Origin of the sequence: Mucilaginibacter sp. CAU 1740 (assembly GCF_039839285.1) — a bacterium.
Lineage (GTDB): Bacteria > Bacteroidota > Bacteroidia > Sphingobacteriales > Sphingobacteriaceae > Mucilaginibacter.
In genome coordinates this window covers 173,015-230,685 of the sequence record NZ_JBDOQS010000010.1, presented here as the reverse complement: position 1 = coordinate 230,685, position 57,671 = coordinate 173,015, and the positions used below count along the sequence as shown (strand labels likewise).

At 42.4% G+C, this 57,671-nt stretch carries 48 protein-coding genes (2 of these 48 running past the window's edge); 23 read left to right on the top strand and 25 right to left on the bottom strand.

Annotated features, from left to right (window positions below):
* The 3 genes from AAFN85_RS21470 to AAFN85_RS21460 all read right to left on the bottom strand — a co-directional run.
* Positions 1-249: the start of a glutamine synthetase beta-grasp domain-containing protein gene (locus AAFN85_RS21470; RefSeq protein ID WP_347529689.1), read on the bottom strand. The gene continues 762 nt to the left of window position 1, outside the view; 249 of the gene's 1,011 nt are visible here — the first part of the coding sequence; its start codon is at positions 247-249; its stop codon lies off the left edge, out of view.
* Between the two features lie 293 nt (positions 250-542).
* Positions 543-2,021 (bottom strand): hypothetical protein, encoded by a 1,479-nt coding sequence (locus AAFN85_RS21465; protein WP_347529688.1) that lies wholly within the window; start codon positions 2,019-2,021, stop codon positions 543-545.
* A gap of 57 nt (positions 2,022-2,078) precedes the next feature.
* A complete protein-coding gene (locus tag AAFN85_RS21460) occupies positions 2,079-2,804 on the bottom strand; it encodes an RNA pseudouridine synthase (protein ID WP_347529686.1) in 726 nt (241 codons plus the stop codon).
* Positions 2,805-2,958: 154 nt separating this feature from the next.
* Here AAFN85_RS21460 and AAFN85_RS21455 point away from each other — a divergent pair, with 154 nt between their 5' ends.
* The gene (locus tag AAFN85_RS21455; protein ID WP_347529685.1) at positions 2,959-3,471 is read left to right on the top strand and encodes a hypothetical protein; all 513 of its coding nucleotides are present in this window, start codon (positions 2,959-2,961) and stop codon (positions 3,469-3,471) included.
* Positions 3,472-3,800: 329 nt separating this feature from the next.
* On the opposite strand, the gene AAFN85_RS21450 is transcribed toward AAFN85_RS21455, so the two are convergent.
* The 3 genes from AAFN85_RS21450 to gatB form a co-directional block, all read right to left on the bottom strand.
* Entirely contained in the window at positions 3,801-4,490 is a 690-nt protein-coding gene (locus AAFN85_RS21450; RefSeq protein ID WP_347529683.1) for a response regulator transcription factor, read from the bottom strand.
* A gap of 106 nt (positions 4,491-4,596) precedes the next feature.
* Positions 4,597-5,742, bottom strand: coding sequence for a TlpA disulfide reductase family protein (locus AAFN85_RS21445; protein ID WP_347529682.1), 1,146 nt, complete (start codon positions 5,740-5,742; stop codon positions 4,597-4,599).
* Positions 5,743-7,212 (bottom strand): Asp-tRNA(Asn)/Glu-tRNA(Gln) amidotransferase subunit GatB, encoded by a 1,470-nt coding sequence (gene gatB, locus AAFN85_RS21440; protein ID WP_347529681.1) that lies wholly within the window; start codon positions 7,210-7,212, stop codon positions 5,743-5,745.
* A 292-nt stretch (positions 7,213-7,504) separates the two neighbouring features.
* Here gatB and AAFN85_RS21435 point away from each other — a divergent pair, with 292 nt between their 5' ends.
* Positions 7,505-8,017: a hypothetical protein gene (locus AAFN85_RS21435; RefSeq protein WP_347529680.1), complete on the top strand. Its 513-nt coding sequence runs from the start codon at positions 7,505-7,507 to the stop codon at positions 8,015-8,017.
* A gap of 172 nt (positions 8,018-8,189) precedes the next feature.
* Here AAFN85_RS21435 and alaS read toward each other — a convergent pair whose 3' ends face one another.
* From alaS to AAFN85_RS21420, 3 genes are all read right to left on the bottom strand, one after another.
* On the bottom strand, positions 8,190-10,877 hold the full coding sequence (gene alaS, locus AAFN85_RS21430) for an alanine--tRNA ligase (protein ID WP_347529679.1): 2,688 nt from the start codon (positions 10,875-10,877) through the stop codon (positions 8,190-8,192).
* A 377-nt stretch (positions 10,878-11,254) separates the two neighbouring features.
* A complete protein-coding gene (locus AAFN85_RS21425; protein ID WP_347529677.1) occupies positions 11,255-13,492 on the bottom strand; it encodes a DUF3857 domain-containing protein in 2,238 nt (745 codons plus the stop codon).
* Positions 13,489-15,369 (bottom strand): transglutaminase domain-containing protein, encoded by a 1,881-nt coding sequence (locus AAFN85_RS21420; protein WP_347529675.1) that lies wholly within the window; start codon positions 15,367-15,369, stop codon positions 13,489-13,491. The genes AAFN85_RS21425 and AAFN85_RS21420 overlap by 4 nt, the downstream gene beginning before the upstream one ends.
* A gap of 221 nt (positions 15,370-15,590) precedes the next feature.
* Here AAFN85_RS21420 and AAFN85_RS21415 point away from each other — a divergent pair, with 221 nt between their 5' ends.
* The 5 genes from AAFN85_RS21415 (at position 15,591) to AAFN85_RS21395 (ending at position 21,044) form a co-directional block, all read left to right on the top strand.
* Positions 15,591-15,926, top strand: coding sequence for a MerR family transcriptional regulator (locus tag AAFN85_RS21415; RefSeq protein WP_347529674.1), 336 nt, complete (start codon positions 15,591-15,593; stop codon positions 15,924-15,926).
* Between the two features lie 103 nt (positions 15,927-16,029).
* Positions 16,030-18,132 (top strand): ComEC/Rec2 family competence protein, encoded by a 2,103-nt coding sequence (locus tag AAFN85_RS21410; protein WP_347529672.1) that lies wholly within the window; start codon positions 16,030-16,032, stop codon positions 18,130-18,132.
* An 80-nt stretch (positions 18,133-18,212) separates the two neighbouring features.
* Positions 18,213-18,857, top strand: coding sequence for a DUF4412 domain-containing protein (locus tag AAFN85_RS21405; RefSeq protein ID WP_347529671.1), 645 nt, complete (start codon positions 18,213-18,215; stop codon positions 18,855-18,857).
* A 73-nt stretch (positions 18,858-18,930) separates the two neighbouring features.
* Positions 18,931-20,802, top strand: coding sequence for an LTA synthase family protein (locus AAFN85_RS21400; protein ID WP_347529669.1), 1,872 nt, complete (start codon positions 18,931-18,933; stop codon positions 20,800-20,802).
* Positions 20,803-20,834: 32 nt separating this feature from the next.
* Positions 20,835-21,044, top strand: coding sequence for a hypothetical protein (locus tag AAFN85_RS21395; RefSeq protein WP_347529667.1), 210 nt, complete (start codon positions 20,835-20,837; stop codon positions 21,042-21,044).
* 306 nt (positions 21,045-21,350) lie between these two features.
* On the opposite strand, the gene AAFN85_RS21390 is transcribed toward AAFN85_RS21395, so the two are convergent.
* The 4 genes from AAFN85_RS21390 to AAFN85_RS21375 are packed head-to-tail and all read right to left on the bottom strand — an operon-like array spanning position 21,351 to position 24,636.
* Positions 21,351-21,956: a hypothetical protein gene (locus tag AAFN85_RS21390; RefSeq protein ID WP_347529666.1), complete on the bottom strand. Its 606-nt coding sequence runs from the start codon at positions 21,954-21,956 to the stop codon at positions 21,351-21,353.
* 2 nt (positions 21,957-21,958) lie between these two features.
* On the bottom strand, positions 21,959-23,224 hold the full coding sequence (gene bioA, locus AAFN85_RS21385) for an adenosylmethionine--8-amino-7-oxononanoate transaminase (protein WP_347529665.1): 1,266 nt from the start codon (positions 23,222-23,224) through the stop codon (positions 21,959-21,961).
* Positions 23,221-23,661, bottom strand: coding sequence for an NUDIX domain-containing protein (locus tag AAFN85_RS21380; RefSeq protein WP_347529663.1), 441 nt, complete (start codon positions 23,659-23,661; stop codon positions 23,221-23,223). Before AAFN85_RS21380 ends, bioA begins: the two co-directional genes overlap by 4 nt.
* The gene (locus AAFN85_RS21375) at positions 23,662-24,636 is read right to left on the bottom strand and encodes a cation diffusion facilitator family transporter (protein ID WP_347529662.1); all 975 of its coding nucleotides are present in this window, start codon (positions 24,634-24,636) and stop codon (positions 23,662-23,664) included.
* Positions 24,637-24,728: 92 nt separating this feature from the next.
* Here AAFN85_RS21375 and AAFN85_RS21370 point away from each other — a divergent pair, with 92 nt between their 5' ends.
* On the top strand, positions 24,729-25,922 hold the full coding sequence (locus tag AAFN85_RS21370) for a pyridoxal phosphate-dependent aminotransferase (RefSeq protein ID WP_347529661.1): 1,194 nt from the start codon (positions 24,729-24,731) through the stop codon (positions 25,920-25,922).
* A 222-nt stretch (positions 25,923-26,144) separates the two neighbouring features.
* Here AAFN85_RS21370 and AAFN85_RS21365 read toward each other — a convergent pair whose 3' ends face one another.
* The 5 genes from AAFN85_RS21365 to AAFN85_RS21345 form a co-directional block, all read right to left on the bottom strand.
* Complete coding sequence (locus AAFN85_RS21365; protein ID WP_347529660.1) at positions 26,145-26,720, bottom strand: hypothetical protein; 576 nt, start codon at positions 26,718-26,720, stop codon at positions 26,145-26,147.
* Between the two features lie 114 nt (positions 26,721-26,834).
* Entirely contained in the window at positions 26,835-27,389 is a 555-nt protein-coding gene (locus AAFN85_RS21360; protein WP_347529658.1) for a hypothetical protein, read from the bottom strand.
* A 404-nt stretch (positions 27,390-27,793) separates the two neighbouring features.
* Positions 27,794-30,973: a multidrug efflux RND transporter permease subunit gene (locus tag AAFN85_RS21355; protein ID WP_347529656.1), complete on the bottom strand. Its 3,180-nt coding sequence runs from the start codon at positions 30,971-30,973 to the stop codon at positions 27,794-27,796.
* Positions 30,974-31,047: 74 nt separating this feature from the next.
* On the bottom strand, positions 31,048-32,226 hold the full coding sequence (locus AAFN85_RS21350) for an efflux RND transporter periplasmic adaptor subunit (protein WP_347529655.1): 1,179 nt from the start codon (positions 32,224-32,226) through the stop codon (positions 31,048-31,050).
* Positions 32,227-32,282: 56 nt separating this feature from the next.
* On the bottom strand, positions 32,283-33,641 hold the full coding sequence (locus AAFN85_RS21345; protein ID WP_347529653.1) for a TolC family protein: 1,359 nt from the start codon (positions 33,639-33,641) through the stop codon (positions 32,283-32,285).
* 370 nt (positions 33,642-34,011) lie between these two features.
* On the opposite strand from AAFN85_RS21345, the gene AAFN85_RS21340 reads away from it, so the two are divergent.
* From AAFN85_RS21340 to AAFN85_RS21295, 10 genes are all read left to right on the top strand, one after another.
* A complete protein-coding gene (locus AAFN85_RS21340) occupies positions 34,012-35,223 on the top strand; it encodes a pyridoxal phosphate-dependent aminotransferase family protein (protein ID WP_347529651.1) in 1,212 nt (403 codons plus the stop codon).
* 107 nt (positions 35,224-35,330) lie between these two features.
* Positions 35,331-36,449: a GNAT family N-acetyltransferase gene (locus AAFN85_RS21335; RefSeq protein ID WP_347529650.1), complete on the top strand. Its 1,119-nt coding sequence runs from the start codon at positions 35,331-35,333 to the stop codon at positions 36,447-36,449.
* Complete coding sequence (locus AAFN85_RS21330) at positions 36,446-37,432, top strand: NAD(P)-dependent oxidoreductase (RefSeq protein WP_347529649.1); 987 nt, start codon at positions 36,446-36,448, stop codon at positions 37,430-37,432. Before AAFN85_RS21335 ends, AAFN85_RS21330 begins: the two co-directional genes overlap by 4 nt.
* Positions 37,433-37,472: 40 nt before the next feature.
* Positions 37,473-38,795, top strand: a complete 1,323-nt coding sequence (locus tag AAFN85_RS21325; protein ID WP_347529647.1) for an inositol-3-phosphate synthase — start codon at positions 37,473-37,475, stop codon at positions 38,793-38,795.
* Positions 38,796-39,403: 608 nt separating this feature from the next.
* Positions 39,404-41,971, top strand: a complete 2,568-nt coding sequence (locus tag AAFN85_RS21320) for a DUF5686 family protein (RefSeq protein ID WP_347529645.1) — start codon at positions 39,404-39,406, stop codon at positions 41,969-41,971.
* Positions 41,972-41,996: 25 nt separating this feature from the next.
* The gene (locus tag AAFN85_RS21315; protein WP_347529644.1) at positions 41,997-42,734 is read left to right on the top strand and encodes a CDP-alcohol phosphatidyltransferase family protein; all 738 of its coding nucleotides are present in this window, start codon (positions 41,997-41,999) and stop codon (positions 42,732-42,734) included.
* A 250-nt stretch (positions 42,735-42,984) separates the two neighbouring features.
* Complete coding sequence (locus AAFN85_RS21310) at positions 42,985-43,611, top strand: sterol desaturase family protein (RefSeq protein WP_347529642.1); 627 nt, start codon at positions 42,985-42,987, stop codon at positions 43,609-43,611.
* 1 nt (position 43,612) lies between these two features.
* Positions 43,613-44,548: a phosphatase PAP2 family protein gene (locus AAFN85_RS21305; RefSeq protein WP_347529641.1), complete on the top strand. Its 936-nt coding sequence runs from the start codon at positions 43,613-43,615 to the stop codon at positions 44,546-44,548.
* Between the two features lie 359 nt (positions 44,549-44,907).
* Positions 44,908-45,705 carry a hypothetical protein gene (locus AAFN85_RS21300; RefSeq protein WP_347529640.1) on the top strand — a complete coding sequence of 266 codons (798 nt, stop codon included), beginning with the start codon at positions 44,908-44,910 and terminating at the stop codon, positions 45,703-45,705.
* Between the two features lie 108 nt (positions 45,706-45,813).
* Positions 45,814-46,368, top strand: coding sequence for a CAP domain-containing protein (locus AAFN85_RS21295; RefSeq protein ID WP_347529639.1), 555 nt, complete (start codon positions 45,814-45,816; stop codon positions 46,366-46,368).
* A 160-nt stretch (positions 46,369-46,528) separates the two neighbouring features.
* Here the strand turns inward: AAFN85_RS21295 and AAFN85_RS21290 are convergent, their stop codons facing one another.
* The 4 genes from AAFN85_RS21290 to AAFN85_RS21275 all read right to left on the bottom strand — a co-directional run bounded on the left by AAFN85_RS21290 (position 46,529) and on the right by AAFN85_RS21275 (position 49,271).
* The gene (locus tag AAFN85_RS21290; RefSeq protein WP_347529638.1) at positions 46,529-46,780 is read right to left on the bottom strand and encodes a DUF1456 family protein; all 252 of its coding nucleotides are present in this window, start codon (positions 46,778-46,780) and stop codon (positions 46,529-46,531) included.
* A 26-nt stretch (positions 46,781-46,806) separates the two neighbouring features.
* Positions 46,807-48,108 (bottom strand): DEAD/DEAH box helicase, encoded by a 1,302-nt coding sequence (locus tag AAFN85_RS21285; RefSeq protein WP_347529637.1) that lies wholly within the window; start codon positions 48,106-48,108, stop codon positions 46,807-46,809.
* 160 nt (positions 48,109-48,268) lie between these two features.
* On the bottom strand, positions 48,269-48,535 hold the full coding sequence (locus AAFN85_RS21280; protein WP_347529636.1) for a hypothetical protein: 267 nt from the start codon (positions 48,533-48,535) through the stop codon (positions 48,269-48,271).
* 58 nt (positions 48,536-48,593) lie between these two features.
* Positions 48,594-49,271 carry a pseudouridine synthase gene (locus AAFN85_RS21275; protein WP_347529635.1) on the bottom strand — a complete coding sequence of 226 codons (678 nt, stop codon included), beginning with the start codon at positions 49,269-49,271 and terminating at the stop codon, positions 48,594-48,596.
* Positions 49,272-49,536: 265 nt separating this feature from the next.
* Here AAFN85_RS21275 and AAFN85_RS21270 point away from each other — a divergent pair, with 265 nt between their 5' ends.
* Entirely contained in the window at positions 49,537-50,685 is a 1,149-nt protein-coding gene (locus tag AAFN85_RS21270) for a DUF5009 domain-containing protein (protein WP_347529634.1), read from the top strand.
* A 195-nt stretch (positions 50,686-50,880) separates the two neighbouring features.
* Here AAFN85_RS21270 and rlmF read toward each other — a convergent pair whose 3' ends face one another.
* Positions 50,881-51,837, bottom strand: a complete 957-nt coding sequence (gene rlmF, locus AAFN85_RS21265; RefSeq protein WP_347529633.1) for a 23S rRNA (adenine(1618)-N(6))-methyltransferase RlmF — start codon at positions 51,835-51,837, stop codon at positions 50,881-50,883.
* 27 nt (positions 51,838-51,864) lie between these two features.
* The gene (locus AAFN85_RS21260; RefSeq protein WP_347529632.1) at positions 51,865-52,335 is read right to left on the bottom strand and encodes a nucleoside triphosphate pyrophosphohydrolase family protein; all 471 of its coding nucleotides are present in this window, start codon (positions 52,333-52,335) and stop codon (positions 51,865-51,867) included.
* A gap of 274 nt (positions 52,336-52,609) precedes the next feature.
* On the opposite strand from AAFN85_RS21260, the gene AAFN85_RS21255 reads away from it, so the two are divergent.
* On the top strand, positions 52,610-52,960 hold the full coding sequence (locus AAFN85_RS21255; protein WP_347529631.1) for a hypothetical protein: 351 nt from the start codon (positions 52,610-52,612) through the stop codon (positions 52,958-52,960).
* Between the two features lie 277 nt (positions 52,961-53,237).
* Positions 53,238-56,012, top strand: coding sequence for a TonB-dependent receptor (locus AAFN85_RS21250; protein WP_347529629.1), 2,775 nt, complete (start codon positions 53,238-53,240; stop codon positions 56,010-56,012).
* An 82-nt stretch (positions 56,013-56,094) separates the two neighbouring features.
* Here the strand turns inward: AAFN85_RS21250 and AAFN85_RS21245 are convergent, their stop codons facing one another.
* Entirely contained in the window at positions 56,095-56,691 is a 597-nt protein-coding gene (locus tag AAFN85_RS21245) for a hypothetical protein (RefSeq protein ID WP_347529628.1), read from the bottom strand.
* Between the two features lie 165 nt (positions 56,692-56,856).
* Between AAFN85_RS21245 and AAFN85_RS21240 the strand changes: the two genes are divergently transcribed.
* A complete protein-coding gene (locus AAFN85_RS21240) occupies positions 56,857-57,441 on the top strand; it encodes an RNA polymerase sigma-70 factor (protein ID WP_347529627.1) in 585 nt (194 codons plus the stop codon).
* A gap of 114 nt (positions 57,442-57,555) precedes the next feature.
* Positions 57,556-57,671: the beginning of a dihydrofolate reductase family protein gene (locus AAFN85_RS21235; protein WP_347529626.1), read on the top strand. It continues 436 nt past the right edge of the window; 116 of the gene's 552 nt are visible here — the first part of the coding sequence; the start codon lies at positions 57,556-57,558; its stop codon lies beyond the right edge, outside the window.

Sequence of the window (57,671 nt, the reverse complement as noted above, 5' to 3'; positions counted from 1 at the left end):
GTCAGCGCTTAATACTTCGCACATTACTAAGTAAGCGCTTTTTCTTTGCGGATCAGGAACAACAAAAACTGGCTTCAAGATACAATCTGATGAACCACCTGGTGCCTGCTCTGTTGAAGAACCGTCAAAGCTCCAATTATCTAAATCTTCTACTTTACCGCTAAATTCTTTAACGATTTTTGTTTTGCTACGCAGGCTTTGAGTTGGTTTGTAGCCATCAAGCCAAATGTACTCGAGTTTTGTTGCCATTTTTTAATTAAATTGTAAAGTTGGGGTTCTAATTATAGCTTTTGTATTAATCTCAATAATTATTAAGGCGAATTTAAATTATTTTTACAAAAATCATTACAAATGTTAAGAAATTTTGAATTTTTTTTCACGAATATGCCTCTAACAGCTAAAAAAGCATAATATAAATCATTAAAAACAGCATTTTTAACAATTTGATATTTTACAGCACAAATCAGTATTGTTTTTTAACAATATCGTAACGCGGGGATTTTTATAATTAAACACGGCATAAAAAAAGCGAATAACAACGGTTAATCGCTCAATTTTTCGGAGATATTACGAATGGCATCATCCAATTTGCTGGCCGAGCTATAAAGATGCTTCTCAACCTCTGCAAATTCGGCCTTTTTATCCTTGCTCTCGTTCATCAGTTCAACTATCCCTAATATATTGGTAAGATGCTTGCGCACTTCGTGCGAATTAATGAAGGCAAGCTCCTGCTTTTTGGTATCGTACAGTAGCTTTTCGTAATGGCGTTTCTGCCTAATGCTGCGGTAAAGCAATACAATAACGGCAAGCATAAAAACGAATGCTACAATGATCAGGATCAAAATAAGGCGCTCCCGACGATAACGCTCGGCAGTATCGGTAAATGAGCTTTCCAGTTTATCTATTTTTATCTGGGCCGATATGTTACCTACCTGGGTGGTATTGTTAATACGCTCTTCAGATTGCTTAAGTGCCAAATCAAAATTGGTGGCAGCTACCTCGAAATCTCCTTTATCGCGTGCTATTTTCCCCAGCAGTTCGTAAAGGTGGTATTTAATTTCGGGGTGATTTGCGGAGTATGGCCGGGTCAATAACTCATCAACGATGATCTTTGCCGAATCGGGCTGTGAGTTTTTATAGTAACAATCGGCCAGGTTTTGATTATCTACGTCATTGGCAACATATTGCTTGGCGCCTTGCAACGCCCTGATCTGCCTGATAGCCTCCGGGTAGCGATGCTTAAGCAACGATAAATAATAGGCCGTACGGTACTGATAGGTGTAAAGTTTATAACTTTTGTTTTTAGGCCCCATCAATTGGTCGTGGCAACGCTTTAACGAATCGGCCAGGCCCATCCTGAAAAAGTTTTCGGCTTTGTTATAGCTTACTACCGTATAAAACCTATCGTCTTTTACTTTATTTAGTTCTTTAACAGCTAAAGCCTGATCGAGGTAAAACAGCGACTGATCGTACAGGTTAAGCTTATAATACAGATCGGAAATATTGATATTAAGCACCACCTGCAACTGCGGATCGTTTAGCTTCAAGGCTTCCTTTTGCGCAAGGCCATAACTGTATATTGCCCCTATCGCGTTGCCCTTATCAGTTTGTATAAAAGCGAGGTGACTTATAAATGAGTAGGTTAAAAAGTCGGCCTTATCTTTTGATGCCTGGTTAATGGCTTTAACCATAGCGGCTTCGGCACCGTTTAAGTTCAGGTAACGCTTTTGAATAGTACTTTCAATAAAGTACTTTAACGCTTCCCGGTCGTTTACCTGAAATTTATCAAGTTCATTAAAAACCTCAGCCTTGCCCTGCGAAATGGTATTTTCCGGGCCATTTTGAAAACGGAGCTTGATGTAATTCACCAGCTTTTTTTGCTGCTGATTTTTGTTAGCTATCTTGATAAAGCTAACCAAACTATCTTCAGATAGATATACGTATGGCTCGGCTTTTACACAGCTTGCCCCAAACATTATCAACGAAACAAAAACGAATAACTTTTTAAAGTAACAAGCCATTAGGTATAAAAATACGGTGGCTATACGTAATATCAAACACTTTGTTTCAATTATTAATTAACTATCAAATTTATCAAGCAATTTTAAAAGTGTTTCAAAATCTTTTGGATAAGGGGCGTGTATAGTTACCTCATTATCAGCACTTATTTTAAAGGTAACTTCGTACGAGTGTAATGCTAAACGTTTCATGATAGGCAGCTCCTCCTGGTCTTTACCGAGGTGATATTTACGTTTTAGCTTAGATAAGTACACCGGCTGGCCTTTATAAGTCTCGTCGCCGGCGATAGATGCGCGCTGCGTAGCAAGGTGGATCCTGATTTGGTGCATACGGCCGGTTACCGGGCGGCACTCAACCAGGGTATAATGTTTGTAATATTTTAATGAATTAAACCAGGTTTCGGCAGCTTTACCTTCCTGCCTGCTAATGGTTACGGTGCCTTTGCCTACGTTTAATATAGGCAGATCAACCTGCAGGTTATCAAAAGTATGGGTACCATCAATAACGGCATGATACACTTTCTTTACCTTACGCCTTTCAAACTGCATAGATACCGAACGGTAAGCTTCGGGATTTTTAGCGAAGATGAGTGCGCCCGAGGTTTCCTTATCCAACCGGTGACAGATCTGGGCATCATCCCAATAAGCTTTGGCCAACCTCAACATACTGATCTCGCCGGCGGCATCGCCACGCTCATCAAGCGAGCTGATAAACGGCGGCTTGTTCACCACAATCACATCATCGTTTTCAAATAGTATCTGGTCGGCAAATTTCGGAAACTTCATAGCCTGCAAAAATACAGTTTATAATTTAAACCGCTATCACCCTATTTAACTGTTTACAACGCGATTATTACCTCAATATAAAACAAACTTTAAGCCTTGCTGGTTATTTGCATAATTAAATAACATTACTAATCATCTATCTATAAAAAACATCATGAGCACAAATTCAACCGAACCAGAAGAAAAGGGATTTTTCGAGAAGGTTAAAGAAACAATTGAAAGCCTTTGGGAAGGCACAAAAGATACAGCCGAAGACGTAAAAGAAGCTGCCGAAGATAAAATTGAAGATATTAAAGAAAAAGTAACGGCTAAAAAGGCAACCGCCGCAAAAAAAGTAACAGCTACCAAAAAAGCCGCTGTTAAGAAGGCTGATGAAGTAACCGCGAAAGCAAAAACCGTAGCTGCTGATGTAAAAGCCAAAGCCGACACTAAAGCAAAAGCAATTACCGCTAAAGCCAAAACAGAAGTTGCCGAAGCTAAAAAAGCCGTGACAGAAGTAAAAGAAAAAGCCGCAGCCAAAGCTAAAACTGTTACCGCCAAGGCAAAAACCGAAGCCACCGCCGCAAAGGCAAAAACCGAAGCTACTGCCGCAAAGAAAACTGTTGCTGCTAAAACAGCGAAAGCCGCTACTGCTGTTAAAAAGAAAGCTACGGCGGCAGCTAAATAATATTCTACAAGCTAATTAACACCACCATGTCATTGCGCGGAAGTAAAGCTGAGGCCTTTGAAGGAATATATGACATTAGGCGGGATGGCCTGTCACCCTGAGCTTGTCGAAGGGTCGCGCGCAGAGGCCCTGCCCGCCATGCTTCGACAAGCTCAGCATGACACCCATTTTTAAAACATGTCATGGGTAGGCACGAAGCAATCGCAAACTATACAGAGCCGCTCTGCCTCCGTGCGATTGCTTCGTACCTCGCAATGACGTTATTTATACAAAAAGGCTTCCTGAATACCAAGAAGCCTTTTTATTTTTAATCCCTTTAGGGTTGAGCCTTATGCCTCAAACTTATAACCTACACCTTTAACGGTAGCAACACAATCGTCGCCCAGTTTTTCGCGTAGTTTGCGGATGTGTACATCGATGGTGCGGTTTGTTACCACTACCGAATCTTCCCAGATATTTTTCAGGATCACCTCGCGGGTGTAAACTTTACCTGGTTTTGAAGCCAGTAAGTAAAGCAGTTCAAATTCTTTTTTAGCTAAAACTACCTTTACACCTTTTTGATAAACGAGGTAAGCCTCACGGTCAATAACCAGATCGCCTATTTCCAGTTTGTTATCAACAACATCTTCGGATGGGGCGTTGCGGCGTAAAATAGCGTTAATACGGCTTACCAGCGCACGTGGCTTAATAGGTTTTGCAATGTAATCATCAGCACCTACGTTAAAACCGGCAATTTCTGAGTACTCTTCACTGCGGGCGGTTAAAAACACCATAAAGGTATTTTTAAACTCGGGCATGGTGCGCATAATACGGCAAGCTTCAATGCCATCCATTTTAGGCATCATGATATCCAAAACGATCAAATCGGGCAGGGATTTTTTAGCTTCGGCAACAGCTTCCTGGCCATTGCGTGCTAAAAACACCTGGTAGCCTTCTTTTTTGAGGTTATACTCAATCAGTTCAAGGATATCCGGTTCATCATCAACAATAAGTATTTTCTGTTTTGCGGTACTGCTCATGTTGCGTTAATTTCTTTGTGTAAAAGTATACGCTTTACAACAGCTAATAGTTAAGTCAATATTAACAAATTGTTAAACATTACCTTATGTTAACCCTAATTTGAGGCTATTTAAATGTTTTATTTAAAAAAGCTTCAAGATCAGCTCCTGTGATATTTTTTGCAACAATGTTTCCCTGCGGATCGATAATAAAGTTTGAAGGAATAGCTTCGATATGATAAAGTGCCTCGGTAGCGCCTTCAAACCCGTTCAGATCTGAGCCATGCGCCCATGTCAATTTATCATCGTTTATAGCTTTTTGCCACTCGGGTTTGCCTTTATCAAGCGAAATACCTAAAATATTAAAGCCTTTGCCTTTAAAGGTATTGTATTGCTTTACCACATTAGGATTTTCCATACGGCAAGGCTGGCACCATGACGCCCAAAAATCAAGCATCACGTATTTACCTTTATAATCGGCCAGTTTAATAGGTTTACCATCAATACCTGCAATGGTAAACTCAGGTGCTTTATGGCCGATAGATATAGGTTTTACCTTATCCATCTGCGCTATGAACTTTTGCACGGTAGGGTTATCCTTAAACTCGCCCCTGATCTCATCTGCAAACTGAATTAGCTGCGATTCGTATTTTGTAGGATCGAGCGTGGTAGCAGCATAAAAACCGGCTAACGATTTTTTGTTATCGTTTACAAATTTCAATACAGCCTGCGCGCCATCGTTAACGTTTTTCAAAAATACAGGCATGTATATTTTCAGCAACGAATCGTTACGCTCGCCATGGGCTTTTTCCTGATACTCGGCAAACAGTTTGGCGTTTTTATCGCCGTAGGTATTACTGATACGGTTAAATTCTTTGATCTTATCCGAATCGTCAGATCCTTTAATAGTGTAATCGTGTTTCGGATCGTTATTATCTGTAGTAAATTCAATATCGTCGCCGTTTTTCGCTATGAAATCGTACAGGTTTTCGCCCTGCATTTCATTTCCCTGCGACCCGGTGTTACCAACCTTTAGTTTAAACAGGTTAGGGTAAAGCGCAACATGCTTAAACTCAAACTTGCCTTCCTCCCCTAACGATGTTGAATCGATCACTTTAAGGCCCGAGCTATCGGCCTCGATCAAATAAACCCCTTTAAGTTTACCCGGATTTTTGATAGTGCCTGATACACTGAATTGCGAATTATTTTTACAAGAGTACAGGCCCGCGCTTAACAACAACAACGCCCCGGCGGCAACATGATTAACTTTCATTTATTTAGCTTCTAATTCTTTTATCAACAGCTGGTTAGTTTTCTGTGGGTCGATCTTACCTTTCGAGCTTTTCATGATCTCGCCCATAAACAGGCCTAAAACGCCTTTCTTCCCCTTTTGGTATTCCTTAACTTTATCAGGGAATTTGGCGATAGCGTCTTTAATAAAACGACTTACATCATCGCCATCAGCACTGATGAGCAGGTTAAGTTCTTTAGCCAGATCATCCGGTTTTTTACCCGGCTGGTTGATCATGGCAGGGAATAACTTGTGCGAAGCTACAGAATTATTTATCACCCCGGTGTCAATTAGTTTGATGAGGGCGGCAAGGTTAGCAGGGGTAACAGCAAAGTTACCAATGCTTTGGCTATGATCATTTAAGTACGAGCGTACAGCCCCCATCATCCAGTTGGCTGCAGCCTTGTAATGATTGGTATGCTTTATCAGTTCTTCAAAATAAAAAGCGGTATCCCTATCGGCAGTAATTACCGAGGCATCATAAGCCGAAAGGCCAAGCGTTTGCGTATATTTTTCAACCAGCTGCGCAGGCAAAGCCGGAAGTGACTTACGAATGTTCTCTACATACTCCTGGCTCAGTTTCAATGGCGGCAGATCCGGCTCGGGGAAATAGCGGTAATCGTTAGCCATTTCTTTCGAACGTAAAACCGAGGTTTCACCCGTATCAGCATTAAAGTTGAGGGTATTCTGGTCGATATGGCCGCCTGCTTCAATAACGTTTACCTGGCGGATAAATTCATGCTCAATAGCGCGCTGCACATTACGGATGGAGTTGAGGTTTTTTACTTCACAGCGGTTACCGTAAGCTGTAGCACCTTTAAGCCTAACCGAAATATTGGCATCGCAGCGCATGCTGCCTTCTTCCATATTGCCATCGCAAATATCAAGGTAACGAAGTAGCTTACGCATTTCGGTAAGGAACTGGCCTGCCTCTTCGGGGCTGCGCATATCCGGTTCTGATACGATTTCAACCAAGGGTACACCTGCACGGTTCAGATCGATCAATGAATCGGCATGGTGCTGATCGTGCATACTTTTGCCGGCATCCTCTTCCATGTGGATGTGGTGCAGGGCGATATTTTTCTCGGTACCGTCGGCCAGTTTTACAGGCACGTAGCCTTGCAAACAGATAGGTGCCTGATCCTGACTGATCTGGTAACCTTTAGGCAAATCGGCGTAGAAATAATTTTTACGGGCGAAGCTATTATTGAGGTTGATAGTGCAATTACAGGCCAGGCCCATTTTCACGGCATACTCAACCGCTTTTTTATTAATAAAAGGCAAAGTGCCGGGATGCCCCAGCGATACCATGCTAACATGGCGGTTAGGTTCGGCACCAAAAGCAGCAGAATCTGCCGAGAATACCTTACTTAATGTGGATAGTTGGGCATGTACTTCAAGGCCTATTACCAATTCGTACTTTTCAGCTACCCCGTCTGCGAGAACTGTCATAAAAATAAAAATTCAGCTATGTTTTACTGAGCTATAAAAGTCAAATATATAAAGATTAATACAGTATCGGCATCATTTTGCTTTTAAAAACAACGCTAAAAGTGCAATAATATAGTTATGAGGTGGGGATTATAGAGAATGGTGTTGGTGATCGGAGGTTGGTTGTTAGAGATTAGGTGAAATACGTATGTCTGGGATCTAAATTAAACCATCATGATCGTTACAGGTCTATCTTCTTAAACGGCACAGATGTTGACTTAAGTGCCGCATATTTTAGACAGATACACGTACTATGAAAAAGTTAATTTTAGGAATGCTTGCCGGATTTTTTATACTCGCTGCTTCCGTTACCAAATCAAACGCCCAGGTAAGTTTAAATGTGCACATTGGTGCATGGAACCCTCCTGCCGAATATTCAAGCGTTAACTACTATTATTTGCCCGATGTAGAAAGCTATTACTATGTACCAACTCATCAATATGTGTATTTAGATGGCGGCACGTGGGTTAGAAGGGCTGCTTTGCCTCCACGCTACTCCAGCTATAATATTGCTACAGGCTACAAAGTAGCGGTTGACCGTCCACGCCCGTACACTTATTTTGAACATGACCGTGCCACTTACGCCCACTATCGCGGTACTCCAAATGTAATTGTGCGCGACAATTATCACACCCGCGTTATTAACCGCACAAGAGTAGTGAACCGTACCAGGGTAGTAAACCGTCCGCATACCCGGGTAGTAAACAGAACAGTAGTTGTAAAACATGGACATGATAATGGCCGCCATAAGGGGCATCACCATTAATCATTCAATAGTAATTTATATATAATAAACAAGGCCACCTAGTTGGGTGGCCTTGTTTATTATATCCTCATGTTATTGCGAGGAACGAAGCAATCACGTGCCATGCAGAGCGGCAATGATTCCGTGCGGTTGCCACGCTGCGCTACCCATGACATATTCGTTTATGATTAATCTACCCAACAAAACTCCTCGCCTTCACCAGTACATTATCCAATCCTCTAACATCACTACCGCCGGCAGTAGCATAAAACGGCTGACCGCCTCCTCCGCCTTTAACTTCTTTAGCAAGCTCTTTAACGATGTTACCCGCATGCAGACCTTTTTCCTTCACCAGGTTTTCGGCAATCATTACGGTGATGCTTGGTTTGCCTTCAAAATCTGCAACCAATACCAGGAACAGGTTGCTTACGATATCTTTTAACTGGTAAGCCAGGTTTTTAACGGCATCAGCATTGGGCAAGGCTACTTTTTGGGCAATGAAATTGATATCGCCTACAGCCTCAGCTTTTTGAGCCAGTTCTGTTTTTAAACCTGATGATTTTTCGAGGATCGATTTTTCGATCTCTTTTTTCAGTTTGGCGTTTTCGTCCAGCAAGCTTTCGATACTTTTTGAAAGATCTTTTGGATTTTTAAGCAGCTCTTTCAACTGGTTAACCAATGCGTTTTGTGTAACGATATATTTTTCGGCAGCAACACCGGTAATGGCTTCAATACGGCGCACACCTGCAGCTACAGCGCTTTCGGCAACGATCTTGAAGAAACCAATTTGTCCGGTTGCTTTTACGTGCGTACCGCCGCAAAGCTCTTTGCTGAAATTATCATCAAAAGTAATTACACGAACGTACTCACCATATTTTTCGCCGAACAGAGCGGTTACGCCGCTGGTAATGGCTTCAGCGTATAATACGCTGCGTTCTTCTTTAAGTGGGATATTTTCGCGTACTTTTTGGTTTACGATGGCTTCGATCTGTGCCAGTTCCTCATCGGTAACTTTAGCGAAGTGCGAAAAATCGAACCTCAAGTAATCGGCATTCACTAACGAACCTTTTTGGTTTACGTGCGTGCCCAACACCTGTTTCATGGCAGCATGCAACAAGTGCGTGGCCGAGTGGTTGCTATTGGTTTGGCTGCGCAAAGCGGGATCAACAATGGCTGTTAAGGCATCGTCAATATCCTGCGGCAGTTTATCGGTGAAATGAACTATAAGTCCGTTCTCTTTTTTGGTATCGGTAACTTCAATGATCTCACCATCCGGGAAAACCAGTTCGCCCTTATCCCCTACCTGGCCACCGCTTTCGGCATAGAAAGGTGTTTTATCCAATACCAGTTGGTATTGCTCTTTGCCTTTAGCAGTTACCCGGCGGTATTTTACAATATGGGCTATGGTTTCGGTTTCGTCGTAACCGGTGAACTCTACTGATTCGTCGTCTTTTAGGATGATCCAGTCGCCGGTATCGATGGCAGTAGCAGCACGTGAACGTTCTTTTTGTTGCTGAAGTTCAACTTCATAAGCCTTAATATCTACAGTATATCCTTTTTCACGAGCCATTAATTCCGTTAAATCAATTGGAAAGCCATAGGTATCTTGTAATTCAAATGCAAAATCCCCTTGAACTTCATTATTTCGAAAATCATAGGTTTTCAAAATATCAGTGCCCCTTACGTCACCTTTTAGTGTTCCATTCAGATATTTTTCAAATCTTATTATTCCTGTAGCCAATGTTCTTAAGAAGGAAACTTCCTCTTCCAAAACAACCTTCTGCACAAAATCCTTCTGAGAATACAACTCATCAAACACACCTTTAAACTGATCAGCCAGTAAAGGAACCAATTGATTAAGGAAAGGTTCTTTAAAGCCCAAATATTGATATGAATAACGCACAGCCCTACGTAAGATCCTGCGGATCACGTAGCCTGCTTTGTTATTAGATGGCAATTGTCCGTCTGATATAGCGAAGCTGATAGCACGAATATGATCGGCCATTACACGCATAGCTACAGCATCGTTCCAATCGGCATCGCCGGGTTTGGCTGCACTGTTGTATTTTTTGCCCGATTTTTCAGCAATGAATTGGATCATCGGTTGGAAAACATCGGTATCGTAGTTTGATGTTTTGCCTTGCAGTACGCGTACCAAGCGCTCAAAGCCCATACCGGTATCTACGTGTTTGGCAGGCAATGATTGCAGTGAAGTATCCTTAAGCCTGTTAAACTGCATAAATACGTTATTCCAGATCTCGATAACCTGGTCGTGATCTGCATTAACTAAGGTAGCTCCGCTTACTTCTGCGCGTTCGTTATCCGGGCGGCTATCGAAGTGAATTTCTGAACATGGGCCACATGGGCCTGTTTCGCCCATTTCCCAAAAATTGTCTTTTTTGTTTCCGCGGAGAATGTGCGCCTCATCTACATACTGTTTCCACAGTTGGTAAGTTTCGTTGTCGGCTTCAAGGCCTTCCTTTTCGTCACCTTCAAAGTAGGTAACGTACAGGCAGTCTTTAGGGAGTTTATACACTTCGGTAAGCAATTCCCAGCTCCAGGCAATGGCTTCTTTTTTAAAGTAGTCGCCAAAGCTCCAGTTGCCCAGCATCTCGAACATGGTATGGTGATAGGTATCGATACCTACCTCTTCCAAATCATTATGCTTGCCAGACACACGTAAACAACGTTGGGTATCCGCAACGCGGGGGGCTTTAGGTGCCGCCTCGCCTAAAAATATATTTTTAAACTGGTTCATCCCCGCGTTGGTGAACATCAGGGTTGGATCGTTTTTAATTACAATAGGTGCCGAAGGAACAATGGTGTGTCCCTTTGAAACAAAAAAATCAAGAAAAGCCTGTCGTATTTCGGTAGCAGTCATGAATGGTGTCTTTATGTCACTATATAGTGGAGTGCAAAAATGAGAATTTTTGCGAAGTTTTTCTTTACAATAATTCCCAATTATTCCCAATTTTCAATAAAGACACGCATAGGATAGTTCTTAGATTTGGTTTACTACAACATAATACCCGAGGATGCTTGGCTAATTTGACCTCAAGAATAGTTTAACCCCTCTGGGGGTATTGCTTTATCTCAATCTATTTACTACAAAGCTTAAACCCCTCTGGGGTTTCCCATCTCAAATGCACAAGAGGTGCTCGAAATCATACCGCTAAAACAGTAATTTGCCCAAACAGCTTTTAAACAAAAAAGTCAGGAGTTAACACTCCGGACTTTTTTGTTTGTATGAAAGTTATCTTATTTCTTCTCCAACAATATTTTCTGAGTATTAAAATTTGATGCTGCATCAATAATTTCTGATACCAATGGCCAATCAGCTGCTTTTTCAAAGTTATTATTGTAGGCGCGATTTATCGAAATGGTTAAAACGCTGCCATTTACCGCTGCCGATGAGGTAAACGTGCCTGTTTTATTGGCTTTTTTAACGGCAAATTCTTCCACTCCTTTAGCAGTATATCCCTGCGGAATAGTAATGCTGACGGTGTAATTAAAGCTGCGGGCGCAAGGCATGTACACATCCAGTGTACGTTTCCTTTCTTTATCCTCCAGCTTGTAGAACGAGCCTGTTAGCTTACCGGCATCAATAATAAAGTTATTGCCCGCCTTTTTAACCAGGTTATCCAACACAAATGATGATGAGTATTGAAATACCGGGCTGCTATCATCCAACCCGTTGTTGATAATTTTACAATCGGCTACCTGGGTTGGTTCCTGATCAAACTGACCTTTAATTTCGGCGGTAAACTTTTTAACAGATTTTGAGGCATCTTCAGCAAAAGCAGTGTGAAAATCTTCACGCAGCTTTTTTGCCCCGTGAAAATCTCCGATCTTTTTATCTAAACTCTCTCCTTTTGTTAATACCATCAGGTCATTATCAACATCAATAGCCGGGATCATACTGCGCTGGTCCTCATGCCTTAAAGCACCGGTTTGTTTAACCATGCGCTGTACCTTTAGTTTCTGGGTATTGGGTACCAGTGATACCTTCAAATCTTCGGTTATATTATTCGCACCGGCCGGAGCAACTGGCAATGTAGCCGTAGCTTCGGTGAAAGAGTACCTTGTACTACTTTCGCGTTTAGGTGTTAATACAATAGTTTTTTCTCCCTGAAAACGATCCGGTATTTCGTTAAAATGGGTGGTAACGTCATCAAAAAACATGTACAACGGCTTGTTGCCATTAACAATACGAATACCTGCGTCAAAATCGTCATAATTAAAAGCGTTTTCGAGTGAGCTGGTATTACGCGAACTTACCAGCAACACCTCGTGATCAATTTTCATTTTGCTCAACGCCAGGCTCATAACGATGGTGTTATATTTGCTCACCATGCGCCTATAATTAAACTCATCTATCTTTCCAAGATCTTCACTCCCATAACGCCGAAAAACGTTCCCGCGTTTAATGTTATAAAGCACTTTCATCAGGCTATCTAAGGGCGCGGCTTTCATGTTCTTTTTACCATCAAAGTATTCCTTCAAATCGTCTTCAATAAGACCGAAAAACAGGTTTTCACGCTCATTAAAACTTTTCTCAAATAGCGTTTTATTGGACTCAAGACGTTCAGCCCCACTTTCGCCCCATTTGCCGCCGGTTACAAATTTGGTAAAGCCACTGGTTTGCGGCGCGTTGCTGATCTCAATGTAAGGAAACTGACGGAATTTAGATGTCCAAAGCTGGCTTTCGTATTTGGTAATATTTTTCAGTTTCAAGCTGTATATCTGATCGCCAGCATCGTTAGTACTGGTTTCAAAGTTGGGGGCGCCATTAGCACAGATAGCCTTAACCATATCCTTTTTACTATACTGAAAATCAAGACTGTAATGTAAAATGGGATACTCTCCGGCCAATACAAATACCATATCGTTATCGGCAAAAGTATCATCCATTGATTTTTCGCTTATATCAGTATTGCTTACGTAATAATCCAATATATCTCCCACCTGCAAATCGGGCACTGCCAGCTTGCTTTGCTGATCTTTTTTCTCGTTTTTTATCAAAACCTCTTCGCTGGTATTTACAATAACCTCTTTGCCGTTTGGCTTGATAATTTTAGCACCTATGTAAGTTTCATGAGTGGCAACAAACTTAGCCCCCATTATCCTCACACTTTCATCAAGCTTTTTTTGGTACGATATGGTAGAGAAATCTTCCAGTGCCGATTTATCATTGATCTTAACACGCTCGTGAAAGGTGGTTAGTTTATTGGAGCGCTTTGCCGAGGTTGCCGTAATGATCATAAATTTAAACTTACTGCTTAGCGAACGCTGCAAACTGTACGACCGGGCAAATACCACAGCACTTTCATTACTTAAATTAGCAGGAACAGTAGTGGCGGAAAATTCAGGAACCTTGGTTCCCCAGATCTCCTTTTGCAGGGCGGCCGCTTTTTCGGCGTAAGTTTGGTTATTTTGCGCCGCTGCCGCACCACTGGTTAATAAAAAGAAAATTACTAAACGTAAAGGTTTGATCATTGTGATACAGGTTTTATAACTAAGTTTTCGTTGTATGCTTTGTTTAAGGCTTCAATATCCTGGTTCCAGGCGGCAAAATTTGCTTTGGTTAACAGGGTATTTTTGATAAGCAACGTTTTTTTATACGTAATTTTCCCAGGCGAGTTTACATAAGTGATGTGAAACTCATAGCCCGGCTTTGAAATGTTCAGTTCGGCCGGGATGCTGGAAGCTTTATAGTTTGGAGGTAGTGTAAGCTCGTTTTCGGTAACGATATGCGCTTTGCCCGAAAACCAGTAATCATTTTTACGCTTATCGATAGTAATAGCTGCTTCTGCAAAATCCTTACGGTTATCCAGATCAATATAATACTCCTTACCAAATGCCGAGATGCCGCTTTTACGTTCAACATCGTAAGTGGCGGTTAAATCTTTATCGGGGTTTGTGGTGCTGCTTACAACAAGGTTTTTAATGTTATAATCGGCACTGCCCGCGGCGAGATAGCGTTTGGTTGCTTCATCTACGTTTTCGTGCTTTACGCTGTTTATTCCGGCTAGTACGTCTTCTTTATCCTCCCCTTTCCAGGTGTTGTTTACTTTGCCAATTAAGACAGCACCGTTAACGCTCAGCTTGCTAATTTCGCTGCTTAAGTTTTGTGCAGGTAAGGCGGTTGGTACTTTACCAAGGATGTATTTATCGCCATCTTCCATTAAAACCTGTCGGCCCTGAATGCGTTCGGCATATTCGTTAAAGCCCAGATAGGTTTCAGTAGCATCAAGGTAATAGGTTTTGCCTTTGTAATTGAGGCCGCATATCATATGGTTATCAACCGCCATTGATGGGGTTTGGTAATCATAGGCAATGTGTTTGGTACCCAGCCAGCACAGTCGGGCATCATAACCGGCAGCAGTAAGTAAGGCTTTGGTTAAATTGGCCATACCCTTACAATCGCCATATTTTTTGCGCAGTACCTCATCGGCTTTTTCAGGCTTAAAGCCGGCCATACCATCTTCAAAGGCTATGTACCTGATATTATCCTGCACATAATAAAAAATGGCTTTTATTTTGTCAATATCATTAGTTAAACCGGCTGTGAGTTCTTTGCTTTTGGCACTGATGGTAGCTTTATCGCCTGCAACATCTTTTACCAGTTCACAGTACCAGGCGTATTGATCGGCAAGGGTATTGAAATAGGTAAATTGCTTGCCACCTGCATTTGCTGATTTACACATAATCAGCAAATGCGGATAGATATAAGTTGGACCCGGACTATGGGCCTCTTTTTTCATTCCCGGGATATTGCTGAAGGTATAAGTTATAACATCGGCATCATCCCCCTTATCGTACACGGTGTTCTTTTTAACGTTAAAACCGTTAAAGTTATACTCTTTGATATCCACCTTCATCCAACGTGGAATTTCGATGGTTACCTGCCCCTGCTGTACCTGCTCGGCATCGGCAAAATAAATGCTGGTGAAATAGCGCGGATCTGCGAGAGTTTCCTCGAAGGTTACGTTGCCGATGCTGCCTTTTTTAGGCAGTTCGAGCGGGAAATAGCATACGCGCTCGTCCGAATAAAAAATATCATCGCTGCCGTAATAGGTGTATTTGGGCTTAAAATTGCGGACGGAGTGCCCGTCTATTTTACAACTGACATCATCAATAACGATGTTATCGTTATAAAACTCGCTTACTGTGTAGCTTACCTGGAAGCCATTGCTGATGTAGGTGTTGTTAAGCTTTTCCTTAACTTCTACCCGGTTGCTTTTACTATTCCAGTTAAAGCGGTATTCGTTTTTTAAGGAGGTTATGGTTACTGCCGAATCGGCTTCAGCAGCCCCGGCACTGGTTACCCCAAACATACATAAGCTGTATGTTATCAATAGTTTAATCGTCATAAGGTTATTAGGCAATAAATATATTACTATTTTTTTAACTGCATTGAAAAAGATTTTCTTTCCTTAAACCATCTAAAAACATTCGCGGCACACCATTTCAAACTTATCCGCGTTTATAATGTTGATTGTGATGATTACGATTAACTTGCACAGATAAGGTATTGATCAAAAATCCGAAATCGAAATTCCCAAATCCGAAATCAATATAATACATTTGTATTATGCCTTATAAAGAACGTGAAATAAGCAAGATGTACTACACCATGGGCGAGGTATCGGCCATGTTTGATGTTAATCAATCGCTTATCCGTTTTTACGAAAAGGAATTTGATGTACTTCAGCCTAAAAAAAATAAAAAAGGTAACAGGTATTTCACTCCCGAGGATATTGAGAATTTCAAGATCATTTTCCACCTCATCCGCGATAAAGGCTATACCCTTAACGGCGCTAAAGATCACCTCAAAAACAACATGGGCGATACCAAAGATAACCAGCGCGTTATCGATTCGCTCGAAAACCTTAAAAGGTTTTTGTTAGAGGTACGTGATCAGATGTAAGCTTAGCTAAAATTTTCCCGCACGTTGTTTAAAATATATCTTTATTTTCGGCGCAAATAACCTTTGCCTGTTATGTTACCTCCAAATAAATTTATAACTGGATATGATCGCTAAGCATAAAGGCGAGATCCCGGTTGTAATTTTATTGCTTCCATTTTTAGTGGGGATAGCTATTGGTGTCAACTATCCCGCAAATACTTATTTATGCTACGTGGGCTGGGGATTTACTGGCTTATTTGCCATATTTCTGTTGCTCAACTTCTTTTACAAGCCGCTCAACGTTTATAAAAAACGCTGGATAGGCGGTGCAATCGTTCATATATTATTGTTGACAGCCGGATGGATAGCGGCCATCAACAATAACGAGCTGAACAACCCGCAACATTTTTCAAAACACCCGGCGCAACGGTTGCTGGTACATATAAACAGCGAACCACAGTTAAAAAATGGTATCGTACGTTTCACAGCCACGGTTTTAGCTACCGATAGCGCTCATCAAAGCCTTGCCACTACAGGAACTTTGCTAATTGCTATTAAAGACAGCAGCGCCCTAAACCTCAACTATGGCGATGAATTACTGTTACCGGGCCGCTTTACCCCTATCGATCCACCTTTTAATCCCGCCGAGTTTAATTACAAACGATACCTTGCCCACCAAAATATTTATTACCAGGAGTTTTTATATCCGGGCCAGTACCGGCGCATAAATACTAATACAGGAAATGCATTTATAGCCGATGCTTTAAAGCTAAGGCAGCAAATGATTGCTAAATTTAAGCAGCAACTTCATGATCCCAACGCCATTGCAGTAGCCTCCACACTGATATTAGGTTACAAAGCCGAACTGAGCGATGATCTACTACAGGCTTACTCTAAAACAGGTACCATCCACGTGCTATCGGTATCGGGTGCCCATGTGGCTTTAGTTTGGGTTATCCTCGCTTTCCTATTACAATTTTTAAACAGGTTTAAATACGGCAGGCTTATCCGGGCCTGTATCATTATTCCTTTTATATGGTACTACGCTATGCTAAGCGGCTTCTCGCCGGCGGTGTGCAGGGCGGCGGCCATGATCAGTATGGTTATTGTTGGTAAAACTTATAGCCGTTACGTTAATAATCTGAATATCCTGGCTATATCAGCTTTTGTGTTACTGCTTTACAATCCCTTATACATTACCGATGTCGGCTTCCAATTGAGTTATCTCGCTGTAGCCGGGCTTATTATACTACAACCCGTTGTGTATAAATGGCTCAGCATTAAAGGCAAATGGGCTGATAAGTTGTGGCAATACTGTTCGGTATCAATAGCTGCCCAGTTTATCACCTTTCCGCTCAGCGCTTTTTACTTCCACCAGTTCCCTGTTTATTTTTTGTTCAGCAATTTGTTCATAATCATCCCTTCGGCCATTATTATGATGAGCGGATTGGCTTTTTTGGCATTTTCCTGGGTGCCTTATTTATCATCAGCGTTGGCTTTCATTCTCGAAAAAACTATCCTCATCATGAATTACGTTTTAGGATGGATTGAGCACGCGCCTTTTGCAAGCATCAACAAAATATGGCTAACTACTACCGAATATTTTTTGCTTTATGCCATCATTATTACTGCATTTTACTTTTTATACAGTAAGAAAATCTGGCTGTTAAGACTAACCTTAGGCTGTACATTGTTACTGGCTGTAAGTATCAGCATAAAAAGATATCGTACTTATACCACGCATTCTATCGCGTTTTTAAACCTGCGCAAAAACATGGCTATAGTATTTAAAAATGGTGACAAGGCCGTAGTAATTAGCAACCTGAAAGATACCGACAGGAATTATAAATATTCGGTTCAACCCTACCTGGATAGCTGCAAAGTAAGCCATGTGGAGGTATATAACGCGGATCAGGACATCAGTTTGGCATATCTGCATAAAAATAAAAATTTGATCAGGTTTAATGATCAAACTGTGGCATTTATCGATAAAAGCCTTCCGGATACCGCCGCTTTGTATAAAACAAAGGCTAACTACCTGTACCTCACACAAAATCCTAAAATTACGCTTGATTATGTTGATAAAAATTACGAATATCATACTATCATTATCGATGCCAGCAATACACCCGCAACCGTGCAACGCATTGCTAATGAAGCAGCTGCAAAACATGCCAATTATGTAATTTTAAAGCGTAACAATTGTTACATAGTTACATCTAATTAACAAAACACATTAAACTACGTACCTTTAAATTTGTCTTTTAATTAATAAAAGTTAATTTGGTATTAAATCAAACGAAAAACATGAACATTAAAATTTTTAACGTTGCCTTAGGCCTTATTCTTACTGCAACAGCAATTAGCGCCAGCGCTCAAAAAGCTTACAAAGAAGGTGTTATCACGGTGTCGACCGCAATGCAGGGACAACAGGTTGAAGCAAAAAGTTATTTCAGGGCAGATTCGGCAGCAATGCAATTTACTACCGGCCCCGCAACAATTAAGATCCTTACTGATGCCGAAGGCAAATCATTAGCAATACTGGTTGATGTACCTGTAGCATCTATTAAAAAAGCAGCTATCGCTACTCCTGATGAGCTTGATCAAGCCCTTGCATCGCTGCCAACTTTAACTTTTGCGCCAAGCACCGAAACCAAGGTAATTTCGGGCTTCAATTGCAAAAAAGTAGTTGCTACAGATAGCAAAACCAGCAAAACCTATGATGTTTGGGTAACCAATGATGTTACTTTACCGGTAACAGGCATTGCTAAATATTACCGTAGCGCAGGTGGCTTCCCTATTCAGTACACTTCTTTTTCGCAAGGCCAAACTACCGAGGTTACTGTTAGAAACATAACCGAGCAAAAAAACCCTGCCGGTACATTTGGCATCCCGGCTGATTATGATAAGATCACCCTGGATGACCTTAAAGCAATGAGCGGCGGCAGATAAGCTTAAAATATTTCATTAACAATTCATTAAAGGTTCCTTAACATTGTGACAAAATACTATTTTTGTTACCCCCATGTTAAGGAACCTTTTCAGTTTTTTCAGATTCTTTGTGTTTTGGCTGATCTTTTTCGCGATCACCAGGGCAACATTTGAACTTTACTTTCTGCCCAAACTTAACCAGGCCGGACTGGGCGAGATCCTTCAAACATTTTTCTGGGGCTTAAGGCTGGATATCTCAGCCACCGCCTATATCTGTATTATTCCCACTCTTGTATTTGCTGTCAACTGGTTTATCCCGAAGGTGCAGATCAAACCTATATGGTTAAAAATATATGTTTGGTTTTGTCTGTTCTGCATCTCACTTAATACGGTACTCAACTTTAACATTTTCCGCGAATGGGGCACCAAGGTTAGCTTCAGGGTATTTACCTCCTTTTACCACGCCCCGTCTGAAGCTATTGCCTCAAGCGGTTCATCGCCGGTTGGTAATTGTATTTTTATTGGTTTAGGATTAATGGTGCTGGGCGGCATATTGGCTCATTTTATCATCAATTATAAATTTAAAAAGCCCGATGCCCGGCCAAGCCTTAAGCTTTCACTTACAACGCTTTTATTTTTTATAAATATTATACTGATGCGTGGTGGCTTACAGGCCAAACCTGTGAGCGAAAGTTCGGCCTATTTTTCAGAAAAACAGATCCTGAACCAAAGCGCCCTTAACACCGAGTGGAACCTGTTCAATAACGTTTACGAGAATTTGCGCAAGCCTTATAATCCATATGAGTATCTTCCAGCTACAGATGCTACCGCCTTGGTTAACGATCTTTATGGCGCAAAAGCAGATTCAACTACAAAGGTATTAACCACGAACCGCCCCAACGTGGTGATCATCCAGATGGAAAGTTATACTGCCGATTTGATCGAATCCTTAGGTGGGGATAAAGGCGTAGCGCCAAATTTTGAAAAACTGATCAAAAATGGGCTGTTCTTCAATAACATCTACGCCACCGGCGATCGTACCGACAAAGGCATCGTAGCCCTCATGAGCGGCTTTCCTTCGCAGGCTATCCGTACTATTATTGCCGATACTGCTAAGCATAAAAGGCTACCTGCGCTATCCTCTGCGTTAAAAGGCATAGGCTATCAAACCGCTTACTTTTATGGTGGTAAAAGCAACTACATGAACTTCGATAAATACATGACCAGCCACCAGGTTGACCATATTATTGACGAAGCCGCTTTTGATAACACGCACGTTAAAACCCAATGGGGTGTTTATGACGATGACCTGCTTAGCCGTAACCTTAAGTACGCGACTAATCAAAAGCAGCCATTTTTCAATTACGTACAAACCTCAAGCAACCACGAGCCTTTTGTACTGCCGGTTAAATATCACTTTCCGGATAATGGCGATGTGAGCAACAAATTCAGAAGTACTGCTTACTTTACAGATTCGTGCATTAACGCCTACCTTGAGCAGGCCAAAAAGCAAAGCTGGTATAAAAACACCTTGTTTATTTTGGTAGCTGATCATGGTCACCGTTTGCCGCGTAATACGGCAGAAGCCTACGATCCCGCTAAATATCATATCCCGCTATTGTTTTTTGGCGATGTGATCAAACCCGAGTTTCGCGGTAAAAAGATTAATAAGCTGGGCAGTCAGACTGATGTGACAGCTACTTTACTGGCCCAGTTAGGCCTACGTTACGACGAGTTTAAATGGTCGAAAGATTTGCTTAATCCCGGCACACGCGATTTCGCTTTTTTTGATTGGGATAATGGCTTTGGCTTCATGCAACCGGGGCAAAACGTATCATACGATAATTCGGGCCGGACGCTGATCTATAACAGCAGTCCGGATGAGGATAAAAAAGCTACCGATAAAGCACTTGCTTATGGTGAGGCTTATTTGCAGGGGGTGTTTACTGAGTATATGAGGTATTGATCACTAATTATTAGATTTCAGTATCTTTAAAGATGGACGCTAAAAATCTCCAATATATTACAGACAATGCAGGCAAGAAACTTTTTGTTGTGATGCCAATAGCAGGATACGAAAAACTTATGGCCAAACTGCAAGAATTGGAGGATATTCGGTTATATGATGAGGCAAAAGCCGCCAATGAAATATCCATACCGGCAGATGAGGCTTTCAGAATAATTGAGGATAATCGAAGCAAAAGATAATCACTGTCATCCGCCTATAAAATCGTTCTAAAAACACGTGCACTATAGAGAAGCGAACTACATGATCTTTCATGTCATTAAATGCCGAGGCCTCTGAAGGAAATATGACATTAGGCGGAATAGACTGTTACCCTGCGCTTGTCGAAGGGCTGTGCGCAGAGGCCCTACCTACCAGACTTCGACGAGTTCAGCATGACACCCATTTTTAAACATACAATGAGCAAGTACGAAGCAATCCCAAACTATACAGGGCTGACCTACTAATCGGGGATTGCTTCGTGCCTCGCAATGACGCGTAGAGAATAATTATGCAGCTATCTCTTTCCCCAACTGCTCAACCCAGTGATTAAATAGCTTAGTTTCAAAGCCAACAGCTTTTTGAGCGTGTAATTCCCAATCGGGCGAAAAATGCTGCAGTTGGTTGATCATCTCTTCCAAGTGTCCTTCCTCCTCTAATATAATCGATTTTACGTTTACCTTGCTGCCAGCCTCATCAAGCGCGTCCTGGTAAATGGGATATAGCTCATCGGCACGAACTTCAATAGCGTAGGTAACCAGCAGGTAAGCGGCGAAACGCAGCTCGGCACCTGTTAGGTTTAATTCTGTTTTAAGGTAACGGCAAACATCAACATCCAACTGGTTTAAATAGTATTTGCTTGAGCCGGGAGCCAGCAGGTATTCGGCAGCATAAGTTGGCAGCGTTACGCCTGTTTTTTCCAGTTGTTTTTTTAGGTAGAAGGCGTGGCGGTGCTCCTCGGCGGCATGCTTCAGGATGATATAGGTAACTGTAAGCGGATCTTCGCTGGCCGAAATTTTACGGGCACCGGTGTTTTCCATCAGCGATAGCGTGTTTAACCAACGGGAATGCAGCTGATTATCAGCAATTATAGTAGATAGTATTGTATTTAGCATAGTTATATTTCGTTGAGGGCCTGCTCAATTTTGCTGTAAACATAATTGAGTTGCTCGTTAGTAATGCAATACGGAGGTAAAATATAAATAACGTTACCCAGCGGGCGCAATATAATACCCGCGGCTAAAAAGTAATGGTAAAGCTTATCGCGCAACCCACTAAAGTACGATGTATTATCGCCCGTTTCCCACTCCATGGCTACGATAGTGCCAGTTTGCCTGATGGTTTTAACTTTAGGGTGATTGCGGATCCTATCGGCAAAAGCAGCATGCGAAGCTACGATCCTGGCAATGTTTTCGGCAATCTCAGGCTGTTGAAACAGATCAAGACTGGCCAATGCCGATGCGCATGCAATAGGATTAGCAGTAAATGAATGCCCGTGGAAAAGGGTTTTCAGTTTATCGTCAGATAAAAATGCATCATAAATTTGCTGGGTACAGGTAGTTAAACCCAAAGCCATGGTACCACCTGTAAGGCCTTTAGAGAAACACATAATATCAGCCTCAACCTCTACATGGTTTGTAGCAAAAGGCTTACCTGTACGCCCGAAGCCGGTAAAAACCTCATCGGCAATCAGCAGCACTTCTTCCTTGCGGCAATGCGTCATCAACTCATTCAAATACTCAGCCTCGTACATGATCATCCCTGCCGATCCCTGAACTAATGGCTCGAAGATCAAACAGGCGGTTTCAGATTTGAGATCTGAGATTTGAGATTTGAGACTTTCAATATTCTCCTTTGTAGGTATATCAATAAACTCTACCTCAAACAGTAAACTATCAAAAGCTTTTGTGAACGCGCTGCGGCCGCTTACAGCCATTGCTCCAAAAGTATCGCCATGATACGCGTTATTAAAGGCGATGATCTTGGTACGCTGATCACCTTTATTAAGCCAGTATTGCAGGCACATTTTTATAGCCACCTCAATAGCAGTCGAGCCGTTATCAGAGTAAAATGCTTTTTTCTGGTTAGATGGCAGGATAGCCAGCAAGCGTTCGGCCAGTTCAACTGCACCTTCGTGGGTAAAACCTGCGAAGATCACATGCTCCAATTTATATAACTGTTCGGATACTTTTTTGGCAATATAAGGATGCGCGTGCCCGTGAATGTTTACCCACCATGATGATACGGCATCAATGTATTGTTTGCCTTCTTCATCAAATAGCAGCGCCCCTTCTCCACTCACAATGCCTATTGGCGGCTGCGCGGTTTTCATTTGGGTGTAGGGGTGCCATATTACCTGTAAATCCCGTTCGGAAAGGTTCATAGTTCGTCCTGTAAAAGTTCAACCACACGTTTATCTGTCGGAAATTCAAAATCGGTTACGCTTAAAGCAGTCATCGGTACCCACCTAAAGGCCTGCAACACTTCTCCTTCCCCATCAAAATCAAAAGCAACTGTTTTTATGTTGAGATTGACCGGGGTAATGCTCCTTACCAAATAGTAAACGCTAATGATCTGCGAATTATTGAAAGCCGATTTAACAGCAAAATCGGTAGTGTAAAAATGACCTACAACCTCTATTTCAATATTGCACTCTTCCATAAACTCGCGTTTAAGGCCATCTATCAGGCCCTCGCCCAATTCCAGGCCACCGCCGGGGAATTTTGAAAAACGCATGCCATATTCCTGCTCGTCGCTTATTAGCAATTCGTCGTTATCATTAAGCAGCAGGCCGTAAACCCTTACATTAAAATATTCCATTTATTCAAAGTGTTTTTTATTACGTACAACCTTATCCATTGTCCATGCTATGGTTTCCGTTTGCGCCTCCGAGCGGATGGGGCAGTTAGGCATGCTGCAATAGTGGCAACAATCGGGCAGGCAAGGGTCGGCGTGGATAAACAATTCGGTTTTGATGCCTATTTCGGTGTTGATCATCTTATCAACCAACGAGATTTCTGTATGCACCGTATTCAGATCAAAGTAGCTTGGCAAAGTCATGTGGCAATCAATATGCAGTTCATGCCCGTATTTTTGCGCGCGGAGGTTATGCACATCGATCCATGATTCGCGACGTTTTTCGCTTAGTACATGGATAATATCATTTACTACCTGCGTATCGGCCTCGTCCATCAATCCCCCTACCGATTTACGCACCAGCTTGTAGCTGCTATATACTATATACAGGCCCACCAAAATGGATAGCGCACTATCCAACCATAAAATATGGGTAAACTCTATCAGCAATAAACCTACTACCAAACCGCCGCTGGTAACGGTATCTGCCAGTAAATGGCGGCCATCGGCATCCAAAGTCATGGAGCGAAGCTCTTTTGCTTTGCGGATCATATAGTAACCCAAGCCCCCGTTAATGGCACCCGTGATGCCAATAATGATGGCACCGGTAAACAGGTCATGAATTAGATTGGGATAAAAAAAGCTGTAAGCCGATTTTACGATGATGATACAGCCTGCTATACCGATAAGCGCGCCTTCAATAAACACCGAAAAAAATTCCACCTTACCATGCCCGTAAGGGTGGTTCTCATCACGCGGAAGCGATGAAAGGTAGATACTATAGAAAGCAAAGGAGCTTGCTATCACGTTTACGATGCTCTCGGCAGCATCGGTTAATACAAAGTTGGAGGCTGTTAAAAAGTAGGCACCAAATTTCGCTAACATCAGCACTATGCCCGTAACAAGCGAAATTAGTATGATCCTTTTTTGTTGATTCAAAGCAAAGGGTTATTAGGCCGCAAATTTAAAAAATAACAACCGTAAGTAGCAGTAAAGTTATTTTCTATATTTGCCGCGATAACACAATTTATATGAGCGCATTAAGTACCCGGATACAAAACCTGTCCGAATCTGCAACAATTAAAATGGCCAAATTGGGCCGTGAACTTGCCGCTAAAGGTGTCGACGTGATCAGCCTTAGCTTTGGTGAGCCTGATTTTCATACTCCTGAGCATATCAAGGAAGCAGCGAAGCAGGCCATGGACAAGAACTTTACCTACTACACACCAGTAGCAGGCTACCCTGACCTTCGTAAAGCCGTTGTGACTAAGCTGAAGAACGAGAACAATCTTGATTATGACGCTGCCGACATAGTTGTTTCAACAGGTGCTAAACAGGCTATCGCTAACGCGGTATTATGTTTGGTTGATCCGGGACAGGAAGTAATTATCCCTACTCCGTACTGGGTTTCATACAGCGAGGTTGTTAAACTGGCCGAAGGTAAAAGCGTTTTCATCAACACTACCGTTGATACCAACTTTAAAATTACTCCTGAGCAATTAGAAGCGGCTATTACGCCAAATACTAAATTGTTCATGTTTTCATCGCCATGTAACCCTACCGGCAGCGTTTACACTAAAGACGAGCTGGAAGGCCTGGCCAAAGTATTTGAGAAAAATCTGCACGTTTATATCCTGAGCGACGAGATCTATGAGCACATCAACTTTGTTGATAAACACGAATCTATCGCGCAGTTTGATGCTATTAAAGATCGTGTAGTGATCATCAACGGCTGGTCTAAAGCATTTGCCATGACTGGTTGGAGAATCGGTTACACTGCCAGCACCAAAGAACTTGCCGCTGCATTTGATAAAATGCAGGGCCAGGTTACTTCAGGTACCTGTTCAATTACCCAGCGCGCAGGTGTTGCCGCTTACGAGGGTGGTTTAGAAAGCGTTTTAGAAATGCGTGCCCAATTCAAAAAACGCCGCGACATTGTATATAAATTATTAAGCGAAATTGATGGCGTTAATGTAAACCTGCCAGATGGCGCGTTTTACTTTTTCCCTAACGTTACCTCTTTCTTCGGTAAAAGCTATGAAGGCCGCGTGATCAACGATTCGGACGACCTGAGCCTTTACCTGCTTGAAGAAGGCCACGTAGCCACCGTAGGCGGCGATTCGTTCGGCGATCCTTCATCTATCCGTTTATCATACGCTGCTGCTGAGGATAAACTGATAGAGGCTATGAGAAGGTTGAAAGTTGCGCTTGGTAAATTAGCGTAATTAGAACCATGATTTTTGGGATTTAAGGATTGCCTTGATCCAACTATCAATAATAAAAAAGGACGGCTCGCCAATGGCGAACCGTCCTTTTTTATTTCTTCAACGTCATTGCGAGGTACGAAGCAATCTCCTACTTTACAGGGCGGACTTATATAGCCACTCTGCTTATTGGGGATTGCTTCGTACCTCGCAATGACGTCTTTTATTGAATCAAGGTTCGGACTACAACCCAAACCCGTAAGCAACACGTAAACCGATCAACCCATAGCTATTACCTTGGCCAAAAAAGCCTTCATAACGTAAGCCCAGGTCAATTACTTTGGTTGCGTAACCAATAGTTGGGGAAAGAATCAGTTTAGTGTCTTTGCTGCCATCTAAATAAAGTGATTTGGTTTCAAAACCGGCACCTGCTTCTGCTCCAAAGTATAAGCGGTGTGCAAGGAATGATTTAATACCCAATTTTACCGGTATAATACCAAGATCTTTTCCGTCAACAGTAATATCTGAAGTGCCGGCAGGGGTTGCGATGTGCTCTGTATATGATTTTCCAAACAAATTGTAATAACCCGAAGTAAGCGTTATAGCGGTGCTGTTATTTAAACCGTATTGTAACCTGGCAGTACCGCCCAACTCAAAGTTCGAGATATCATGCGCGTTGCCAATTGGCCTACCTAATTCAAGACCTACGCCTAAACGCCATTTATCAGCAGGAGTAGTTTGAGCATTAACATTTTTTGCAGTAAACAAAGCCAGCGCGATAGATAGGCCGGCAATCGCCTTTGTAAATTTATTTTTCATATAGTTATATTGATACATCTGTTAACTTTTTGTTAACAGGGTGGCAAATGTATAAAAAAATAAAAGCCGCCTGTTATACATAACAAGCGGCTTTTGTAACACTTTTTTGTTTGATTATAAACCGAAACCGTAAGCAATACGCAGACCTACAGAACCGTAGCTACCGCTATCGCCACCTGAGAAGTTTTCATAACGTACACCTACATCCCACGATTTGGTTGCATAACCTAAACCTGGAGATAAGATCAGTTTGGTGCTTTTGCTACCATCTACATTTCTGTAGTCATCTTTAGTTTCAAAACCGGCACCAACCTCACCTGCAAAGTAAAAACCGTCGCCAAGGAAAGCTTTGGCACCTGCTTTAACAGGCACTAAACCAAATGATGGGAACTTAGCATCAGAACCATCGACAATTTTTTTACCGAAATAGTTATAGTAACCCGAGGTAAGCGTTAAGGCTACATTGCTGTTAACACCATATTGTAAGCGTGCTGTACCACCCAAACCAACGTTAGAGATATCGTGCAGGCCACCGGTTGGCAGCAAGCCTTCAACGCCTACGCCAAAGCGTAACGCATTTGCTGGTGTAGTTTGTGCTTTTACATTTGTTCCGATAAAGATAGCTGCCGCGGTAAACGCCGAAGCTATAAATTTAGTCATTGTTTTCATAGTTGTGTTTTTTAGTTCAAATTCTACAATGCTCATTGTTAAATTTCCATTGTATTAACCCCATCTTAACAAATACTTTGCCATTGTGAATAAAAACTGACTATGCCAAACCGTATAGTCAAACTAAAAACCATTGCAAAAAACGCCTCTAAAACTGCTTATGTATTGAATATCAAGTATATTTTAATGGAGATTTCGGGGTGCATATTATGCTAACCAAACCTATACTTTGCCGACATTTTTTTTCAATAACTGTTCTGCTTACTCTCCAAAAGTGTACACAAACCCGAAATTTTGAGTTCAAAAAACACTTAATAACTATATAAGATAGCGTACCAAAAAGGCCATAAAATAAAAAAGGAGAAGCTTTCGCTTCTCCTTTTTACAAATATCAAACAATATGGCTAAGCCTCTGGCTCATGCCCTTTTTCGGGCTTGTAGTTTTTCTCGAGCTCAGCAAGCTTTTCTTTACCGTAAGCTGCTTTCGTAATGATATAATATAACACCGGCACTATAAATATAGCAAGCGATGTTGCAGTAAGCATCCCGCCAAACACTGTCCAGCCAATGGTTTTACGTGCCTCGGCACCTGCACCTGATGCTATCATCAGCGGAACAACACCTAATATAAAGGCCATCGATGTCATGATGATTGGTCTTAAACGGAGTCGTACAGCCTCGAGGGTAGCTTTTTCAAGGTTCATACCTGCGTCTACACGTTCTTTGGCAAACTCTACTATCAGGATGGCGTTTTTAGCCGCCAAACCTATCAACGTGATCAAACCTATCTGCGCGTAAACGTTGTTGGTAAGCCCATCAAAAAACGACAGGAACATAATTGCCCCAAAGGCACCCAGCGGTACTGATAGTAACACCGAGAAAGGCACAGACCAACTTTCGTACAAGGCTGCCAGGAACAGGAATACGAACCCAATAGATAACGCGAAGATATACACGGTTTTTGAACCAGATAATAACTCCTCACGGCTTAGGCCCGAAAATTCATATCCATAACCTTGCGGTAATACCTGGGCGGCGGTTTCTTTCAGTGCTGTGATAGCGTCACCGCTACTGTAACCCGGCTTGGTACTACCGTTGATCTCCGCAGACCTAAATAGGTTGTAGTGCGAGATTAATGGCGAGTTCTCAATTACTTTGTAAGAGGTAAGTGTACTCAACGGCACCATTGCGCCTGCCGAGTTTTTCACAAAGTACTGCCCAATGTTTTGCACATTGGTACGGTAGCTGGTGTCAGCCTGGGCCACTACCCTAAAGTTACGGCCGTAAATTGTAAAGTCGTTAATATAAGTACTACCCAAATAGGTTTGCAGTGCTGTGTTTACATCTGATATAGATACACCTAATTTTTTGGATTTTTCCCTATCAATAGTTAACTGGTAAGCCGGTGTACTTGCCGTAAAGAATGAGAATGCCCTGCCTATCTCCTTACGCTGATTAATAGCGCCAAGGAAGGTACGCAACGTTTTCTCAAATACTTTGATATCTCCGCCTGCTTGCTTCTCTTCTAATATAAAAGAGAAACCACCAGTACTACCCAAACCCGGAATTGCCGGCGGCTGAATTACTACCACGTTGGCTTCTTTATATTTGGCTAATTTTTGATTTAAGCGGCCAACAAGCGCGGTTATTTGTTGCGATTTCTCTTTACGCTCATCCCATGGTTTCAACTGCACAAATATGGTTGCACTATTTGATTTACTTGCAAAGCTGATAGCGTTCAAGCCGCCCAATGCTGCATAGTGCGCAATTTCGGGTACGCTATCAAGTGTATGCATCATCCGGTTCAATACATCAACCGTACGACCTGTTGACGAAGCTTCAGGCAGATCATAAGTAATATAAACACGACCATCATCCTCCAGCGGAATAAAGCCCGAAGGTTTGCTCTTGAATAAAAGTACCGTGCCTACAATGATACACACCAATAAAATTATGATATATGTTGAATGCTTAATGCCCTTATCAACAGTGTTACGATAACGATTGGTAACACGGGTAAACCAGCTATTAAACTTAAAGAAGAACTTATTCAAGCCTTTTGATTTTTCATCAATTTTATGAGGCCTTAATATCAGTGTACACAGTGCCGGGGTTAAAGAAAGTGCCACAAAAGCCGAGATCAATACCGAAATAGCGATAGTAATAGCGAACTGTTGATACAATCGCCCTACTATACCAGGCACAAAACCTACCGGCACAAACACCGCTGCCAAAATTAAGGCAATAGCAATTACCGGTGCCGAGATATCGGCCATAGCGTGTTGGGTAGCTTCTTTAGGCGTCATCCCCTCTTCGTCCATATAATGCTGTACGGCTTCCACCACCACAATGGCGTCATCCACCACAATACCAATAGCCAGTACGAAACCAAATAACGTTAGCGTATTAATGGTAAAGTTGAGCGGGATAAAGAAAATGAACGTACCAATAATGGATACCGGGATAGCCAATACGGGGATAAGCGTGGTACGCCAGCTTTGCAGGAATAAAAACACCACCAAAATAACCAGCACCAATGCTATAACCAATGTTTCGATAACCTCGCTAACTGATACCTTAACTACAGTGATAGCCTCAAACGGCACCACATAATCAATATCGGCCGGGAAGCTTTTTTTAAGCTCATCCATAGTGGCATAAACGTTATCAGCAGTTTCGAGCGAATTACTGTTTGGTGCCTGGTAAACCAGCAGGTATGAAGCGCGTTTGCCATCCACAAACGAGTTACCCGAGTAGTTGAATTTACCCAACTCAATACGGGCAACATCTTTAAGGTGTACTACACCGCCATTGTTTGGCTGTGTTTTGATCACCACATTACCAAACTCTTCGGGCTTGGTTAAACGGCCTTTTACAATTACCGAGTATTCGAAGGTTTGTCCCTTTAACTGGGGCGTAGCACCAACGGTACCTGCGGCAACCTGCGCGTTTTGTTCTGTTAACGCCGATGTAACCTCTGATGCACTCATGCCTAAGGCAGCAAGTTTATCCGGGTTAAGCCAGATCCTCATACTGAAATCATCGGCACGGGTAACAACGTCACCTACGCCTTTGGTACGCAAAATCGCATCTTTAATAAATACGTTGGTGTAGTTATCGGTAAAGGTAACATCATGCGTGCCTTTAGGGCTAAACATGGCTACCAGCATCAAAATACTTGGGTTACGTTTACGTACCACCATACCTAAACGCTGTACTTCCTGTGGCAAGGTTGGCAGGGCGATACCTACACGGTTTTGCACGTCGAGCGCGGCGATGTTGATATCTGTACCTACATCAAAGTTAACGGTCATGCTCATTTGCCCGTTACTGCTACTATTGCTTTGCAGGTAGGTCATGCCCGGTACACCGTTTACCTGCACCTCTACAGGGGTGGCTACGGTTTGCTCAACAGTTAGCGCGTCGGCACCAACGTAGTTACCGGTAACGGATACCGTTGGTGGCGTAATATCGGGGTACTGGCCTATGGGCAGGCTGGAGATTGACAGGATACCCACAATTAATATCACCAGGGATATTACTATGGCGGTAACCGGTCGTTTTATAAAGGTATCTGCGATCATTATTTCTTCACATTAAGTTTTCCGGGGTAGATGTAGCCCCTTATTAAGCTTAAATTTTTTACTATCGATATCAATTATTTTTTAGGTGCGGCACCAGCTGCCGGAGCAGCAGAACCGGTGGTAACCCTGCCCCCATCGCGTAAACGCGTGAAACCATCTGTTATCACATTATCGCCTTGTTTTACACCATCCATTACAACCACATCATCATTAACCCGTGGGCCTAATTTTATTTTCACCTGTTTGGCAATGGTATCGCGCCTGTCTTTAACTGATTTATCAGCTGCTGTATCTTTAACAGTGGTATCTCTGGCAGTAAATACAAAAAATTCACCCATTTGCTCAATAACCGCTTTATAAGGGATCTGTACCCTGTTGCCCGATTGATTGTTCAGCACCTGTAAAACGGCGCTCATACCATCTTTCAGCACGTCATCCTCGTTCGGGAACTGGATCCTAACTTTGATACTACCTGTTTGGTTGCTCACGCCCCTATCAACAGCCAGTACTTTGCCCGGCTTGTTGTATTTGCTGCCATCGGGCAGTACCAGTTTAAAGGTGCTATCGGTGCTTGATTTTTGCAGATTATAAAAACGGTTGATGTCCTGCTCGTTGATCACCACGTCAACACCAATAGGGTGTTCGGCAGATATAGTATTCATTAGCGTGGTACCTACAGCTACCTGTGCACCCAACCTAACCTGCGAGATACCTATCCTGCCTGTAAAAGGAGCCGTAATAGTAGCGTACGACAGATCGGTACGGGCCGACTCTAATCCTGCTTTGGCTACAGCAACCTGGCTTTTGCTGGTTTCGAAAGTAGCCTGCGCCTGATCAACCGTTTGGCGGGCTATCGCGTCGTTTTTCAACAGCATGTTATACCTGTCGATATCTTTTTGCGCTTTAACCAGGTTTGCTTCGGCGCTTAGCACGTTTGCCTTGGCCTGATCATAAGCTGCCTGGTATTTACGCTTATCAATTTCATACAATACTTTCCCCTTCTGCACTACATCTCCCTCTTTAAAAAATATCCCGGTTACAAAGCCCGGCACCTGGCTACGCAGTTCCACAGTATTGATAGAAACAACAATGCCCTGGTATTTATCATAGTAAACTGCCTCGGCGGTTTTAGCCTGGGCAAGGTAAACCGATGTAGGTGGCGCTACAGGTGCACCCGCCTGTTGTTTTTTACCGCATGCCGCCCATGTGAGTAATGCCGCAGGGGCTAACCAATATATATATCTGTGTTTCATGTAGAAAGGGTTGTTCGTTTTATATAGTTGTGATCGTTTTTGTTTTTATGTAGCTATTATTGGGCCTGGTCTACCGGTAAAATGCCCAACGCGCGTTGGAAATCAATTTTGCTGCTTAACAGGTTAAACAAGGCGTTGTAATAGCTTAACTGTGCTGTACGCAGATCTGACTGCGCCACAATAACATCAAGGTAAGTTTTAACACCCTCGCGGTATTGCAGACTTACTACCTTATACACATCCGTAGCCAGATCAACGTTTTCGCGGATCAGCTTATAGCTGGCATAGTTGCTTTTGTAATTTGCCAGTGCCTGGGTGTATTCGGTATTAATGGTGTTTTTGGTATTTACCAGATCAAGGTCCGTGCGCTGAACCTGCAACCTTGCTTTGGCCAGGTTTTGCAGTCGCTTGGTTCCCTGGAAGATCGGCACAGCCAATGTTAAACCAACATACCCCGTAGGAAGGCCGTTATTATAAAGGTCGGAAAAATCGTGGCTGAAATAAGCATGCTGATAGCTGCCCACTGCCGATAATGAAGGCAGAAAGCCAAAGCGGTAGTAGTTAACATTAAGGTTATTAAGTGCTTTGGTGCTTTCAAGCAAACGATATTCGATACGGTTGTTAACGTTAAGTGTTTGAAGGGTATCGATACTGATCTCCTGCTCATACCTTGTGGAATCGTACGATAGGTTTACAGGAGTTTCGGCGGTAACACCCATTATCTGTTTTAAAAACGCGGTTTTGCTTTTAATAGCTTCTTCGGTTTGCTTGCGGGTAGCTAATGAATTATTTAGGGCGATGGTAGCCTGTTTATAATCAGTAGGATCGGATACCCCGGCAGTGTACCGGTTTTTAGCATCCTTAAGGCTGCGTTGCAAACGGGTGATATCGGCATTGGTGATATCCAATTGTTTTTCTGATAATAAAACATCAAAAAAAGCTTTGCTCACATTACTAACCACATCAATCTGGCTGCTCAGCGTGTTCTCTTTATAATACTCACGCGAATATTTTTTTGCTCTCGAAGCCAGGAACACATCGTTGTTGTAAATAGTTTGCGATGCTGTTACGCCTAAAGTAGATAGGTTACGGATGGTTCCGGTATTGCCCGGGATGTTTGCACCGGAGGCACCAGCCTGTGCGCTGCCTTTATAATAGTAGTTATACAAACCTGATCCATTTACCTGTGGCAACCATGCCGACAGGCCGATGCGGATGTCGCGCTCGTTGATCTGTTCATCAATAGAAGCCTGGCGTACTGCGGGTTGATTACGCAAAGCGAAACCAATGGCCTGCTTTAAGGTTACCGGACCGGTAATACTATCGGTAGCAGTAGTTTGGGCAAAAACGGCGCTATGTGAATTTAGTGTTAAGTTAAGTACAATAAGTGCTAAAAAGTACTTGATTTTTTTCATACGATGGCGATAGATAACAAATTACAACAAGCAAAAATTATAAGAAAGGTTTTATAATTTTTGTTGCTTTTTCACAGGGGTATGCGAATATGTAATTAATATTACGAATTTTAATTCAGGAACAAGAATTTTACGTAAAGTTTGCAGAATTTCAACAATTAGGCACGCTTTATGGGGTTTTGACAAAAAAATGAAAATTAGAGGCTCGATATAAACAAAAAAATTAATTAATTTGCCGAGTAAAATTTGTGTGCTTCTTAAGTACTATTGATACGTAATAAGCATTTATTTAAAAAAAATTACACACACCGTATAAGTTATATGCTTATTCATGGTATTTTTACACAAAATTTAAGCAGAGTTAATATACATGGTTAAAAAATTACATGGGAAGATTGCACAGTTCCAGGTAGCCAATATGCTACGGGAACGTGGTCTGTACCCTTACTTCAGGCCTATTGAGTCCGCTCAGGACACAGAGGTTATTATTGATGGCCAAAGGGTATTAATGTTTGGTTCTAATTCTTATTTAGGCCTTACCAATCACCCCAAAATTAAAGAAGCTTCAAAAAAAGCAATTGACAAATACGGTACAGGCTGTGCCGGTTCACGTTTTTTGAACGGTACACTTGATATCCATATCGAGCTTGAAAACAGGCTTGCCAGCTACGTTGGTAAAGAAGCCACTGTTTTGTTCAGCACCGGTTACCAGGTAAATCTTGGCGTACTTTCGTGCGTTACCGGCCGTAACGATTATATCATCCTTGACGAGTATGACCATGCTTGTATCATTGATGGTAGCCGTTTATCGTTTTCAAAAGTTATCAAGTACGCCCATAATGACATGGCCGATCTTGAGCGCAAATTAAGCATCCTTCCTGAAGATGCCGTGAAGATCATCGCTGTTGATGGTATTTTCAGCATGGAAGGCGATATCGTTAAATTGCCTAAAATTGTTGAGCTTGCCGCTACTTACGGTGCCAACATTATGGTTGACGATGCGCACAGCCTTGGTGTAATTGGAGATAAGGGTGCAGGTACTGCCTCACACTTTAACCTTACCAATGATGTTGACCTGATCATGGGTACCTTCAGTAAATCATTAGCATCATTAGGTGGTTTCATCGCTGCCGATCAGGATACTATCGATTATATCAAACACCGTGCACGTTCATTAATGTTCAGCGCGAGTATGCCTCCGGGTTCGGTAGCCAGCGTTATTGCTGCTCTGGATATCATCGAATCTGAGCCTGAAAGGATCGAAAAACTTTGGGATAATACCAACTATGCCATGAAGCTTTTATTGGAAGAAGGTTTTGACCTTGGCCCAACTGAAAGCCCTATTTTGCCGATCTATGTTCGCGACAACGAAAAAACTTTCGCGGTTACTAAACACTTGCAAGCCTCTGGCGTGTTTGTGAACCCGGTTGTATCCCCTGCCGTTCCGTCCGATTCATCTTTACTTCGTTTCTCATTGATGGCTACCCACACTTTCGATCAGATTGACGAAGCTGTTGAAAAACTATCAAAAGCCTTTAAAGAAGTTGGTGTTGACGCCGCTTCTGTTAAAGAAAAAATATAATGAAAACATCATTTTGTGCATTTAGCTTACTTTTATTTTAAGGTGAGCTAAATGCACATTATTATTTATAAGGCATTCCAATTTGCCCTATCAATTATCCATCACCCATGATTACAATAGTAACGGTTAAATCAAAAAAAGAACTGGCTTCGTTTATTGATTTTCCGCATGACCTGTACAAGGACGATCCCTACTACGTTCCCGAACTGTTCATTGCCCAAAGGGACCTGTTAACCAAACACCCTTTCCACAAGCACAACACCGTACAACCTTTTTTAGCTTACGATGGCGATAAAATTGTTGGCCGTATAGCCGCTATTTTAAACAACGGGCATAATGAGTACAGCCATGTTAATGATGGTTTCTGGGGATTTTTTGATTGCATCAACGATACTAACGTATCCAACGTACTTTTCGAAACCGTTACCAAATGGCTCAAGGAAAAAGGCGTAACCGGTAAACTATTAGGCCCAACCAACTTTTCAACCAACGAGCCTTGCGGTTTATTGATTGAGGGTTTTGACAGCTCCCCTTTCCTGATGAATACTTACAATTTCGAGTATTATGCTAAGTTGGTAGAGGACTTTGGTTTTGCCAAAGATGTAGACCTGATATCATGGCATTGGGATGGGCAACATTATGATGATAAGTCGGTACGCTTACTAAACTCGCTCGAAGAACGTTTAAAACGCAGCGATATCATCATCCGTAAGATCAACCTTAAAAAATTCAAGGAAGAAGCAGCCAAGCTTCGCGAAGTTTACAACTCGGCCTGGGATAGCAATACCGGCTTTGTGCCACTTACCGATGAGGAATTTGATTACCTGGCTAAAGACCTTAAACTGATCCTTGATCCGGATTTTGCCATTGTTGCCGAACAGCGTGGTAAAGTTGTAGCCTTTGGTTTAGCACTGCCTAACTACAACGATATTTTTAAAATCATAAAACGCGGCAGGTTATTGCCTACCGGTATTTTCAAACTACTGTTTGGCAAAAAAGCCATCACAGGCATCCGTATTTACGCGTTAGGTGTTATTGAAGATTACCGCAAAATGGGCATCGAGGCTTGTTTATACGGTACCATCATCAGGGAATACAAAGCAAAAGGATATGCCCATGCTGAAGCCGGCTGGACATTGGAAAATAACGACATGGTGAACCGCGCCATCGAGGCGATAAAAGGCGATCCATATAAAAAATACAGGCTATACCAAAAAGCGATATGAAGGAACGGGTTTTAATAACCGGTGCAAGCGGATTTGTAGGATATCATTTGATAGAGGAGGCTTTACAAAACAACCTCGAAGTTTTTATAGCGATACGCAAAAGCAGCAAGATCGATCACCTCAAAAATTTCGATATCCAATACATCTACCCCGAATTTAATAACCAGGAAGCACTCAAAACGCTCCTGACCGAAATAAAGCCCGACTATATTATCCACGCCGCGGGCGTAACCAGCGCCCGATCTGAAGGGGAATACAACCGCATCAACGCCACCTATACTTATAACCTTGCCTCGGCAGCAAAAGAGGCCTGCCCTGCTTTAAAAAAGTTTGTATTGGTTGGCAGCCTTGCAGCAGTTGGCCCTTTGGATACTTTAAATGGCTTAATAACCGAAGCAACTGTACCACAACCGGTTACAGCTTATGGCAGAAGCAAACTCCTTGCCGAGCAGAAATTAAAAACAATTAAAGGTTTAAACTATACCATACTACGCCCAACAGCTGTGTATGGCCCCCGCGATACCGGCATATTCATATTTTTTAAACAGGTTGTTAAAGGCATTGAACCTTACATAGGCAACAAGCAGCAAAAGCTGAGCTTTATATACGTTAAAGACCTTGCCAAGGCCAGTATCAAAGCGCTGTATGCCGGTAATAACCAAACATTTAATTTAAGCGATGGCAATTTTTACAGCCGTTACGAGTTAGGTAATATCACTAAAGATGAGCTGAAGCTTAAACCCCTGAAGTTTCATTTGCCTGTAAACTTTGTAAAAATAATTGCAGCAGTTTCTGAAAAACTGAGTTCTTTGAGAAATAAAGCCGCGATACTGAACATTGAAAAATTGAATGAACTAATGGCCACCAATTGGCACTGCGATATTGAAGCAGCTAAATCCGATCTCGGTTTTTATCCTTCCTACAATCTGCAAGCCGGCATGGCCGAAACACTAAAATGGTATAAAGCCCACAAGTGGCTTTAAACCCTCCAAACTCGCTTAACCAAATAAATTGTTACATAAAATGAAAATTAACATCACACCAGCCAATGGTAAGCTCGGCGTCCTGATCCCCGGATTAGGTGCGGTAGCCACTACCTTGATTGCCGGCGTAGAGGCCGTTAAAAAAGGCATCTCGCAGCCAATTGGCTCCCTCACTCAAATGGGGCACATCCGCTTGGGTAAACGGACAGAAAACCGTAACCCTAAAATTAAAGATTTCGTGCCATTGGCTAACCTTAACGATATTGTTTTCGGTGGCTGGGACGTTTACGAGGATAACGTATTTGAAGCTGCATCTAACGCGCAAGTGCTTGAATCAGGGTTGTTACATGCCGTGAAAGCCGAGTTGGAAGCTATCAAACCGATGAAAGCCGCGTTTGACAAAAACTACGCTAAAAACCTTGATGGTACCCACGTTAAAACCGGAACCCGCCTTGAGCTTGCCGAGCAGGTAATGGAAGATATCAAAAACTTTAAAGAGGCTAATGGCCTTGACAGGGTTGTTTTGGTATGGTGCGGGTCAACCGAGATCTATTATGAAGCATCGGCTGTACACCAGTCGTTAGCTGCTTTTGAAGAAGGTTTGAAAAACGACGATAAGCTGATCGCTCCAAGTATGATCTACGCTTACGCGGCCTTAAAATTAGGTGTACCTTTTGCTAATGGTGCCCCTAACTTAACCGTTGATATCCCTGCTTTAGTGGAATTGGCTAAATTAACCAAAACCCCTATCGCCGGTAAAGATTTCAAAACCGGTCAAACTTTAATGAAAACCGTTTTGGCTCCAGGTTTGGCAGCCCGTTCATTAGGTGTACACGGCTGGTTCTCAACCAACATTTTGGGTAACCGTGATGGTTGGGTTCTTGACGATCCGGATAACTTCAAAACTAAAGAAGTATCAAAATTAGGTGTATTGGAAGATATCTTCAAACCAGAAGAAAACACCGAATTGTATGGTAACATCTACCACAAAATTCGTATCAACTACTACCCTCCGCATGGCGATAACAAAGAAAGCTGGGACAACATCGACATTTTTGGCTGGTTAGGCTACAAAATGCAGATCAAGATCAACTTCCTTTGCCGCGATTCGATCCTGGCTGCCCCTATTGCGCTGGATCTGGCTATCTTCTCTGATCTGGCTAAACGTGCCGGCATGAGCGGTGTTCAGGAATGGTTGTCATTCTACCTGAAATCGCCTCAAACTGCACCTGGTTTGCCAGCTGAGAACGATATCTTTAAACAACTGATCAAACTGGAAAACACCCTGCGTTACATCATGGGTGAAGATTTGATCACACACCTTGGATTGGATTATTACGAGGACGCATTCGCCGGTCAATAATCGTCGTTTAGCGATATAGCGTGACAAACAGCCGTGAGCACCAAGCTGCTTCACGGCTGTTTTGTTTTTGTTTGGTAAAAATATACACTGTTCAGTAACAATATATTAGCGGGTTTGTCTTATTTCGGGTTGATAAAATGATATGTTAAAAAATGTTATTTATGCTGCATGGCCTATAATTTAATGCAGGCACAAGAGTTTAAATAACATCTAAATATCAGCGAATTACGTAACTTGATGCATCAAACCAAAAAACATTTTACGCCGGTAAATACCGCGCCTATCTGCTTTATTAACAGTTAATTTATAGTTATGAAACCCGTTTATATGGCTTTTGGTAAACAATATTTGACTTTTTGACCACATTAGTCTGTAGTGATTTTTTTTACCTTTGGCCTGTTAATTGTAAACTCCATTAATCATCTGCCGGGAGTGTACTAAAGTTCAACAAAACAGGTTAATACAAGGCAGATACCTGTAAAACAAATGGGGCGGAACATTAAATCTGCCAAAAATATAGATCAAACTAATACATACGTCTTTATAACAAGTATATCAGTATTACAGTGGAAAAAAGAAGTTTGTATTTGCACAATTGCACAAAATACATGGATTTTAAAAGAATTTATAAAAGCTTATTTTTCCTGATACTGTTCTTTTCCGCTTCGGCATTGTATGCGCAGCAAACGGTAATAACGGGTACTGTTACCGATGCCGGTAACAAGCAAACCCTGCCTTCTGTAAGTATCTCTTTCACCGGAACCACCATAGGCACCACGGCCGACGTTAATGGTAAATATAGCCTGGCAACCTCAAATCAGCAATTAAAACAAATTAAAGTTTCTTTTTTAGGTTACAAGGATGCCTTTTTAACTGTTGAGCCTGGCAAAACGCAAACCCTCAATGTACGTTTATTTCCGGCTTCACAGCAACTGAACGAGGTTGTTGTAAAATCGGCTAAAAGAACTACAAGGTACCGTAACAAGGATAACCCGGCTGTTGAGCTGATCCGCAAGGTTATCGAAAACAAACCGAAAAACCGTCCGGAAGCTTACGATTACGTTGAGTACAAGGAATATGATAAAATGATGTTTGCGCTAAGCAACGTATCTGCACAGTTTTCCGACAGGAAATTCTTTCGCAAATACAAATTCATTTTAGATAACCGCGATAGCTCGTTGGTACCGGGTAAATCATTGTTACCTATCTATCTGGATGAGAAGGTACAACAGGTTTACTATCGTAAAAACCCCGAAAAGAACAAAGAAACAGTATTAGGACAGAAAAGTGTAAACTACGGCCCAGGCATTGATAATGAAGGCCTTACCCAATACTTTAAACACCTTTACAACAAGGTTGATATTTATACCAATAACGTATTTTTAATAACCAGCCAGTTTTTGAGCCCTATCTCAGATAACTCGCCAAACTATTATAAATTCTTTATTGCCGATACCATTGTTGATGAGCATAACCAAAAACTGATCAAGCTTGATTTCACGCCGCGTAACACTACCGACGTATTATTTGAAGGCAGCATTTACATTACGCAGGATGGTAATTTCGCTGTTCAGAAATGTGATCTGACCATCAACAAGCATATCAACATCAACTTTATCAGGTCGATGACTGTTAATCTGGAGTTTAAACAAAACCCGGATGGACGTTATCACATGAGTAAAAGCACCACTATTGCCGATTTTGGCGCATCTAAAAAAGATGCTAAGAGTGGATTGTTTGGTATAAGGTCGATCATCTTAAGCGATTACACGGTTAATAAGCCAAGGCAGGACACCACCTACCAAGGTTCGCAGTATGCCGAACTTAGCGATGAGGTAAAACACCGCCCGGATTCGTTCTGGCAGCAAAACAGGCCGGATACGCTAACTGCCGCCGAGGGTAAAGTTTATAAAAACATTGATAGTTTGCGTAACATGCCGTCGTTTAAGCGTACGGTTGATATTGCTACCTTATTACTGGCCGGTTACAAAGGCTTTGGTAAGTTTGAATTAGGCCCTGCCAACACATTTTACAGCTTTAACCCGGTTGAAGGTTTACGCCTCCGGATAGGTGGCCGTACCACGCCCGAGTTGAGCAAACGTTACTATTTTGAAACTTATGCCGCTTATGGTTTTAAAGATGAGCGCTGGAAATACTTTTTAAGTGCTACCTACTCGCTTAACGATAAATCTATCTATCGTTTCCCGCAAAACTATATCCGTGCAAGCTTTCAGCGTGATACCAAAATTCCGGGTGCAAGCTTACAGTTTGTTCAGGAGGATAACTTCCTGTTATCATTTAAGCGTGGTGTGAACGATAAATACCTGTATAATGATTTTTACAGGTTTGATTATGTGCATGAGCTGGAAAACCACCTTTCGTTTGCCGGTGGCTTCAAAAAATGGACTCAGGAACCTGCAGGATCATTATATTTTGATAATATCCTGAATGGTACACCAAACTCGATCCATCACTTAACTACTACCGAGCTTACCGGAAGCATCCGTTGGGCACCGCACGAGCAGTTTTACCAGGGTAAAATTTACAGGATCCCTATCCCTAACAAATACCCTGCATTTGAGTTGGATTACGCGGCTGGTATAAAAGGTTTGTTCGCGGGCGAGTACAACTATCAGAAACTGGATTTCCGTGCTGATAAACGTTTTTACTTTTCGCAGTTAGGTTATGCGGATATCAATGTTTCGGCAGGTAAAATTTTTGGTACTGTGCCTTATCCGTTGTTGACGATACACCGTGCTAACCAGACTTACGCTTACGACATCGACTCGTACAACTTAATGAACTTTTTGGAGTTTGTGAGTGATAAGTATGCCAGCTTCAGGATCGATCAGCACTTTAGCGGTTTCTTCTTCAACAAAATACCTTTGTTAAAGAAACTGAAATGGCGCGAAACAGCATCGTTAAAAGTGCTGTACGGTGGCCTGTCTGATCAGAATAACCCGTCAATACACCCTGCCTTGTACCAATTACCTGTTGGTACCGATGGCGTGCCAATTACTTATACATTAGGCAAAACGCCTTATGTTGAAGGTAGTGTTGGTATTGAAAATATATTTAAATTTATACGTATAGATTTTGTGAGACGCTTTAACTACCTTGACCAGCCAAATGTTGCCCAATGGGGACTACGCACAAGGGTTAAATTCGACTTTTAAAAACTATCTCACTTAACGAGAAAAAATGGAACAGCAAGCAACAACATTAAGAAAATCTTTTAGAACCAGCCTGCAATTGGGTATTTATAAGGTTATTGATCCGTTTGTGAAGGTGCTTATAAAAATTGGCCTTACCCCTAACGCCGTAACCACCATTGGTTTTGTGCTGAATGTTGGCGTAGCCGGTATATTCATTTTAGGTGCCGAAGAGGGCAACCGCGGCGACCTGAGCTATGTTGGCTGGGCAGGAGGATTGATCCTGTTTGCCGGTTTATTTGATATGCTTGACGGGCAGGTTGCGCGTTTGGGCAACATGAAATCAACCTTTGGTGCCTTGTACGATTCAGTATTGGATCGTTACAGCGAATTGATCATGTTTTTGGGCATTTGCTACTACCTAGTGGCCCACCACTATTTTTTAAGCTCAATAGCGGCCTTTATAGCTTTGATCGGCTCAATGATGGTAAGTTATGTTCGCGCCCGTGCCGAAGGCCTTGGCGTTGAAATTAAAGGTGGTTTAATGCAACGTCCGGAACGTGTGGTTACCATTGGTTTGTGCGCGGCATTATCAGGTATAGTAGCTCAATACATTGGTGGTAATTATAAACTGTTTATCCCTGGTATTAAGTTCCACGTGTTTGAAACCATATCGATATTTACCATTCCGTTGGTGCTTCTTGCTGTATTAACCAATATCACTGCCTTTAACAGGCTCAGAGAAGCCAAAAAAGCTTTGATGAAACTGGAAGAAGGGGAAGAATAACAGTTGGCAGTTTTGAGTTGGCAGTATGCAGTTATCAGTTTTAAAGGCTGAACAGCTTGTGTTAACTTAAAGCTTACAACTCCCGGCAAAATATCATATCTTCGCAACAATTAAATAAGGGCATTTACACTTAGCAATTTCTTTGCTAAAATTGCCTTTTGTTGGTTAAAAGCCATTCTTCTTTTAAATAATTAACACACCATAAACAGGGCGAGAGATCCTAAAACATTTTAAACCCTGATTATAAGCAATGAAAAAGAATTATATCTCCAACTCGCAGGAATCTGTGAGGATGTTTAAAAGTGATTTTTTAGAGGCCCTCTCAAAAGTGCACTGGACTGTGCCTTTGTATATTTTTGTACCGGTTATTGGCTATTGCAGCTATAAATATTTCGATGTGATGGGCCCGAATATCTTAGGCTACCTCGGCCTGTTCATTTTCGGTTTATTCATCTGGACCATTACCGAATACATTATGCACCGTTTTGTGTTCCACTATCACCCAAGTGAAAAACTGGAATGGGCACAGCGCCTGCACTTTATTATGCACGGTGTTCATCATGATTACCCAAGCGATGCCAAACGCTTGGTATTGCCTCCATCATTAAGCATCCCATTAGCTTCAGGCTTTTTCTTTTTGTTTAAATGGTTACTGCCGGTTGATTATATCTGGGGATTTTTCCCTGGCTTTATCCTGGGCTATCTGATCTATGATATCTCGCATTATGCCATGCACCACTTTAACTTTAAAAGCGGTATTTTCAAAAAGATCAAACAGCACCATATGCTGCACCACTACCAGGATCCTGAGAAAGGTTATGGTGTAAGCTCACCCTTCTGGGATAAAATTTTCCGTTCAGATTTCTTAAAAAAATAGCATGAGCAATGCCAATCCCGGCGTAACGGTAAATATCCGCTCGATCATTATCGTCTCGCTGCTTTCTATCGCTTACCTGGCATTATCTACATTTCTCATCGGTTACAAACCCGATGAGCTTACTTTGGTTGTTATTTTCAACGTGCTGTTCTATGCATCGGCTATAACCCGCAAGTTTATTTTAGGCTTCACTATTTTTATAGTGTACTGGATCATTTTTGATTACATGAAGGCCTTCCCTAACTACAACTATAACCCGGTACATATAGCGCAACTTTACAATGCCGAAAAGCATTTGTTCGGTATCCATTTTAACGGCAAACTGCTTACCCCTAATGAGTACTGGCTGGCCAATACTAAAACTTATATCGATGTAATTTCGGGCTTGTTTTATTTGTGCTGGATCCCGGTTCCGCTGGGTTTTGCGGCTTACCTGTTTTTCAAAAACAAGAAGCAATTCATTAATTTTTCGATCACGTTTGTGTTGGTGAACATGCTGGGTTTTATAGTTTACTACACCTACCCCGCTGCACCACCATGGTTTGTACAGCAACACGGTTTTCACTTTATACCCTTAACCATGGGTAATACAGCCGGTCTGGCCAGATTCGACGCTTACTTTCATGCCGGTATATTTAAAAACATATACACCAAAGGCTCGAATGTATTTGCGGCTATGCCATCATTGCATTCCTCTTACCCGGTTATCGTACTTTATTATGGCTTGAAAAACCGTTTGGGTTGGGTTAATATTTTCTTCGCGATAGTTACTGTGGGTATTTGGTTTACGGCCGTTTATGCAAGCCATCACTATGTGCTAGATGTGCTGGCTGGTATTACTACTGCTTGTTTAGGCATCGCGCTTTATAACCTTTTATTGAAAAAGATCCCGGCTTTGCAATCGGCTTTGAATAGCTATCAAAAAGTAATTTCATAAGAATAAAATATGTCATTGCGAGGTACGAAGCAATCGCACGCGCGCTGGTACGCCCTGTATAGTTCGCGGTTGCTTCCTACCTGGCAATGCCATTTTGTAGATTTCGTATTTACTCTCAATTAAGCACATATTCCGGTTTTATATACGCTTCCCCGTACTTAAGCTTTCTTTGTGGAAAACAATTTCACACTTGTTGAATATTTCACAAACGGCTATCCCATTGAAAAACAGCCCCGAATTGCTCATAATCGCACAAAATATACTTCATACTGACAGTACCAGCCCAAAATCCACCCAAACAGGCACACTATTTGACCGTAAATAAGCAGATTAATTGTATTTTCGAGTAATCGGTTCATATGAAGAGACTTATCACTCTACTTATTATTACTACCGCCGCCTTTAACTTGCCCGCAAACGCGAGCGAACTGGACAGTCTTAAGCAAAAATTACAGGTCACCAGCGATTCATTAAAAGGCCCTATCTATACGCAAATTGCCGCCCAATACTTAGGTTACGATACCGTAGCCACCCGTCGGATGAAATATTATTTTCAAACCGAAGCACTAAACTACACCATGCTTGCCCTTCATAGTTATTCGGCTTATAACGATACTTTAGGCTTGCGTACCAGCTTTAACGCGCTGGCCAAAGTATATCGCTCTCAACGCAAGTTTAGTCAAGCCAAATGGTTTATTCTACAATCAAACACCATATCCAGGCAACGGAATGATACGCTGAATATCATCGCTTCCTTAGTTGAACTTGCCGCCATTAAAAGCGATATCAAAGATTACAAGCTAAGTATGCGGGATCTGAATGATGCTTTAAACCTATCGCTAAAAACACATGACCCTAAAAAAGAATCGATAGTGCAAGTGGGTTTTGCCGAGCTCTACCGTAAAATGAACGATTACGACAAAGCTGCCATAGCCATAAAACGCCACGAGTTTTTGGATGACAGCCTGAACCAGGCTACGGTTGATAGCATTGCGCAGGTGAACGTGGCCAAAACCATCGAAATCAAAAAGAAAGACTCCATACTGGCCAAAAAAAAAGTATATACCAGCAACAACAAGCGCAGGCCAATGCTAAGATCAGCCAAGAGCGCAACCTTTCCATCCTCCTCTTTGTTGTTATTATCCTCATCGTTATAAGTGTATTTATTTTTTACCGGCGAAAGAAAAGCGGGCGATGGCGTTCACGCATCCGCCGACCGGGACAATAAATTAAACCGAGGGCGTTTAATAATGTCCAAGATCAGCATGAAAAAATTGATAGTTATATTAGTAGCGCTGTTTGGTTTTAACAGCGCCTATAGCCAAAGCAGCCAGTTTAAAGCCGAATTTTTAGCGCGCATTAATGCTACCCGGCAAAAAGGATGCAACTGCGGCAGTAAATATTTTCCGCCAGCCCCACCCCTTACCTGGAACGATGATTTGCAGGATGCCGCGACCGGCCACGCGAAAGATATGGCGCGGAAAAACTATTTCAGCCATACCAGTAAAGACGGCCGCAGCATGGAAGACCGTATTGTGTTTGCCGGTTACAAGTTTAAAGGCTTTAAAAGCTTTGCCATTGGCGAGAATATAGCGCAAGGCCAGCTAAGTATCCCCGAAGTAATGGACGGCTGGTTTAAAAGCGAAGGCCACTGCCAAAACCTCATGAACCCCGATTTTAGAGAAGTTGGCGTTGCCGAATATAAAACCTACTGGGTACAGGATTTTGGCGGACGTACCGAGTTTTCGGCGCAGCAGCAGAAACTGATCAAATCTGGAAAATATAGGTTGATACAAGAGAAGCCTGTGGAGAGGCATTAGGATTTGTCTGAACCGGCTTACTCATGTCATTGCGAGGAGCCGGCGAAGGGATGTGCGCGTGCGCGACGTGGCAATCGCATACTATACAGGGCGGCCCTGCTTCCGTGCGGTTGCCGCGCTACGCTCGCAATGACATTTTTAATACTTACAATTCAATAGTTTACTCCCCTTTATTTTCCGCTTTCGGCTTTGGCTCCCTCGGCCCGCGTTTATAAATGATCAATCCATTCAAAAAGTTACGCAGAATCTGATCACCGCAAGGTTTAAAATTAGGATGGTCATCAGCGCGGAAAATAGCTCCTATCTCTGCCTTGGTGATCCTGAAATTCACCAGTGCTAGCACTTTGATGATATCATCATCAGTAAACTTCATAGCTACCCGCAGCTTTTTCATTATATCGTTATTGCTCATCGTATCTCTTTTTCGTTAAAACAAAATTACCTCGAAATTTCCATCTTCACCTTTTTGCCTTTAATTTTTTCTGCTTTTACCTGACGTACCACCGCTTCTATTTTATCGCGTTTAATAGCAGCATACGATGAATAGTCGAGTACTTCTATCAGGCCGAGATCATCTTTATCCAGTCCGCCTTTTTTTAGCAGCAGGCCTACTATATCTACCTTGTTTACCTTGTCTTTTTTACCAGCCGCTATATATAGCGTAACCCAGGGTGAAGCAGGCGGAAAGATCAGTTTTTCGGGCAATACCTCTACTTCGGGTAACTCTTTTAAATATGGCAGCTTTTCATCGGGCGTTAACATCAGGTATGAAGTTCCTTTTGCATTCATGCGCGCTGTGCGGCCATTGCGGTGCAGAAAGGCCTCTTCGTTATGAGGCAACTGGTAGTGTACCACGTATTCTATTTCGGGAATATCCAGGCCGCGCGAAGCCAGATCGGTGGTGATCAACAAGCGATGACTTCCGTTTCTGAATTTAAGCAGTGCCCGTTCGCGGTCGTCCTGTTCCATACCGCCGTGAAAAATATCATGCTCCAACCCTTTGTACCAAAGCAATTCGCTAATGCGGTCAACAGCTTCGCGGTGGTTGCAGAATACAAGGGTTGCTTTGTTGCCTATTTTGCAGATCAGGGCAAACAAAGCATCAAGCTTGTCCTCTCCTTCACTGATTACAGCCTTCTGTTTAATATCAGGAGCGGATTGGGTATTGGTTAAAAAATTAACCTCTTTAGCGTTGGTAATACCGGTAAAAGCCGGGATCTCGTCCATTTTAGTAGCCGAGGTAAGGATGCGCTTATTAATAGCAGACATTTGCCTGATGATGTAAGCCATATCCTCCTGAAAACCGAACTCGAGGGCTTTATCAAACTCATCCAACACCAACGTTTTTATGGTATCGGCACTGAAGTTTTCATGCCTCAAATGATAGGCTATCCGCCCTGGTGTACCTACCAAAACAGCCGGTGGCTGCGACAGGTTATTACGTTCAATTTTAACCGGGTGACCGCCGTAGCAGCAATTTATTTTAAACCCGGTGCCCATTGCTTTCCAAACCTGTTCTATCTGCAAAGCCAACTCGCGCGATGGTACCAGGATCATTACCTGAACCGTTGGCACATCACTATTAAGCAAGCTGAGCAATGGCAATAAAAAGCCAAGCGTTTTGCCCGATCCGGTAGGCGATAGCAGGATCACATCGCCCTTTTTAGCGGCGCTAAGCGCGGCATGCTGCATGGGGTTAAGGGCAGTTATGCCAAGGTTACTAAGCGCCTGATCGATCATGGGATTTTTTGTTGAGCGGCAAAGATACGGTAAATATTTTTGCTCGATTAATGGCCGCAGGTTTGAGCACCCGCGCTTAACAAAAAAATGGGAGCGTGGACGCTCCCATTCCGGATCATTCAAGCGTGGACGCTTGAACGTGCTTTGTGCCTCATCTTTTTCAGGCTACTAATGCGTTCAGGTTATGCTTTATAAACCGGGCTATCTTTTTGGCTTCGTTATGGTTTAGGTTGCCCATACCGGTATATTCCCACTCGTGCATGTTATCATCAAAAACAATATCGCCAAGGTCAGTTTCGGCTTCATTTAAGCTAAACACTCCTGTGGCGTAAACATCGGTACCCGGTATTTGCTGATGTACCGGCTGGATAGTGATATGACGGATACCATCATCGGTATCCAGATCATAAATAACAGGTTGTTTCATGTATGTAAATACAATACACAATCTATTTTGTTTAAATATTTGCCTTATGGTTAATTCACTACCAACCCATGATATCCATCGCCCGCTTAAATTCAGGCTGAATTTCTGCTTCAATTTTTACAGCCTCACCTGTGATGGGATGTTTAAAATTAAGCTGTTGGGCGTGCAATAGCATAGTGTTCATTTCCCAACGCTCTGAAAAAAGTTTGTTTTGTTTGTTGCAACCATGGGTGCGGTCGCCGATGATGGGGTGGAAAATGTGGCTCAGGTGTTTGCGTAACTGGTGCATCCTGCCAGTGGTTGGTACCGCCTCAACCAGCGAGTACCGTGAGGTTGGGTGTTTACCCAAAGCCACATCCAATTCGGCGCGTTTTAATGTGGTGTACGATGTAAAAGCATCCTGAAGTGTGCCGTTCTCTTTACGCAGGGGATAATCTATATCCTCTTTATCAACCGTATGCCCTCTAACTATCGCGAGGTATTTTTTGCTCACCTCGTTTTCCATAAAAGCCTTTTGCATGGCTATCTCCGTTGGCTTATCGAAAGCAAATAACAAAATACCGCCTGTTTTACGATCTATCCGGTGAACAGGGTTAACCTTTACCCCTATCTGATCGCGCAGCAACTGTAGCGCAAACTCCGATGCATCTGCCGCTATGGATGAGCGGTGTACCAGCAAACCATGAGGTTTATTGATGGCAATAAGGTGTTCGTCGCGGTATATGATCTCTAACATGGATATTTTTTCAAGGTGCGAAGTTACGCTGAATTTTTATTTCTAAATGTAGAGACGCATAATTGCGTCTCCCGCATGCAATTTACGGTTGCTTTAAACACATTGCCCACCTTGCATACGGCTTGTCCTACGGGAGACGCAATTATGCGTCTCTACATCGAAAATCTTTTTAAATCCATTTCAAAAGTATCTCTATCTAAAAAAATAATTTGAAATAGTTTCCCTTTTCCTATCTTTAGTTGCACCCTAAATCCAATTAAAACCAATGGCTACCACAGCAACACAGGCAAGCGCCAAACAGGCCGACGATATCAACGCCGCCCCTACCCGATTATTCTCGTTAGATGCCCTGCGTGGCTTCGATATGTTTTGGATAATGGGAGGCGAAGAAATTTTTCACGGCATGGCTAAAGCTACCGGTTCGCCGTTTTGGGGAGCTGTAGCCAACCAGTTTACCCATCCGGATTGGAACGGTTTCCATTTGTACGATCTCATCTTTCCGCTATTCCTGTTTATGGCAGGCGTATCAACCCCGTTTTCGGTAGGCCGTGAACTGGAGAAAGGTAAATCCAAACAACAGTTATTATTCAGGGTGATCAAAAGGGCATTTATTTTAGTATTGCTGGGTCTGGTGGTGAATAATGGTTTAAAGATCATGCCCATCTCACAGATCCGTTTCCCGAGCGTTTTAGGCCGTATTGGTATCGCCTACATGTTTGCCAATATTATTTACCTGTACAGTAAAGAACGCTGGCAGATGTTTTGGTTCGCCTTCTTCATCATCGGGTACTGGCTGTTGCTTAAATTCACCTCGGCACCGGGCTTCCCAATTGGCGACCTCACCATGAAAGGCAATTTCGCTTCGTTTGTTGATCGTTCGATATTACCCGGAAGGTTATATTTAGGCATCCACGATCCCGAAGGGTTATTCTCAACCATCCCGGCTATCAGCACAGGTATTTTAGGCATCTTAACAGGTACCCTCCTCAAAAAAGGCGGCATAACGCAAATGCATAAAGTATTTACCATGATCACAGCAGGTGTGGTATTTCTGATTATTGCGCAGATCTGGAACCTCGATTTCCCTATTAATAAAAACCTGTGGTCAAGCTCATTCGTGATGCATGTAGGTGGTTTAAGCTTACTGCTGATGGCCTTGTTTTATTATATTATTGATGTAAAGGGCTATCAAAAATGGGCTTTTTATTTCAGGGTGATAGGTATGAATTCTATCCTCATTTACATCTCCGGCCATTTCATTAAATGGGATTACACCACCGAAGGCTTCTTTGGATGGATAGGCCAGCTGGTTGGCGATCCTTACAATATTGTAGTGATGGCTATTTGCTATGTGATGGTGAAGTGGGTGTTTTTGTATTATTTATATACGAAGAAGACATTTTTGCGGGTGTGACCGCTAATGGGAAGATGATTACGTTGATTGCGCTGATGTCTGAACCGGGATTTGGGTAGATTTTTAGGATGAGCAGGATTTTTTATGAACAGAAATGCTAAGCATCCCATAAATCAAAAAAATCTCCCCAAATCCTGGTTCAGAAAAAATCGGTGTAATCAAAAAACCAATCGGTGTAATCCCAAAACAAAAAAATCAACGGTTAAATGATTCCTGCTCTTCCTTAGTCAAATAAGTCCAGGCCATAAGGCGGCTCATCTTTTGCCCCTGCGACATGTTGATGGTTTGCACATCTTTAACGCCCTCTTTTTGCAAGGCGTTGTAAAGCACTTTCAGGTTTTCTTTTTTAGATACCAGCGTGGTGAACCAAAGCACCTGTTTTTCAAAAGCTTTACTTTGCGCAGCCATCAGCTTCAGGAAGTTGGCTTCGCCTCCCGGATACCAGAGTTCGGTATTTTGTCCGCCGAAATTTAGCACCCGTTGTTTCTCTTTTTGTAATCCAAGATTGTCCCATTTACGGGCCGAACCTTCTGCAGCTTCTTTGGCCGAAGCGTGAAACGGAGGGTTACAAATAGTTAGATCGAACATTTCGCCGGGCTTGATAATACCTTTAAATATATCGGCCTTTTTGCTTTGCTGCCTCAGCTCGACGGCAAGCTTAAGATGTGTGTTTTGTTCGATGATCTTCTCTGCCGATGCCATTGCTTCAAGGTCGAGCTCGGCACCTACAAAGTTCCATCCATATTCTTTAAAACCTACTACCGGGTAAACCAGGTTAGCACCGGTACCAATATCCAGTACCCTTACCTTACGGCCTTTACGCACAACGCCGCCGTTAACAGATGCCAGCAGATCGGCCACGTAATGGATATAATCGGCACGGCCAGGAATTGGCGGGCACAGAAAACCTTCGGGAATATCCCAATGCGCTACGCTGTAATAATGAAGCAACAAAGCCTGGTTAAGCGTTTTTACAGCTACCGGGTTGGCAAAGTTGATGGTTTGGTTGCCATAATCATTCATCCGCACAAAAGGCTTAAGCGCGGGCAATGTTTTTATCAATGCCTTAAAATCGTAACCCTCGCGGTGCTTATTGCGTGGGTGCATATTGGTTTTAACCTCGGGCTGGCTATTTGCTGGTGATGATGACAAAGTGGATAGTTTTTAGTGGATATTTAATTAACCTACAATGCCAGCTAAATCAGCAGGCGAATAGTTGATCGATTTTAGTGTTTTATGATCAGATGCGCGGTACACCAGGTACAGACCGTCAATCTCTTTATAATAAGCGTCGGTATCTGATTTTGCTTTGTAATGCGCGATGGTTGCTTCAGCCTCTTCAATAGTTTTGCAGGCCTTGCTCATGTTTGAGCGGTGAACCTCATCAAACAATTCTTTAAATTTTGATCCTAAGCCAAACTCCAGCACAGCACCTGATAGCACATATTGCAGATCGCAAAGGGCATCGGCTACTTCAACCAAATTGTTATCATTAATAGCTTGTTGTAGTTCCTTTAATTCTTCGGCAATGAGTTCAACACGCAGGTCTGAACGTGATTTTGATGGAATGGCCGGCTTTTCAACAATGGGATGTTTAAAGGTGCTATGAAATTCGGCAACCTGTGTTAGCGCGCTTAAATCTTTGATCATGGTTATCTGAAGCAAATAAAATTAAGCAGCTAAGGTATGAATTAACCCACAGGCCGTCAAAAAATTATATCAACGGCAGGCATAAATATCCGTGTCAATATACTGGTATAATAGTATTTTAATTATTAATTGGCGCTGAATATCAATTAATAAAAACTTAACAAATCTAACAGTTGTTAACATAAACATAATATTAAAAGAACTTTATTTTAACCTAACTTTGTGGCGCAGAATAAAAATGCGTTAGTCCCCAACTGTTCTCTAATCCGTTCACATGAAAAATATAAAAGATAAAGCAGCTACCAAGCAAGCCCGTAAAGCATTAAAAAAACAATTAAAAGATAAACTGGTATATCAAATCGAAATTCTGGTAAGCGAGTTTGGCCCCGACATTAAAAAGGCAAAAAAAGCCATCGATAAAGCGTCAAAAAACCTTGCAAAAACTTTAGCTTCAAAATTAAGCCCGGTAGTACATGCTGCGGTAGTTACCGAAGCCCCTAAAGTAAAGAAAGCGAAAAAAGCCGAAGCGGTTGTAGTTGCTGAAAAAGCACCGGTTGTCGCAACTCCTGCTAAATCAACTTCCAATAAAAAAGCGAAAGATACTGAGCCAGAAAAAGCTGAATAATCTTCATTTACGAGCTAAACTTTCATTTTAGCTCCCATTCTAAATCCAAAAAATCCATTTGAGTTGATAATTACCGTCAATTCAAATGGATTTTTTACTTACAAATAAAAAATCCAACAAAACAATCAATTGCAACATCTAAAATTTGCAATTTTTTAGAAAACACCAAATTACATATTGAAAAATTCATAAAAAACAGGCTATTAAGATAAAATACAGCTAACAATTGTTAACTTACGTTAAAGTTCATATTAGTTTTTACCTCAACCCCCATTTTATGAAGAAAATCTTACCATTATCTATCATTTTACTTGCATTAACTATCCAGTTTGCATCGGCACAAAAAACAACTGTAACCGGTACCGTTACCGATGCTGCCAACAACTCACCAATGCCCGGTGTATCGGTGCATATTAAAGGCGGCAGCCAGGGCACAAGCACAAATGCTAAGGGTGTTTTTTCGATATCGGCCCCGGCAAACGCCGAGTTGATAATTAGCTACACAGGCTATAAAACACTTAACGTGGCTGTAGACGGTCGCACAAAAATTGATATTACTTTGGTAAGCGATGTAGCCCAATTAAATGAGGTAGTATTAATAGGTACACGATCTGCCGGTCGGGTGAAGCTTGAAACAGCAGTGCCGGTTGATGTTGTTAACGTAAGTAAAGCTGCCGCGGTAACAGGCAGGTTGGATATTACGGATATCCTCAATTACTCGGCTCCATCATTTAACTACAATAAACAATCCGGATCTGACGGTGCCGATCACGTTGAGTTGGGCACCCTGCGCGGCTTAGGACCCGACCAAACCCTGGTATTGGTTAACGGTAAGCGTCGCCACTCTACCGCATTTGTTTCGGTATTCGGTACACGTGGCCGCGGTAACTCGGGTGTCGATTTGAGTTCGATCCCAACGGCCTCTATCGATAGGATCGAGATCCTGCGCGACGGTGCTTCGGCGCAATACGGTTCTGACGCTATCGCGGGTGTGATCAACCTCGTGCTCAAGAAAACAACCGGCGTATTCAATGCCAACGTAGGATACTCAGGCTATTACGACCCTGCATTTAACAGTGGCAAAAGCGTTGTGGCTTCGCAATATCCACATGGCGGAACTATTGACGGCAACGGCATTACCATTGATGCCAACTACGGTTTAGCGCTTGGCAAAAACGGCGGCTTCATCAACTTCACCGGCGACTATAGCAAAAACGGCAAAACCTTTCGCCAAACACATGATACCACAACATCAAACACTAAAGCATTGCCTATTAACCCATACAGGCGTGCCAATGGCGATGGTTCGGCAGAAACCGGTACATTCTTTTTCAATCATGAATCGCCTTTGGCCGGCACACGCACTACACTATACAGCTTTGGCGGTTACAGCTACAAAGCATCAGACGCGTACGCGTTTTCGCGCAATTTTTCGGGCAGGCCAGAGCGTTTCCCTACCGATGCCGGTGGCAATATGATCCCGGTTAACGGTATCATATTCGATACCCCCGATGGCGAATCATACTATAACCCTATCATCCGTACCCACAATACCGACGTAGCTGTTGCTGTTGGTGCTAAAGGCACTTTGGGCGATGCCTGGGATTGGGACCTGAGCAACAACATCGGCAATAATAAATTCCACTTTTTCGGTTACAAAACCTTCAATGCCTCATTAGGTGCCGATAAAACCAATTTTGACGATGGCGGCTCAGAGTTTTTACAAAACACCAGCAACCTGAACGTAAACAAGCGTTTTACCAAAGTAATGCAAGGTCTTAACCTGGGTTTTGGCGGCGAATACCGTTATGAACGCTACAAAATATTTGCAGGCGAAGAAGCATCTTACAAAAACTACGATCCGGCAGGTATAAAAGCAGCAGGTTCGCAAGGTTTTCCAGGCTATCAGCCGGGCGACGAGGTGAATGCCCACCGCTCGGTACTGGGTGCTTATGTTGATTTAGAAGGCGACATCACCAAAAAATGGTTGGTTGATTTTGCTAACCGCTATGAGCATTACAGCGATTTTGGTTCGAACTTTAATACCAAGCTTGCTACCCGCTATAAAGTAACCGATAATTTCAATATCCGCGGATCATTAGGAACAGGTTTCCGCGCGCCATCATTACAACAGATCAATTACAGCTCTACCTTTACCAATGTGCAGGGAACTGTAATATCCGAAGTAAAAATAGCCCCTAACTACAGCCCGATAACCAAAGCGGCGGGGATTCCTAACCTAAAACAGGAAAAATCAAAAAATGCCGGTCTGGGTTTTACCTTTAAACCAATGCCCGAGTTAAGCTTTACGGTTGATGGCTACTACATTAAAGTAACCGACCGTGTGGTACTCTCTGGCCAGTTCAGTGCATCTGATAATACGCTCGATCCTGCCTTTATTGCAGCGCTCAACAATCTGCACGTAAGTTCGGCGCAGTTTTTTGCCAATGCGGTGAACACCACCAACAAAGGCTTGGATGTGGTAATTGATTACAATAAGACCATCGGTGCAAACAGGTTTAGGGTATTGTTTACCGGCAACTTCCAAACCATGAAAATTGATAAAGTTAACTACCCGCCTATTTTGGGTACAACTGCCGCCCTCCGCGAAACCTTTTTGAGCGAGCGCGAAAAGAAATTTATCCTGGCATCAGCCCCGCCGCAAAAGTTTAGTTTAAACCCCGAGTTTGGCCATAAAAACTTTACCGTAGGCACACGCTTTACCTATTTTGGCAAAATTGTACTTGATGGCTATGGAGATGGCACAACCCTTACCCCCACTGTACCAACCGATGATGGTTCGGCACAACTGCCTGACCAATACATTTACAGCGGCAAAGTTGTAAGTGACCTATACTTTGCCTACAAGGCGACCAAATCAATCCGTTTTTCTATCGGTGCCGATAACGTATTTAACGTACACCCCGATTTGGGTTATGTAAAAGGAGCAAAAGGCTGGGCTTACAACAACGAGCCTGCCGGTCCGTTTGATGCCGTGCAAATGGGTGAAAACGGTCGCCGCTTTTTTGCCCGCGTAGGCTTTACGTTTTAAACTATTTAGCTAATTCCCCCTCATACCACCACAGCCGCGCCGATTTTTTCGGGGCGGCTTTTTTATTTTGTAGAGATGTTTATTATTTAAAGATCTCGTTCTTTTTAATTATCAGCGGATATCCCGATGTATCACTTTTAGATCGATATAAATACAGATCGAAAAAGTTTGGTTTACCATTTTTATCAAACCTTTTTAACACGGCAAACTGATACCCCGATCGGGCGAGTGTATGATTAAACAGGATGGTATCGTGCCTTATGGTGTAAGTACCGCTAACTTTTTCAATACCAAAACAAACCGACCGGATATCAAAAGTTTTATCTTGCCGTAATTTGAGCGCAGTTGAGCAATTAGCCGTCCCCTCCTGGAAAGCAAACAATACTACCCTGGCCTCTAAGTTTTCAAAGTTTATAATGCCATACGGTTTCCAGGCCATAAGCGCTAACAAAACCGCGGCTATGCAGGTATTCCTGATCATTACTTTGCTTTTAAATTTATCCCGAATTATCCGTACCAACTGCACCAGCGCACTTATCGAGAATACCAAAAAAGACAAAATATAAATCGCTACAAGCAGCATGTTCCACCCGCCAAGCATTCCTTCCCAGTAGTAACCGGTATTGAGCAATATAAAGAGGGTAATTGTACCAGGAAGCAGGATCTTATTTCCAGTCATATATACTATTTGTGATGGTTAGATGGTTAAAGATACACATCTATATAAATTTGAGTAATCGCAAACAGCTTAATCACCAAATTAAATTGGCTTGTAACATTTAATCAACCTAAAACTCTAACTTTGAAACGCTCGCATAGTTATTTGGCTCGCCGTACACAAAGAATGCCCGATCACAATCTACTGCAACATACAGACCAACAGTTACTACAGCTCATGGCCGGCGATAACCGCGACGCCTTTACCGAATTGTATAACCGGTACTGGGATAAAACTTTCGCGGTAGCTTACCACCGATTGGATGATGAGCACGAAGCCGAAGAAGTTGTGCAGGAGGTATTCCTCAGCATATGGCAGCGCCGTGCACAATTAAAGCTTAGCCATACTTTGGCCACCTATCTTTCGGTAGCGGTAAAATATAGGGTAATCAATCATCTGGATAAACAATACCGTCACGAGCAGCACCTGGATGAACTAAGCTTTGGCTACGATGAAACACAGGACAGCACCACCCAATGGCTGGAAGAAAAAGAACTTCGTGAAAGGCTTGAGCAAGGCATCAGCCAACTGCCCGAAAAATGCCGCATTGTTTTCCTGCTTAGCCGAGATGAAAATAAAACCTATGCCGAAATAGCCGCCGAGCTTGGTATCTCACAAAAAACAGTTGAAGCGCATATGAGTAAAGCGCTTAGTTCACTTCGTCAATCGCTTAGGGTATCATTACCGGTGCTTATTTTGTTGCTGAGTTAGCCAACAGATATTACCGAATTATCGGGCTTGAATACGCCTTACTTTTGTCTTTATTGCCCCCTACCGCCGTAGATGCAGTTTCTTAACTTTATCAAAACAGAAACCAATAAACATATGAGAAATATGATCTGCGCCCTGAACATCAGTATAGATGGTTGTTATGACCATACCAAACTGAGCGGCAACGAAGAATTGCACGAATATTTCGCCAACCTGATGAAAGGTGTTGA

What these genes read in the sequence shown, in the direction of transcription:
- AAFN85_RS21300 (WP_347529640.1), top strand. Translation starts at nt 44,908, where the DNA reads ATGAAGAGACTTATCACTCTACTTATTATTACTACCGCCGCCTTTAAC.
- AAFN85_RS21450 (WP_347529683.1), bottom strand. Translation starts at nt 4,490, where the DNA reads ATGAGCAGTACCGCAAAACAGAAAATACTTATTGTTGATGATGAACCG.
- AAFN85_RS21400 (WP_347529669.1), top strand. Translation starts at nt 18,931, where the DNA reads ATGTTAAGGAACCTTTTCAGTTTTTTCAGATTCTTTGTGTTTTGGCTG.
- AAFN85_RS21420 (WP_347529675.1), bottom strand. Translation starts at nt 15,369, where the DNA reads ATGACGATTAAACTATTGATAACATACAGCTTATGTATGTTTGGGGTA.
- AAFN85_RS21285 (WP_347529637.1), bottom strand. Translation starts at nt 48,108, where the DNA reads ATGATCGATCAGGCGCTTAGTAACCTTGGCATAACTGCCCTTAACCCC.
- AAFN85_RS21325 (WP_347529647.1), top strand. Translation starts at nt 37,473, where the DNA reads ATGAAAATTAACATCACACCAGCCAATGGTAAGCTCGGCGTCCTGATC.
- AAFN85_RS21425 (WP_347529677.1), bottom strand. Translation starts at nt 13,492, where the DNA reads ATGATCAAACCTTTACGTTTAGTAATTTTCTTTTTATTAACCAGTGGT.
- AAFN85_RS21290 (WP_347529638.1), bottom strand. Translation starts at nt 46,780, where the DNA reads ATGAGCAATAACGATATAATGAAAAAGCTGCGGGTAGCTATGAAGTTT.
- AAFN85_RS21465 (WP_347529688.1), bottom strand. Translation starts at nt 2,021, where the DNA reads ATGGCTTGTTACTTTAAAAAGTTATTCGTTTTTGTTTCGTTGATAATG.
- AAFN85_RS21410 (WP_347529672.1), top strand. Translation starts at nt 16,030, where the DNA reads ATGATCGCTAAGCATAAAGGCGAGATCCCGGTTGTAATTTTATTGCTT.
- AAFN85_RS21445 (WP_347529682.1), bottom strand. Translation starts at nt 5,742, where the DNA reads ATGAAAGTTAATCATGTTGCCGCCGGGGCGTTGTTGTTGTTAAGCGCG.
- AAFN85_RS21345 (WP_347529653.1), bottom strand. Translation starts at nt 33,641, where the DNA reads ATGAAAAAAATCAAGTACTTTTTAGCACTTATTGTACTTAACTTAACA.
- AAFN85_RS21405 (WP_347529671.1), top strand. Translation starts at nt 18,213, where the DNA reads ATGAACATTAAAATTTTTAACGTTGCCTTAGGCCTTATTCTTACTGCA.
- AAFN85_RS21435 (WP_347529680.1), top strand. Translation starts at nt 7,505, where the DNA reads ATGAAAAAGTTAATTTTAGGAATGCTTGCCGGATTTTTTATACTCGCT.
- AAFN85_RS21365 (WP_347529660.1), bottom strand. Translation starts at nt 26,720, where the DNA reads ATGAAAAATAAATTTACAAAGGCGATTGCCGGCCTATCTATCGCGCTG.
- AAFN85_RS21320 (WP_347529645.1), top strand. Translation starts at nt 39,404, where the DNA reads ATGGATTTTAAAAGAATTTATAAAAGCTTATTTTTCCTGATACTGTTC.
- AAFN85_RS21360 (WP_347529658.1), bottom strand. Translation starts at nt 27,389, where the DNA reads ATGAAAACAATGACTAAATTTATAGCTTCGGCGTTTACCGCGGCAGCT.
- bioA (WP_347529665.1), bottom strand. Translation starts at nt 23,224, where the DNA reads ATGAACCTTTCCGAACGGGATTTACAGGTAATATGGCACCCCTACACC.
- AAFN85_RS21340 (WP_347529651.1), top strand. Translation starts at nt 34,012, where the DNA reads ATGGTTAAAAAATTACATGGGAAGATTGCACAGTTCCAGGTAGCCAAT.
- AAFN85_RS21255 (WP_347529631.1), top strand. Translation starts at nt 52,610, where the DNA reads ATGAAAAATATAAAAGATAAAGCAGCTACCAAGCAAGCCCGTAAAGCA.
- AAFN85_RS21315 (WP_347529644.1), top strand. Translation starts at nt 41,997, where the DNA reads ATGGAACAGCAAGCAACAACATTAAGAAAATCTTTTAGAACCAGCCTG.
- AAFN85_RS21370 (WP_347529661.1), top strand. Translation starts at nt 24,729, where the DNA reads ATGAGCGCATTAAGTACCCGGATACAAAACCTGTCCGAATCTGCAACA.
- alaS (WP_347529679.1), bottom strand. Translation starts at nt 10,877, where the DNA reads ATGACTGCTACCGAAATACGACAGGCTTTTCTTGATTTTTTTGTTTCA.
- AAFN85_RS21275 (WP_347529635.1), bottom strand. Translation starts at nt 49,271, where the DNA reads ATGTTAGAGATCATATACCGCGACGAACACCTTATTGCCATCAATAAA.
- AAFN85_RS21310 (WP_347529642.1), top strand. Translation starts at nt 42,985, where the DNA reads ATGAAAAAGAATTATATCTCCAACTCGCAGGAATCTGTGAGGATGTTT.
- AAFN85_RS21455 (WP_347529685.1), top strand. Translation starts at nt 2,959, where the DNA reads ATGAGCACAAATTCAACCGAACCAGAAGAAAAGGGATTTTTCGAGAAG.
- AAFN85_RS21395 (WP_347529667.1), top strand. Translation starts at nt 20,835, where the DNA reads ATGGACGCTAAAAATCTCCAATATATTACAGACAATGCAGGCAAGAAA.
- AAFN85_RS21270 (WP_347529634.1), top strand. Translation starts at nt 49,537, where the DNA reads ATGGCTACCACAGCAACACAGGCAAGCGCCAAACAGGCCGACGATATC.
- AAFN85_RS21330 (WP_347529649.1), top strand. Translation starts at nt 36,446, where the DNA reads ATGAAGGAACGGGTTTTAATAACCGGTGCAAGCGGATTTGTAGGATAT.
- AAFN85_RS21460 (WP_347529686.1), bottom strand. Translation starts at nt 2,804, where the DNA reads ATGAAGTTTCCGAAATTTGCCGACCAGATACTATTTGAAAACGATGAT.
- AAFN85_RS21305 (WP_347529641.1), top strand. Translation starts at nt 43,613, where the DNA reads ATGAGCAATGCCAATCCCGGCGTAACGGTAAATATCCGCTCGATCATT.
- AAFN85_RS21295 (WP_347529639.1), top strand. Translation starts at nt 45,814, where the DNA reads ATGAAAAAATTGATAGTTATATTAGTAGCGCTGTTTGGTTTTAACAGC.
- AAFN85_RS21240 (WP_347529627.1), top strand. Translation starts at nt 56,857, where the DNA reads ATGCCCGATCACAATCTACTGCAACATACAGACCAACAGTTACTACAG.
- AAFN85_RS21335 (WP_347529650.1), top strand. Translation starts at nt 35,331, where the DNA reads ATGATTACAATAGTAACGGTTAAATCAAAAAAAGAACTGGCTTCGTTT.
- AAFN85_RS21350 (WP_347529655.1), bottom strand. Translation starts at nt 32,226, where the DNA reads ATGAAACACAGATATATATATTGGTTAGCCCCTGCGGCATTACTCACA.
- AAFN85_RS21245 (WP_347529628.1), bottom strand. Translation starts at nt 56,691, where the DNA reads ATGACTGGAAATAAGATCCTGCTTCCTGGTACAATTACCCTCTTTATA.
- AAFN85_RS21390 (WP_347529666.1), bottom strand. Translation starts at nt 21,956, where the DNA reads ATGCTAAATACAATACTATCTACTATAATTGCTGATAATCAGCTGCAT.
- gatB (WP_347529681.1), bottom strand. Translation starts at nt 7,212, where the DNA reads ATGACAGTTCTCGCAGACGGGGTAGCTGAAAAGTACGAATTGGTAATA.
- AAFN85_RS21415 (WP_347529674.1), top strand. Translation starts at nt 15,591, where the DNA reads ATGCCTTATAAAGAACGTGAAATAAGCAAGATGTACTACACCATGGGC.
- AAFN85_RS21250 (WP_347529629.1), top strand. Translation starts at nt 53,238, where the DNA reads ATGAAGAAAATCTTACCATTATCTATCATTTTACTTGCATTAACTATC.
- AAFN85_RS21260 (WP_347529632.1), bottom strand. Translation starts at nt 52,335, where the DNA reads ATGATCAAAGATTTAAGCGCGCTAACACAGGTTGCCGAATTTCATAGC.
- AAFN85_RS21280 (WP_347529636.1), bottom strand. Translation starts at nt 48,535, where the DNA reads ATGAAACAACCTGTTATTTATGATCTGGATACCGATGATGGTATCCGT.
- AAFN85_RS21380 (WP_347529663.1), bottom strand. Translation starts at nt 23,661, where the DNA reads ATGGAATATTTTAATGTAAGGGTTTACGGCCTGCTGCTTAATGATAAC.
- AAFN85_RS21355 (WP_347529656.1), bottom strand. Translation starts at nt 30,973, where the DNA reads ATGATCGCAGATACCTTTATAAAACGACCGGTTACCGCCATAGTAATA.